General features: G+C 67.3%; 56 protein-coding genes and 1 riboswitch (2 of these 57 cut by a window edge). Of the genes, 34 read left to right on the top strand and 22 right to left on the bottom strand.

Annotated elements, in window-relative coordinates; genetic code table 11:
- The 3 genes from GV792_RS18550 to GV792_RS18540 all read left to right on the top strand — a co-directional run.
- Nucleotides 1-38 carry the final stretch of a helix-turn-helix domain-containing protein gene (locus tag GV792_RS18550; RefSeq protein ID WP_256668436.1) on the top strand. 817 nt of this gene lie to the left of the window's left edge, so the window shows 38 of its 855 coding nt (coding positions 818-855); its start codon lies off the left edge, out of view; the stop codon is at nt 36-38.
- Nucleotides 35-241: a DUF397 domain-containing protein gene (locus GV792_RS18545; protein ID WP_163825391.1), complete on the top strand. Its 207-nt coding sequence runs from the start codon at nt 35-37 to the stop codon at nt 239-241. The genes GV792_RS18550 and GV792_RS18545 overlap by 4 nt, the downstream gene beginning before the upstream one ends.
- Before the next feature lie 215 nt (nt 242-456).
- Nucleotides 457-2,022: an HNH endonuclease signature motif containing protein gene (locus GV792_RS18540; RefSeq protein ID WP_163825390.1), complete on the top strand. Its 1,566-nt coding sequence runs from the start codon at nt 457-459 to the stop codon at nt 2,020-2,022.
- Between the two features lie 90 nt (nt 2,023-2,112).
- Here the strand turns inward: GV792_RS18540 and GV792_RS18535 are convergent, their stop codons facing one another.
- A complete protein-coding gene (locus GV792_RS18535; protein ID WP_163825389.1) occupies nt 2,113-2,589 on the bottom strand; it encodes a winged helix-turn-helix transcriptional regulator in 477 nt (158 codons plus the stop codon).
- An 85-nt stretch (nt 2,590-2,674) separates the two neighbouring features.
- Here GV792_RS18535 and GV792_RS18530 point away from each other — a divergent pair, with 85 nt between their 5' ends.
- Entirely contained in the window at nt 2,675-3,910 is a 1,236-nt protein-coding gene (locus tag GV792_RS18530; protein ID WP_163825388.1) for an MFS transporter, read from the top strand.
- 260 nt (nt 3,911-4,170) lie between these two features.
- On the opposite strand, the gene GV792_RS18520 is transcribed toward GV792_RS18530, so the two are convergent.
- The 4 genes from GV792_RS18520 to GV792_RS18505 form a co-directional block, all read right to left on the bottom strand.
- On the bottom strand, nt 4,171-4,569 hold the full coding sequence (locus tag GV792_RS18520) for a PPOX class F420-dependent oxidoreductase (RefSeq protein ID WP_163825386.1): 399 nt from the start codon (nt 4,567-4,569) through the stop codon (nt 4,171-4,173).
- Between the two features lie 67 nt (nt 4,570-4,636).
- A complete protein-coding gene (locus GV792_RS18515) occupies nt 4,637-5,113 on the bottom strand; it encodes a DUF1772 domain-containing protein (RefSeq protein WP_163825385.1) in 477 nt (158 codons plus the stop codon).
- Between the two features lie 393 nt (nt 5,114-5,506).
- The gene (locus tag GV792_RS18510; protein WP_163825384.1) at nt 5,507-6,247 is read right to left on the bottom strand and encodes a MerR family transcriptional regulator; all 741 of its coding nucleotides are present in this window, start codon (nt 6,245-6,247) and stop codon (nt 5,507-5,509) included.
- A gap of 35 nt (nt 6,248-6,282) precedes the next feature.
- Nucleotides 6,283-7,197: an alpha/beta fold hydrolase gene (locus GV792_RS18505; RefSeq protein WP_163825383.1), complete on the bottom strand. Its 915-nt coding sequence runs from the start codon at nt 7,195-7,197 to the stop codon at nt 6,283-6,285.
- A gap of 155 nt (nt 7,198-7,352) precedes the next feature.
- Here GV792_RS18505 and GV792_RS18500 point away from each other — a divergent pair, with 155 nt between their 5' ends.
- Nucleotides 7,353-8,492 carry a DUF2235 domain-containing protein gene (locus GV792_RS18500; protein WP_163825382.1) on the top strand — a complete coding sequence of 380 codons (1,140 nt, stop codon included), beginning with the start codon at nt 7,353-7,355 and terminating at the stop codon, nt 8,490-8,492.
- A 23-nt stretch (nt 8,493-8,515) separates the two neighbouring features.
- Here the strand turns inward: GV792_RS18500 and GV792_RS18495 are convergent, their stop codons facing one another.
- Nucleotides 8,516-9,952 carry an MFS transporter gene (locus GV792_RS18495; RefSeq protein ID WP_218581205.1) on the bottom strand — a complete coding sequence of 479 codons (1,437 nt, stop codon included), beginning with the start codon at nt 9,950-9,952 and terminating at the stop codon, nt 8,516-8,518.
- An 83-nt stretch (nt 9,953-10,035) separates the two neighbouring features.
- Here GV792_RS18495 and GV792_RS18490 point away from each other — a divergent pair, with 83 nt between their 5' ends.
- Nucleotides 10,036-10,803 (top strand): AraC family transcriptional regulator, encoded by a 768-nt coding sequence (locus tag GV792_RS18490; protein WP_163825381.1) that lies wholly within the window; start codon nt 10,036-10,038, stop codon nt 10,801-10,803.
- 32 nt (nt 10,804-10,835) lie between these two features.
- Here the strand turns inward: GV792_RS18490 and treY are convergent, their stop codons facing one another.
- The 3 genes from treY to GV792_RS18475 form a co-directional block, all read right to left on the bottom strand.
- The gene (gene treY / locus GV792_RS18485; RefSeq protein WP_163825440.1) at nt 10,836-13,232 is read right to left on the bottom strand and encodes a malto-oligosyltrehalose synthase; all 2,397 of its coding nucleotides are present in this window, start codon (nt 13,230-13,232) and stop codon (nt 10,836-10,838) included.
- A 59-nt stretch (nt 13,233-13,291) separates the two neighbouring features.
- The gene (gene glgX, locus GV792_RS18480; RefSeq protein ID WP_163825380.1) at nt 13,292-15,412 is read right to left on the bottom strand and encodes a glycogen debranching protein GlgX; all 2,121 of its coding nucleotides are present in this window, start codon (nt 15,410-15,412) and stop codon (nt 13,292-13,294) included.
- Nucleotides 15,413-15,504: 92 nt separating this feature from the next.
- Nucleotides 15,505-16,047 (bottom strand): cupin domain-containing protein, encoded by a 543-nt coding sequence (locus GV792_RS18475; protein ID WP_163825439.1) that lies wholly within the window; start codon nt 16,045-16,047, stop codon nt 15,505-15,507.
- 35 nt (nt 16,048-16,082) lie between these two features.
- Here GV792_RS18475 and GV792_RS18470 point away from each other — a divergent pair, with 35 nt between their 5' ends.
- Nucleotides 16,083-16,541 (top strand): MarR family winged helix-turn-helix transcriptional regulator, encoded by a 459-nt coding sequence (locus GV792_RS18470; RefSeq protein ID WP_163825379.1) that lies wholly within the window; start codon nt 16,083-16,085, stop codon nt 16,539-16,541.
- Between the two features lie 60 nt (nt 16,542-16,601).
- The gene (locus tag GV792_RS18465) at nt 16,602-17,873 is read left to right on the top strand and encodes an adenosylmethionine--8-amino-7-oxononanoate transaminase (RefSeq protein ID WP_163825378.1); all 1,272 of its coding nucleotides are present in this window, start codon (nt 16,602-16,604) and stop codon (nt 17,871-17,873) included.
- Between the two features lie 16 nt (nt 17,874-17,889).
- Here GV792_RS18465 and GV792_RS18460 read toward each other — a convergent pair whose 3' ends face one another.
- Nucleotides 17,890-18,264 carry a cupin domain-containing protein gene (locus GV792_RS18460; RefSeq protein ID WP_163825377.1) on the bottom strand — a complete coding sequence of 125 codons (375 nt, stop codon included), beginning with the start codon at nt 18,262-18,264 and terminating at the stop codon, nt 17,890-17,892.
- Between the two features lie 60 nt (nt 18,265-18,324).
- On the opposite strand from GV792_RS18460, the gene GV792_RS18455 reads away from it, so the two are divergent.
- The 5 genes from GV792_RS18455 to GV792_RS30125 all read left to right on the top strand — a co-directional run bounded on the left by GV792_RS18455 (nt 18,325) and on the right by GV792_RS30125 (nt 23,835).
- The gene (locus GV792_RS18455) at nt 18,325-18,801 is read left to right on the top strand and encodes a MarR family winged helix-turn-helix transcriptional regulator (protein ID WP_163825376.1); all 477 of its coding nucleotides are present in this window, start codon (nt 18,325-18,327) and stop codon (nt 18,799-18,801) included.
- A 69-nt stretch (nt 18,802-18,870) separates the two neighbouring features.
- A complete protein-coding gene (locus tag GV792_RS18450; RefSeq protein WP_309138537.1) occupies nt 18,871-20,019 on the top strand; it encodes an 8-amino-7-oxononanoate synthase in 1,149 nt (382 codons plus the stop codon).
- Nucleotides 20,020-20,047: 28 nt separating this feature from the next.
- Nucleotides 20,048-20,728: a dethiobiotin synthase gene (bioD, locus tag GV792_RS18445; protein WP_163825374.1), complete on the top strand. Its 681-nt coding sequence runs from the start codon at nt 20,048-20,050 to the stop codon at nt 20,726-20,728.
- A gap of 260 nt (nt 20,729-20,988) precedes the next feature.
- Entirely contained in the window at nt 20,989-22,584 is a 1,596-nt protein-coding gene (locus GV792_RS18440) for a GMC oxidoreductase (RefSeq protein ID WP_163825373.1), read from the top strand.
- A 195-nt stretch (nt 22,585-22,779) separates the two neighbouring features.
- Nucleotides 22,780-23,835 (top strand): phage tail tip lysozyme, encoded by a 1,056-nt coding sequence (locus tag GV792_RS30125; RefSeq protein ID WP_163825372.1) that lies wholly within the window; start codon nt 22,780-22,782, stop codon nt 23,833-23,835.
- 79 nt (nt 23,836-23,914) lie between these two features.
- On the opposite strand, the gene GV792_RS18430 is transcribed toward GV792_RS30125, so the two are convergent.
- The 5 genes from GV792_RS18430 to GV792_RS18410 form a co-directional block, all read right to left on the bottom strand.
- Nucleotides 23,915-25,486 (bottom strand): DHA2 family efflux MFS transporter permease subunit, encoded by a 1,572-nt coding sequence (locus GV792_RS18430; RefSeq protein ID WP_163825371.1) that lies wholly within the window; start codon nt 25,484-25,486, stop codon nt 23,915-23,917.
- A complete protein-coding gene (locus GV792_RS18425; protein WP_163825370.1) occupies nt 25,483-25,965 on the bottom strand; it encodes a MarR family winged helix-turn-helix transcriptional regulator in 483 nt (160 codons plus the stop codon). The genes GV792_RS18430 and GV792_RS18425 overlap by 4 nt, the downstream gene beginning before the upstream one ends.
- 250 nt (nt 25,966-26,215) lie before the next feature.
- Nucleotides 26,216-27,241, bottom strand: coding sequence for an ABC transporter substrate-binding protein (locus tag GV792_RS18420; protein ID WP_256668259.1), 1,026 nt, complete (start codon nt 27,239-27,241; stop codon nt 26,216-26,218).
- Nucleotides 27,238-28,023, bottom strand: coding sequence for an ABC transporter ATP-binding protein (locus tag GV792_RS30455; RefSeq protein ID WP_309138536.1), 786 nt, complete (start codon nt 28,021-28,023; stop codon nt 27,238-27,240). The genes GV792_RS18420 and GV792_RS30455 overlap by 4 nt, the downstream gene beginning before the upstream one ends.
- Entirely contained in the window at nt 28,020-29,051 is a 1,032-nt protein-coding gene (locus tag GV792_RS18410; protein WP_163825369.1) for a FecCD family ABC transporter permease, read from the bottom strand. The genes GV792_RS30455 and GV792_RS18410 overlap by 4 nt, the downstream gene beginning before the upstream one ends.
- 51 nt (nt 29,052-29,102) lie before the next feature.
- Nucleotides 29,103-29,227: riboswitch (cobalamin riboswitch) on the bottom strand.
- Nucleotides 29,228-29,292: 65 nt separating this feature from the next.
- Between GV792_RS18410 and GV792_RS18405 the strand changes: the two genes are divergently transcribed.
- The 5 genes from GV792_RS18405 to GV792_RS18385 all read left to right on the top strand — a co-directional run bounded on the left by GV792_RS18405 (nt 29,293) and on the right by GV792_RS18385 (nt 34,551).
- A complete protein-coding gene (locus GV792_RS18405) occupies nt 29,293-30,447 on the top strand; it encodes an alpha/beta fold hydrolase (protein WP_163825368.1) in 1,155 nt (384 codons plus the stop codon).
- Between the two features lie 69 nt (nt 30,448-30,516).
- The gene (locus GV792_RS18400) at nt 30,517-31,608 is read left to right on the top strand and encodes an ABC transporter substrate-binding protein (RefSeq protein WP_163825367.1); all 1,092 of its coding nucleotides are present in this window, start codon (nt 30,517-30,519) and stop codon (nt 31,606-31,608) included.
- Nucleotides 31,608-32,471, top strand: coding sequence for an ABC transporter permease (locus tag GV792_RS18395; RefSeq protein WP_163825366.1), 864 nt, complete (start codon nt 31,608-31,610; stop codon nt 32,469-32,471). Before GV792_RS18400 ends, GV792_RS18395 begins: the two co-directional genes overlap by 1 nt.
- Nucleotides 32,447-33,193 (top strand): ABC transporter ATP-binding protein, encoded by a 747-nt coding sequence (locus GV792_RS18390; RefSeq protein ID WP_175583026.1) that lies wholly within the window; start codon nt 32,447-32,449, stop codon nt 33,191-33,193. Before GV792_RS18395 ends, GV792_RS18390 begins: the two co-directional genes overlap by 25 nt.
- Nucleotides 33,190-34,551 carry an LLM class flavin-dependent oxidoreductase gene (locus GV792_RS18385; RefSeq protein WP_163825365.1) on the top strand — a complete coding sequence of 454 codons (1,362 nt, stop codon included), beginning with the start codon at nt 33,190-33,192 and terminating at the stop codon, nt 34,549-34,551. Before GV792_RS18390 ends, GV792_RS18385 begins: the two co-directional genes overlap by 4 nt.
- A 9-nt stretch (nt 34,552-34,560) precedes the next feature.
- Here the strand turns inward: GV792_RS18385 and GV792_RS18380 are convergent, their stop codons facing one another.
- The gene (locus GV792_RS18380; protein WP_163825364.1) at nt 34,561-35,151 is read right to left on the bottom strand and encodes a TetR/AcrR family transcriptional regulator C-terminal domain-containing protein; all 591 of its coding nucleotides are present in this window, start codon (nt 35,149-35,151) and stop codon (nt 34,561-34,563) included.
- Nucleotides 35,152-35,281: 130 nt separating this feature from the next.
- On the opposite strand from GV792_RS18380, the gene bioB reads away from it, so the two are divergent.
- From bioB to GV792_RS18355, 5 genes are all read left to right on the top strand, one after another.
- Entirely contained in the window at nt 35,282-36,295 is a 1,014-nt protein-coding gene (gene bioB / locus GV792_RS18375; protein WP_163825363.1) for a biotin synthase BioB, read from the top strand.
- A gap of 16 nt (nt 36,296-36,311) precedes the next feature.
- Nucleotides 36,312-36,521: a biotin synthase auxiliary protein BsaP gene (gene bsaP / locus GV792_RS18370; RefSeq protein WP_163825435.1), complete on the top strand. Its 210-nt coding sequence runs from the start codon at nt 36,312-36,314 to the stop codon at nt 36,519-36,521.
- Between the two features lie 35 nt (nt 36,522-36,556).
- Complete coding sequence (locus GV792_RS18365) at nt 36,557-37,324, top strand: DUF2567 domain-containing protein (RefSeq protein WP_163825362.1); 768 nt, start codon at nt 36,557-36,559, stop codon at nt 37,322-37,324.
- A 119-nt stretch (nt 37,325-37,443) separates the two neighbouring features.
- Nucleotides 37,444-37,977, top strand: a complete 534-nt coding sequence (locus GV792_RS18360; protein WP_163825361.1) for a DUF1353 domain-containing protein — start codon at nt 37,444-37,446, stop codon at nt 37,975-37,977.
- Between the two features lie 219 nt (nt 37,978-38,196).
- Complete coding sequence (locus tag GV792_RS18355; protein WP_163825360.1) at nt 38,197-38,388, top strand: hypothetical protein; 192 nt, start codon at nt 38,197-38,199, stop codon at nt 38,386-38,388.
- A gap of 114 nt (nt 38,389-38,502) precedes the next feature.
- On the opposite strand, the gene GV792_RS18350 is transcribed toward GV792_RS18355, so the two are convergent.
- Nucleotides 38,503-38,838: a cupin domain-containing protein gene (locus tag GV792_RS18350; protein WP_163825359.1), complete on the bottom strand. Its 336-nt coding sequence runs from the start codon at nt 38,836-38,838 to the stop codon at nt 38,503-38,505.
- A 71-nt stretch (nt 38,839-38,909) separates the two neighbouring features.
- Here GV792_RS18350 and GV792_RS18345 point away from each other — a divergent pair, with 71 nt between their 5' ends.
- The gene (locus GV792_RS18345; RefSeq protein ID WP_163825358.1) at nt 38,910-39,845 is read left to right on the top strand and encodes a GlxA family transcriptional regulator; all 936 of its coding nucleotides are present in this window, start codon (nt 38,910-38,912) and stop codon (nt 39,843-39,845) included.
- A gap of 174 nt (nt 39,846-40,019) precedes the next feature.
- Here the strand turns inward: GV792_RS18345 and GV792_RS30235 are convergent, their stop codons facing one another.
- On the bottom strand, nt 40,020-41,060 hold the full coding sequence (locus tag GV792_RS30235; RefSeq protein ID WP_218581204.1) for a helix-turn-helix transcriptional regulator: 1,041 nt from the start codon (nt 41,058-41,060) through the stop codon (nt 40,020-40,022).
- Between the two features lie 123 nt (nt 41,061-41,183).
- Between GV792_RS30235 and GV792_RS18335 the strand changes: the two genes are divergently transcribed.
- Nucleotides 41,184-41,495 (top strand): hypothetical protein, encoded by a 312-nt coding sequence (locus GV792_RS18335; RefSeq protein WP_163825357.1) that lies wholly within the window; start codon nt 41,184-41,186, stop codon nt 41,493-41,495.
- A gap of 161 nt (nt 41,496-41,656) precedes the next feature.
- On the opposite strand, the gene GV792_RS18330 is transcribed toward GV792_RS18335, so the two are convergent.
- Nucleotides 41,657-42,415: an NUDIX hydrolase gene (locus tag GV792_RS18330; protein ID WP_163825356.1), complete on the bottom strand. Its 759-nt coding sequence runs from the start codon at nt 42,413-42,415 to the stop codon at nt 41,657-41,659.
- Between the two features lie 77 nt (nt 42,416-42,492).
- Between GV792_RS18330 and nadA the strand changes: the two genes are divergently transcribed.
- The 3 genes from nadA to nadC all read left to right on the top strand — a co-directional run bounded on the left by nadA (nt 42,493) and on the right by nadC (nt 46,426).
- Nucleotides 42,493-43,536, top strand: a complete 1,044-nt coding sequence (nadA, locus tag GV792_RS18325) for a quinolinate synthase NadA (RefSeq protein ID WP_163825355.1) — start codon at nt 42,493-42,495, stop codon at nt 43,534-43,536.
- Nucleotides 43,537-43,752: 216 nt separating this feature from the next.
- A complete protein-coding gene (locus GV792_RS18320; protein ID WP_163825354.1) occupies nt 43,753-45,471 on the top strand; it encodes an L-aspartate oxidase in 1,719 nt (572 codons plus the stop codon).
- Nucleotides 45,472-45,565: 94 nt separating this feature from the next.
- A complete protein-coding gene (gene nadC / locus GV792_RS18315; protein WP_163825353.1) occupies nt 45,566-46,426 on the top strand; it encodes a carboxylating nicotinate-nucleotide diphosphorylase in 861 nt (286 codons plus the stop codon).
- Nucleotides 46,427-46,569: 143 nt separating this feature from the next.
- Here nadC and GV792_RS18310 read toward each other — a convergent pair whose 3' ends face one another.
- Nucleotides 46,570-48,117, bottom strand: a complete 1,548-nt coding sequence (locus GV792_RS18310; protein ID WP_163825352.1) for a long-chain-fatty-acid--CoA ligase — start codon at nt 48,115-48,117, stop codon at nt 46,570-46,572.
- 186 nt (nt 48,118-48,303) lie between these two features.
- On the opposite strand from GV792_RS18310, the gene GV792_RS18305 reads away from it, so the two are divergent.
- The 3 genes from GV792_RS18305 (at nt 48,304) to GV792_RS18295 (ending at nt 51,639) form a co-directional block, all read left to right on the top strand.
- Nucleotides 48,304-49,488 carry a lipid-transfer protein gene (locus tag GV792_RS18305; protein WP_163825351.1) on the top strand — a complete coding sequence of 395 codons (1,185 nt, stop codon included), beginning with the start codon at nt 48,304-48,306 and terminating at the stop codon, nt 49,486-49,488.
- 55 nt (nt 49,489-49,543) lie between these two features.
- A complete protein-coding gene (locus tag GV792_RS18300; protein WP_175584524.1) occupies nt 49,544-50,374 on the top strand; it encodes an SDR family NAD(P)-dependent oxidoreductase in 831 nt (276 codons plus the stop codon).
- A gap of 68 nt (nt 50,375-50,442) precedes the next feature.
- A complete protein-coding gene (locus GV792_RS18295) occupies nt 50,443-51,639 on the top strand; it encodes a TetR/AcrR family transcriptional regulator (protein ID WP_163825350.1) in 1,197 nt (398 codons plus the stop codon).
- 4 nt (nt 51,640-51,643) lie between these two features.
- Here GV792_RS18295 and GV792_RS18290 read toward each other — a convergent pair whose 3' ends face one another.
- The gene (locus GV792_RS18290; protein ID WP_309138535.1) at nt 51,644-52,303 is read right to left on the bottom strand and encodes a GNAT family N-acetyltransferase; all 660 of its coding nucleotides are present in this window, start codon (nt 52,301-52,303) and stop codon (nt 51,644-51,646) included.
- A gap of 321 nt (nt 52,304-52,624) precedes the next feature.
- Between GV792_RS18290 and GV792_RS18285 the strand changes: the two genes are divergently transcribed.
- Together GV792_RS18285 and GV792_RS18280 are read left to right on the top strand one after the other, a co-directional pair.
- Nucleotides 52,625-53,467, top strand: coding sequence for a hypothetical protein (locus GV792_RS18285; RefSeq protein WP_163825349.1), 843 nt, complete (start codon nt 52,625-52,627; stop codon nt 53,465-53,467).
- Between the two features lie 2 nt (nt 53,468-53,469).
- Nucleotides 53,470-54,639: a S8 family peptidase gene (locus tag GV792_RS18280; protein WP_175584534.1), complete on the top strand. Its 1,170-nt coding sequence runs from the start codon at nt 53,470-53,472 to the stop codon at nt 54,637-54,639.
- A 51-nt stretch (nt 54,640-54,690) separates the two neighbouring features.
- On the opposite strand, the gene GV792_RS18275 is transcribed toward GV792_RS18280, so the two are convergent.
- Nucleotides 54,691-55,869 carry a winged helix DNA-binding domain-containing protein gene (locus GV792_RS18275; RefSeq protein ID WP_163825347.1) on the bottom strand — a complete coding sequence of 393 codons (1,179 nt, stop codon included), beginning with the start codon at nt 55,867-55,869 and terminating at the stop codon, nt 54,691-54,693.
- Nucleotides 55,870-55,957: 88 nt separating this feature from the next.
- Here GV792_RS18275 and GV792_RS30120 point away from each other — a divergent pair, with 88 nt between their 5' ends.
- On the top strand, nt 55,958-56,180 hold the 5' portion of the coding sequence (locus GV792_RS30120; protein WP_306044008.1) for a hypothetical protein. The gene runs 86 nt beyond the window's last position; 223 of the gene's 309 nt are visible here — the first part of the coding sequence; the start codon lies at nt 55,958-55,960; the stop codon falls past the right edge of the window.

Here is a 56,180-nt window from a genome sequence, read left to right as displayed (position 1 = left end):
ACCTGCTCCTGAATGTAGCGAAGGAGTTACAGCGATGAGTGTCGACCTAGCTGGAGCCCGGTGGTTCAAGAGCAGCAAGAGCTCGTCGACCAAAGAGTGCGTCGAGGTAGCCCACCTTGATACAGGCATCGTCGGTGTCCGTGACTCCAAGAACCCCACCGGCCCAGCCCTCGTTTTCGCTCCAGGCGAGTGGGATGCATTCCTCGCCGGTGCGCGAAGAGGCGAGTTCGATCGTCCGTGAGAAACCCGGCGCCCCATGCCCTGAGCGGCGGTGGGGCGCCGACCTCTCTCCAGCCGTCATCAATTCGCTTGCCGTCGACGTGAATTCGTTGGTCGATCGGTGATCGAGTAGGGCCTCTGGCCTCCGCTGTTTCGGTCGTGCGTCCAGTGTGAAGACGTGCAGTTCAGATGTGGATTTCGCTGTTTCTGGGGCGGCGGGTGCGATATTATTCGAACATGCATTCGAGTGGGGGGATCGAAGAAGGCGCGGCGGCCCGCCTGCACACGGCCGTCACCGACCTGCTCGATGAGCCGCTGACGCCGCTGTCGGATGCCGGTGTCATCACGATGATGCGGGAGGTGGAGCGGTGCTCGCGGATGCTGACCATGGTGCGCCACCGGCTGCTGGTGGAGGCTTCTGAGCGGTCGCTGCCTGCCCGGAACGGGTCGAAGTCGTTGAAACGCTTTGTGATGGAAACCCTGAACCTCGCCAGTGCGGACGCTGGTGCCCGCGTGCACCAGGCACACTCGGTGGCGACGTTTCATGACATGGGTGGCGATCCCGTCGAACCGTTGCTGCCGCACACCGCGAAAGCCTTGACCGCCGGTGAGATCTCCGGCGATCACGCCCGCGGTATCGCCACCGTAATGAATCGTGTCCCGCGCGGCGCCACACATGATGACCGGCAGGCCGCCGAGGAAATCTTGACCGATTTCGCCCGCACCGGGTCCCCGGACGATATCGGCAAGGTTGGCGACAAGATCCTGGCCTACCTCGACCCCGACGGCCGCCTCACCACCGATCATGATCGAGCCCGCATGCGCGGCATCATCATCGGCCGCCAACGCCCCGATGGGATGAGCCCGATCCGAGGCGAGATCGACCCCGTCCTACGCGCCCTGCTGGATCCATTGCTGGCCAAGTACGCCCGCCCCGGCATGTGCAACCCCGACGACCCCGAAAGCCCCACTCCCGCCCGGCGTTCATCCGAGACCGGTGAACACACCCCGGCCCGGCAACCCTCCGACACTGATGTGACACCCGAGCCGCCCGACGGCATCTGGACAGATCCCACCGCACTCGCCGAGGCAGCCGCACGGGACCACCGCACCAGCTCCCAGCGAAACCATGATGCGCTCAAAGCTATTCTCAATTCCGGCCTGATCGCCGAGCGGCTCGGCGCCCACCGCGGCCTGCCGGTCTACACGATCCTCACCATGAGCATCGACGACATCGAACGCAGCGCCGGGGTCGCGACGACCGCTACCGGCGGCACCGTCCCCCTTCAAGATGCACTCGCCCTGGCCCAACGATCCCAACCCTGGCTCGCCGTATTCGACCACGACGGTCTACCCCTGCACCTCGGCCGAACCAGACGGCTCGCCTCCTCGGCGCAGCGGATCGCGCTGATCGCTGCCCTGAAGGGCTGCTCACGCCCGGGTTGCGATGCCCCCGCGAGCATGTCCGCAGTCCATCATGTCCTCGGCTACCGCGACAACGGCCACACTGACATCACCAACCTCACCTTGGCCTGCGACGCCTGCCACGCACTCATCCACGACGGCCCCGGAGGCTGGAAAACCCGTACCGAAGGCCCGCGCTCACCTCATGCCGGGCGCACCGCCTGGATCGCCCCACCCCACATCGACCCCCACCGAACGCCGCGAGTCAACCACCGCCACCACGCCAACGAATTACTCGCCGAAACACTCTCACGTATCCACCTGCGAAACGAACGAGCCGGCGAACAACACCATGAACGACTGCGTCACTATGCGCAGCCAGGTTCCACCGCTGCCTGACGGTGCCGGCGAACCCCTGCGTCGTCCGAGCTCGTTCGGTCGGTGAATCCACCCGAGCGGCGGCGAGCGCCGGCATCTCTGCTCGGCTGATCATGCCTTCGATTCCGAAGCGCCACTTCCCGCCTTGCGCACGTGGGTGGTCGCTGCGGTGACGAGGTTGCCCCCGTGGTCTTCGGTGCGTAGCCGGGCGACGGGGCTATCGTCACTGCCGACGAGTGTCGAATGTGGTTCGTTATCGGTGAAGGCGTGACGTTCTCCCCATTGTCGCAACGCCACGACAACGGTGAACAGGTCCAACCCGGCGTCGGTGAGTTCATAGGTGTGCCGCTTGCCGCCGGGGGCGGTGGTCGTGGTGAAGATGCCGTGATCGACGAGCCTGCGCAGCCGGTCGGTGAGGATGTTGCGGGCTATCCCGAGTCGTTGCTGGAAGTCGGTGAATGACGCCGCGCCGTCCATGGCGTCGCGCACGATCAGCAGGCTCCACCGGTCACCCATGAGGTCGACGGCCCGCGCGACCGGGCAGGTCGGATCGGTCCACTCTCGGCCGGAACCCAGCGTCGTGGTCATGAGCCGCCTCCCAATCGGTTGCAATTTGAAACTATTATGCCTTACGCTCCGAACAGTTGCATTTTGCTACTAATTGGGAGGTTCGGTGGCGGTAGGAATCACGACGTCGCGGCGTTCGGTCTTGGCGCTGGTGTGTGCGGTGGCCGTGTCGACGATCTACGCGATCCAGCCGGTGCTGGAGGTGGTGGGCGCCGACTTGGGATTGGCGAGTGAGTCGGTCGGCGGGCTGGTCGCCGCCGGACAGATCGGCTACTTCGCCGGTTTGGTCTTGCTGGTTCCGCTCGGGGACGTGGTGAATCGTCGGCGGCTCATCGCGGTGTTGCTGGTGCTCACCGCGACGGGGGCTGCGGTAGCGGCCGCCGCCCCGAACGGTGCGGTCGCGGTGGCGGGGCTGGCGCTCGCGGGTCTGTTCGCGGTGGTGGTTCAGGTGACTGTCGCGTATGTCGCCGCCGTGTCCGCGCCGGGCGAGCGGGGTCGTAATATCGGGGCGGTCACCTCAGGTGTGGTGATCGGCATCCTCGGTGTCCGTGTCCTCGCGGGTGTTCTGGGCGACTCGGTCGGCTGGCGTGCGGTGTACGCGGTGCTCGCCGTGTTGTGCGTGGCGCTGGCCTTCGCTGTCTGCGTGACACTCGATCCGGACCGCGGAACTCCCGGCGCGCGATACGGGCAGGTGCTGGCATCGATGGGACGACTCGCGCGCACTGATCGCCTGTTCCTGAGCCGAGGACTGATCGCCTTCTTCCTTTTCGCGTCCTTCGGAACCCTCTGGAGCGGGCTCGCCCTCCCGCTCGGCGCCGAGCCTTGGAATCTCGGCACCACACAAATCGGCCTGCTCGGATTGGCGGGCCTGGCCGGAGCGCTCGGCGCCGCTCGCGCGGGGCGATGGGCCGACTCCGATCGCGCACAGGCGATCACCGGTTCCGCACTGGCGTTGCTCGCTGTCTCCTGGCTGCTCATCGCCCGGATCGAAACAACCCTGTGGCTGCTCATCATCGGCATCATCGTGCTCGACTTCGCAGTCCAGGCGGTACATGTCAGCAGCCAGCACCTGCTGACCGCAGCGCACCCACATCACGCCAGCAGCGTCATAGGCGCCTACATGGCCTTCTATTCTCTCGGCTCGGCCGTCGGCGCGCTTGCGGTCACCTGGGCATACGGAAACTGGGGATGGTCGGCGTCCTGCTGGATCGGCGCGGCCTTCGCACTCGCCGCACTGGTTCTGTGGGGACTGGCTCAGGCCACCGGCAACGCCCGGGGTGGTGCGGTGGGTACGCCCCGTCCTGAGCTGAGGTGTCGAGACATGGCGCCCTTGCAATGCTGACAGCGGCCAGTAGCAGGGCTGTCGTCCACCCGTTCCGCTTACCGAGCGCATGCGCCGCCCTGATTCACTGGTTCACGGAGGGCCATTCGACTACAAGTCTCCGCAACATATTTCGGACATTGCCCAGTGTCCGGAAGTCCGAGAGTGTCCCAGGGCCCTGCCCTCGTCTTCGCACCGCGCGCCTGGGACGCGTTTCTCGCGGGCGCGGGCTGGTGGATCACTCATCCCTGAGTGATCCACCAGCGCCCACCATGCCGGAACTACTCGGCGTCGCGACTGGTGAAGTCGAAGGATCCGCCGTCGATGCCCCAGGAGATGATCCGTTCGGGCCGGATGCGGATGATCGCCCGTTCCTGGGGTGGGAACAGAGGCTCCTCGTCGTCGAGCGCCTCGGCCGTGCCGCGGACCTCGATTCCGCGAATCACGTAGGGGTCAAGGGAAACCTGCTGGTCGATGACGAACGATACCCGGCTGCCCGCCTCGACGTTGCGGTACTTGCGGCTGGCGCGCATACGCATGCCCCCGATATCGATCGTGCCGTCGGCGTTCACCCGATAGCTGGTCGGGTTGTTCTGCACAATGCCGTCGGGCGACACGGTGGCCAGTCGGCCGATCCCGGCCTCCGCGAGGAACTGCTGTTCGGCGATGGTGAAGGTCATGGTGGTTACTCCTCGGTGAGATATCAGGTGTTCGGAACGGCGATCAGCCGGAATTTGTGGGGTGAGATCAGAACAGGATCAGCGCGGCGCACAGTCCGGCAATGGCTATGAACTGGAGGGTGACGCGGTACTTCAGGATGCTGTCCCACTTGTCCTGGAGCGCACGGGCATCCGCCGGAATGATGCCGCTCTGGGCGGCGGCCGTCTGCTTGGTATTGATCGGCTTGGCGATGCGGACGTAGAAGGCGAGCCAGGTGAGCAGTGCCGCCACTGTGATCCCCGCCGCGACGGCGGCACCGATCTGCCCGGCTACCAGCGCGATCAGCAGCGTGAGCACCGCGGTGACCACACCGCTCACGCCGAAGACCGGCATGCGCTTGTCGCCGTAGTAGTGACCCCATCCCGCGCTGATGGTCACGGTCGCATCATCGAGCTTGCGATATACGGACCGGGTGATCGCGGCCCCGCAGACATCGGTGCCGTAGACGACGGCATTGGCGAGAACGGCGACGACGGCAATGATCTGGCCGGTGACAACGAGCATTGTGGCTTCCCTTCCAAATTCTAGCAACGCTAGAAACTGGAGCAACGGTAACACTGGAACGCCAACGCTGTCTAGCGTTGCTAGATTCTCTGACCTGTGCCCAGGGCTACCGCGCGCCGAGATCGCCCGCGGAAAAGGTACGCATGGTCCGCATTTCGAGCGGCCTGTCGCGGTTGCCGCTGCGTGAAGGCTGAACCGGGCACTCGGGCGTCGAATATATGGATTAGCCGACCTGCCGGTTCGCGACGAACCACTTGCCTGAACGCTGTGCCGACATCCGCGCGCTGTCACCGTTTGCGACCGCTCGTTGCGTGTCATTCGTGACCGGCACCGACCGGCACGGCGAGAAGATGCAGCAGGCGACGGCGGTGTCGGCGATACCCGGAGTCTGCGTCAGCTCTCCTGCCCCGCGCCTCGGCGGCGTTCGGCACGGTGGGTGAGCGCATCGACAATGCGTTGCCATGCCGGTGATGGTTCCTCGGAGATCCGAGAGAAAACCAGCTTCACGTGCCCGGTCCGGCCGGTGTCCTTTTCGTGTCGGATCTTCCAGGCGTCCAGGTCGTCGATGAGCTGGTCCAGGCGTGGATCGTGTGGGTCCCAGTCGACCGATTGGTCGCAGGTGAGGTACAGGCGCGTTGTCTCGGGGTCGTCGAGGGCGGAGTTCTTGTCCTGGATGCGCTGGGGCATGGCGCGCGGTTCCACAGCCTGCATCAGGATCCAGGAGTCGCGTTCGAGTCGCACCCTGCGCTCGCTGACCCCGAGACCGCGCATCCGGTCCAGGATGGCGACCACCTCGACAGGAAGGACGAGACTTTCGCCGACGGCCAATGCGGCGATCCGGCGGCGGTTATCGGTGAGCTGGTCGATCTTGCGCTGCAACTCGGCGTCGATATCGGTGATGGCGGCAGCGAACTCGTTCGGCTGGGCGTGCAGCAGCGCGTCGATCCGCGCCAGCGGCACGCCGGCGTCGGCGAGGGTCCTGATCCGGATGAGATCCACCGCCGCTTGCGCGCTGTAGCGGCGGTAGCCGGAGGCGTCACGTTCGGGCTCGGGCAACAGGCCGACGTGGTGGTAGTGGCGAACGGCGCGCACTGTCACGCCCGCGGTCGCGGCGAGCTGGCCGATCGTGAGCACCGTCCTCCTCGGGTGTTCGTAGCGGGTGTTCGAGTCTAGGGACGAGCGACCTGGCCGACGACGTCGCGGATCGCCTGGACCACGGCATCGGGGCGATCGAAGCAGATCCGGTGGTGCAGGGTGTCGGCAAGGATGCGCTGCTCGCCTTGCGAGAAGGCACCCACCACGGCCGCGTCCATCCTCGTCCTGCCGTCATGTATCTGTTGCAGTGTGTGCTCCGGGATCAGCCCCTGCTGGGCGGGATCGACCCCCACCACGCTGAGAGCGATCACCGGGACGTCGGGAATGTCCGGCCCGGCCCGCAGCTCGGCAGCGAGGGCGGCCAGTCCGCGCCGCTCGGCAATACCGACGCGGGTCCATTCATCACTGACCTTGGCCTCGATCAGCGATTGGTGCATGTGCTCGGGGTAGTCCGCGCGCAGTTCCGCGTACATCGCCCGCAGCGCGGGACGCATCTGTTCGAGCTGTTCCAGGTCGGGTGCGGACTGCTCGGCGGCGGCCAGACTCGCCTCGGCGGGCATGTACTCGTCCCAGTCGCGGTGCAGAGCATCGATCCAGACCAGTCCGGCCACGTGCTGCGGGTACAGCTGCGCGAACCTGTGCGCGTACAACCCGCCGAGAGAGTGCGCCGCGAGAACATAGGGGCCGGCGATGTTCTGGGCGCGCAGCAGCTCGCGCAGCTCCGTGGCGACCGCGGTGGCGGTGCGCGGCAGTGGGAGGGGATCGCTGTACCCGGTGCCGCCGCGGTCGTACACCACGGCGGTTGTGAACTGCGAAACCTGCTGCTGGACACCGAAATAGTCCAGGCCGACCGCACTCGCTCCCGGCAGGAACACGACGGCCGGTGCGCCGGTGCCCGACCGATGTACGAAAATACGGCGGCCGTCGATGTCCTGGAACCCTCCGACCGGGGGAGTGAACCGAGCTGGGGAAGTGCTGTTGTTCGCCATGCGATAAGCCTGCAACCCTGACGCAGGGTCAAGGTCAACCCGGGTGGTCGGGCCGGCCCAGGTATTCGGGTGATTAACAGCCCAGGGGGCGGGAACGAATATTCGGGTAGTCGAGTACGCGGGACTCGAGGTGGCCGCGGCGGGAGGATCGGGTTATGAAACGACTTGTGGTGTGCTGTGACGGCACCTGGAAGGCCGAGTCGAGCACGACGGTATCCAACATCATCAAGATCGCGCAGACCATTCGGTTCGAGACACCGGATGCGGAGGGCAAGCCCGTCCATCAGTGGGTCACCTACGTCCCCGGGCCCGGTACGCAGGGCTTCTTCGCCGACCGGTTGATGGGCGGTGCGTTCGGGCTGGGTCTGGAGGCGAACCTATCGGCCGCGTACTGGCATCTGGCGTTGAACTGGGAGCCGGGCGACCAGATCTTCATCTTCGGTTTCAGCCGCGGCGCCTACACCGCCCGTAGCCTGGCCGGGTTGATCGGGCGGATCGGCATCATGACGCCGGAAGCGATGATCGACGGCAAGTATCCGCAGGCGCTCGCCATCCACAAGCAGCCGGTGCCGCCCGACGGTGTCATGCCGCCGCAGTGGGAGGACTTCCGCCGCGAGAACTGCCATCCGGACCCGGCGAAGATCGATTTCCTCGGCGTCTTCGACACCGTCGGCGCGCTGGGTGTGCCCGGATTGACCTCGCTGCGGCACAAGTTCCACGACGTCCGGCTGGGTACCAACGTGCACTGCGCCCGGCAGGCATTGGCCATCGACGAACGCCGCCGCAATTTCGAACCCTGCCTGTGGGAAGTCCCGGTGGAGCCGAACGTGAAGTACCGCAGAGGTTTCCAGCGAGTCAAGCAGGTGTGGTTCGAGGGTGTGCACAGCGATATCGGCGGCGGTTACGCCGAATGCGGGCTGTCGGACATCACGCTCCGCTGGATGGTGGCAGAAGCCGAATCGGTGGGGCTGGTCTTCGACCGCGACCGGTTGGAGAGCCTGTCCGAACGTTGCGTCGGCGCCGACCATATGCGCAGGCACGATTCGCTCGGCATCGGCTACCGCATCCTGAATCTGCTGCGCACGCTGCGCAATCCGCGCAGCCCGCGGTTCCACTTGGATTCCTGGCGCAAGCTAGGCATCGCCGACGATATCGGCATCCGCCTGGCCTCCTGCACCCAGGACGGCGACTACGGCCCGGTGAATATCCGTCGCTGGCGCGAGGACTTCGGCGGGATGTTCCCGGAGGATCTCATCGAGAAGACCGTCCCGGTGAGCGCCGAACTGGGGCGGTGATCGGGTGGGCCCGGCGCACCGGATCAGGCGGTGGCCCTGGCGCCGGGCCGGTCTCGCAGCAGTATTGCCGCGAGCACCGCTCCGACGGCGACGAGGGCACCGGCGACGGTGAGTGCGTAGGAGAACCCTTCCGTCGCGGCCTGTCGCTGGTCGAGTGAACCGTCCGAGGTGTCGCCGCGGTGCGCGGCGAGGGTCACCAGGACCGCGATCCCGACCGCTCCGCCGAGTTGCTGGACCGAGCCGAGCACGGCGGAGCCGAGTCCGGCATCCTCCTCGGTGGTGCCGCTGAGTGCGACGACCGTGAGCGCGGGCAGGGTCAGGCCGCACCCGAGCGCCGTGACGAGCAGCCCGGGCAGCACCCCGTAGACGTAGCTGTCGGACGAACCGACGCTGGACAGCAGCAACAGTCCCGCCGCGCTGATCAGCAGCGCCACAACCAGCGCTGGGCGAGTACCGAGCCGCTGCACCGCCCGCGAGGACAGCCACATCCCGGTCAGAATCGCCGCGCCGAAGGGGAGGTAGGCCAGGCCGGCGGTGAGCGGCTCATATCCGAGCACGGTCTGGATGTGCAGCATCAGCAGAAATGCCATGGCATAGAAGGCGGCGGAGAACAACAGGATCACGCCGTTGGCCACCGCGCGCGTCCGGACGGTCAGGAAGGACAGCGGCACCAGTGGCTCGTCGGTCCGTGTCTCGACGGCCGCGAATGCCACGGCCAGCACGGCGGCGAGCACCAGTGGGATCGTGGAAGCCGCATGACCCCAACCGGTTTCGGACGCCTGCAACAGGCCGTGTACAAGAAGCATCAGTGCGCCGGTGATCAATACGGCCCCGGGAACGTCGATCCGGCGGCGGGATTCGGCCCGGCTCTCCGCGACGAGACGGGGGACGAGCACGAGGGCCATGAGCGCTACCGGCAGATTGATCAGGAAAACCCAGCGCCAGGAGGTCAGCCCGGTCAGCACACCGGAGATCACCAAGCCGAGGGCGCCGCCGAGCGCCGCGACTCCGCCCCAGATCCCGATGGCCTTCGCGCGCTCCCCGGCTCCCGGGAACAGCAGCGTGAGCAGGGCGAGCGCGGCCGGGCTCGCCATCGCCGCACCGGCCCCCTGAATGAAGCGGCCCGCCACCAGCTGCCAGGGTTCCTGCGCGAACCCGCAGAGCGCACTCGCGGCTCCGAAGAGCGCGACACCGCAGAGGAATACGCGGCGGCGGCCGATCAGATCGGCGATTCGACCGGACAACAACAACAGTCCGCCGAAGGCGAGGAAGTAGGCATTGACCACCCAGGGCAGGCCGGCATGGCTGAATCCGAGCTCGTCGCGGATGGTCGGCAACGCCACACTGACCACATTGTCGTCAAGCACCAGCATGAACTGCACGAAGCACAGCACGATCAGCGCCATTCGGCGGCGCCCGCCCGGGGCCACGCCCTGGTCCGTAGTGGAAATCATTGTCATGAAACCACCGTGTCAGGAGCTCGCCGTGGCGGCGATACGCCACCAGGCCGTCTGATATCGCGTTGAGGACATACCCTGGGAGGGTGTCTGAACCCGTGATGGAAGCCGCGCCGACCGGCGTGGGGACGATCGTCGTCGGAAAGTTTCCGCTGCCCGCGGGACAGTGGATCCGGTCGCACTACCACCCACAGCACCAACTGGCCTGGACCCGCAGTGGGGTGCTCGGTGTCGCTGTCGACGACGCGTATTGGGTGCTGCCACCCACTCGCGCACTCTGGCTACCGGCGGGCGTCGTACATCGCACCGGCGCGACCCGCGATGCGGTACTGCACAGCCTCTACTTCGAACCGGACCGCTGCCACGTGGCATGGACCGAGCCCACAGCGGTGGCGGTCGACGGTCTGCTCGCACATCTGATCGTCCACCTGGCCAAGCGGGACCTGGCCGATGATATGCGCCTCCGTGCCGAGGCCGTGGTCCTCGACCTGCTGCGGCCACTGCCCGCGACCCCTATCGTCGTACCGCGGCCCGTGGACGAACGAGTGCGTGCGGTCGCCGACGAGCTACTGGCTGATCCAGCCGACTCGCGGTCCATGGAGTCGCATGCGCGGGCTGCGGGGGTGAGCAGGCGTACCCTGAGCCGGCTTTTCGTGCAGGACACCGGCATGAGTTTCGAACGGTGGCGCACTCACGTGCGGTTGCAGGCCGGGCTGGTGCTGCTCGCCGAGGGCCTGCCCGTGTCCAGGGCCGCCCACGCCGTCGGATACGGGACCAGCAGCGCCTTCCTCGCGGCATTCCGGCGAACAGTGGGTATCTCGCCGGGACGATATCTCGGGCGTAGCGGGACGTAGCGAGAACGCGAACGAACTTCCACCAGGCGCGCTCAGCGCACCAGCAGCGCCACCGGCAGCCGGGCGAACAGCTTCTCCAGCCGGGCCCGGCCCTGGAAGGTGTGGCCGGTGAGCCGGTCGGTCCAGGTGCCGGGCGGCAGATCCAGGACCGTGTCCGCCCATCCGGTCTCGGCCAGGGAAACGCTGTGCCGGGTCGTCGCCACGATGATCTCCGGCGCCTCACCGGTGCGCCCCCTGGCATAGGACACCAGCTTGCCCGCCTGCTCGCCGGTCGCGAACAATGGCAGATAGGTGCCGCCGACGAAGCAGTCGGGTCGTTCCCGGCGCAACCACAGCGCGTAGGCGACGATCCACATCTTCGCGGCGCCGGTGGTGTCCAAACCAGGTGTGCCGGTGAGCGATTGCAGCATGCCCACCCGGGTCGCGAAGTCCACCGGCCGCCGATTGTCCGGGTCGACCAGCGAGTCCTCCCACAGCTCGCAGCCCTGATAGATATCCGGGATGCCTGGCCCGCACAGCTGCAGCAGTTTCTGCGAGAGCGCGTCGGTCCACGCGTGTGGGGCAAGTTCGTGCACCAGGTCGCCGAGACCGGAGCCGACGGGGCCGTCGATCACCGCGTCCAGCCAGGTGTGCACCGCGGTCTCGAACTCGGGATCGGGTTCCTCCCATGAGGTGTGCTCGCCGGCTTCGCGTATCGCCTTCTCCGCGAACCGATGCAGTCGATCCCGCAGTCCCGGTACCGACGCGGCGGGACGTCCGTCGGCCGGCCACACCCCGAACATGTTCTGGAGCAGGAACAGCGTTGTCGCGCCGTCCGGGCCGGGCGTGATTTTCTGCCAGGTCGCCACCGACCGCGCCCACCGCGTCGACATCTGCGACAGCACTCCGATGCGGGCTCGCACGTCCTCACCGCGTTTGGTGTCGTGGGTGGACAGCGCGGTCAGGGTGGCAGGCCAGCGTTGTGCGCGTTCGCTATTGGCGAGATGGAACTCGTTGAGCGAATGCCCGAACCGGCCCGGGTTGCCGCCTACCTCCTGGAGCGACACCAGCCGTGCCGCCCGATAGAACATGGTGTCCTCGACGGCCTTGGCCGTGATCGCGCCACCTACCTGACTGAACCGCACCGCCGCCTCACCGCCGGCGGCCAACGCCGCCACCAGCACCGACAGCGGTGCGGTGAGTTCGCTGTTGCGCTTCTCCACGTCGGCGACGACAGCGCCGGCCATCCCGGCCAGCGGGGTGTAGTCCACCCGGTACACCGGCAGGAACGCCAGCACCTCGATGGTCGCGTTGGTCAGTGCCATATCGCTGATCCCGGAGGCGTCGAAACCGTTCACGCCCGCGTCGCGTTTGACCGCCGCCACGAGCCGCCGGATCTCGGGTGCCAGGATGCTCTCGGCGACAGCGCGTTTGATGCGGTGCTGCTTCTCGCCGATCCAGGCGCGGTCGCTGCCGTGTCCGGCGAAATGCTGGGACAGCTCGGTCAGCGTCTGCTCACCGTCCGGGTCGATCAGCACGCCGCCGATATCGGCGAGGGCGTCGTAGCCGGTGGTGCCGTCGATGGGCAGTGTCGCGTCCAGCGGTTCCCGATTGGCCAGGATCTTCTCCACCAGCAGCAGTCGGTGCGGTCCGATGAGGCTACGCAGCCGCGACAGGTAGGCCGCGGGATAGGACAGGCCGTCGGGGTGGTCGACCCGCACACCGTCGATCAGTTCGTGCTCACACCACGCCGCCAGCTCGCGGTGGGTGGCTTCGAAGACCTCCCGGTCCTCCTGCCGCAATGCCGCCAACCCGCTCACCGCGAAGAACCGGCGATAGCTGCACAGCCCGGATTTCCAGCTCACCAGCCGATAGTGCTGTTTGTCATGGATGCGCAGCGCATTGTCGCCGTCGGTGTCGGGGGCGATGGGGAAGCGCAGATCGTGCAGCGCGAGCATCGGTTCCGGACCGGACCTGTCGACGGTCAACGCCGCCGGATCGTTCTCGTTCTGCAGGACCGGCAGCGCCAGCCGCCCGCCCGCACCATTGGCCGGGCTCCAGTCGATATCGAAGTAATGCGCGAACTGTGAATCCGGGCCGTGCCGCAACACGTCCCACCACCAGGCGTTCTGCCGCGGATCGCCCACGCCCACATGGTTGGGGACCAGATCGATGATCAGCCCCATACCGCGGCTTCGCACCTCGTCCGCGAGGGCTTTGAGGCCGCCGGGACCGCCGAGCGCCGCCGACACCGTGGTCGGGTCGGTGACGTCGTAGCCGTGGGTCGACCCGTGCGCGGCGGTCATCACCGGCGACAGGTACAGGTGCGAGACACCCAGCTGTTGCAGGTATTCCGCGATGGCGGCGGCGTCGGTGAAGGTCAGTGCGTCGGGGCGCAGTTGCAGCCGGTAGGTGCTGCGCACCGGCGTCGACCGTGCCGGGCGGCGCATGGACTGCGGATCGGTGAGATGCGTGGCGGTCAGGTTCTTCTCGGTCATGTTCGTATCGGTCAGGCGGTGCGGCGGCGGAGGACGAGCAGACAACGGGCGGGGAGGGTGACGGTGCTCGCCGCGGCATAGCCGGCCTCGGCGCGTCCGTCAGGGGTCGAACAATCAAGGGCGACCGACCATTCGGCGCCGAAATCGGGGGCGGGCAGGGTGAAGTCGAGGGCGCTGTCGTGGGCGTTGAAGCACAGCAGGAACGAATCGTCGGTGATGCGTTCGCCGCGTGGGCCCGGTTCCGGAATGCCGTCACCATCGAGGAACACCGCCAGCGACCGGCCGAAACCATTGTCCCAGTCGGCGTCTGTCATCTCCGCACCCGTGGGCGTGAGCCAGGCGATATCGCGGGGATGGCCGGACTCACGGATGGGGCCACCGGCGAGGAAGCGGCGGCGACGGAACACCGGATGTGAGGTGCGCAGTGCGATCGCGGCCCGGGTGAAGTCGAGTAGGTCGGCATTCTTGTGTGCCAGCGACCAATCCATCCACGCCAGTTCCGAATCCTGGCAGTAGGCATTGTTGTTGCCGAGCTGGGTGCGGCCCATCTCGTCACCGTGGGCGAGCATCGGGGTGCCCTGGCTCAGGATCAGCGTGGCCAGCAGATTGCGTGACTGCCTGGCCCGCAACGCGAGGACCTCAGGATCGTCGGTGGGCCCCTCCACGCCGCAATTCCAGGACCGGTTGTGGTTCTCCCCGTCGCGGTTGCCCTCGCCGTTGGCCTCGTTGTGTTTGCCGTTGTAGGACACCAGATCGCGCAGGGTGAACCCGTCATGCGCGGTGATGAAGTTGATCGATGCGCTCGGCCTGCGACCGGTCGCCTCGTACAGGTCCGAGGAACCGGTGAACCGGGACGCGAACTCGCCGAGCGTCGCGTGCTCACCGCGCCAGTAATCGCGGACGGTATCGCGGTATTTGCCGTTCCATTCGGTCCACAGGCTCGGGAAGTTGCCGACCTGATAGCCGCCCTCACCCACATCCCAGGGTTCGGCGATGAGCTTGACCTGGCTGACCACCGGATCCTGCTGCACCAGATCGAAGAACGTCGAGAGCCGATCCACATCGTGCAGTTCGCGGGCCAGCGTTGCGGCCAGATCGAAGCGGAACCCGTCGACGTGCATCTCCAGCACCCAGTAGCGCAGCGAATCCATGATCAACTGCAAAGTGTGTGGATGGCGCACATTGAGGCTGTTCCCGGTGCCGGTGTAGTCCATATAATGCGCGGGTTCGTCGTCCATCAGCCGGTAATAGGCGGCATTGTCGATGCCACGGAAACCGATGGTCGGCCCGAAATGGTTCCCCTCCGCGGTGTGGTTGTACACCACATCCAGGATCACTTCGATGCCCTCGGCGTGCAATGCCCGCACCATTGCCTTGAATTCGGTGACCGCCGCGCCGGCCCGGCCGCCCGCCGCGTACTCGTGATGCGGTGCCAGATACCCGAAGCTGTTGTAACCCCAGTAGTTACGCAAGCCCTGGTCGAGCAGGATGCGGTCGTGCAGGAACTGGTGTACCGGCATCAGTTCGATCGCGGTGACCCCGAGCCCGCGCAGATGCTCGATGATCGCCGGATGTGCCAGGCCCGCGTAGGTCCCGCGCAGCTCCTCTGGCACATCCGGGTGGGTGATGGACATGCCCTTGACGTGGGCCTCGTAGATCACCGTTTCGTGGTAGGGCCGTTTCGGCGGGCGGTCGGCACCCCAGTCGAAGAACGGGTTGATCACCACGCCGGTCATGGTGTGGCCGAGCGAATCCTGGCCGGGGGTGTACAGCGACGGATGGTCGGAGAACACGCCGTCGAACGCCTTGCCGTATGGATCGAGCAGCAACTTGCTCGGATCGCAGCGCAGCCCTCGCTCCGGATCGTAGGGTCCGTGCACCCGGAACCCGTACCGCTGCCCTGGCCCGACGCCCGGCAGGTACGCGTGCCAGACATGCCCGTCGACCTCGTCCAACCCGATCCGGGTCTCGCCGCCCTGCTTGTCGACCAGGCATAACTGCACCGCGTCGGCGACCTCGGTGAACAGCGAGAAGTTCGTTCCCGCCCCGTCATAGGTGGCGCCCAACGGATAGGCGCTCCCCGGCCAGACACCGAGCGGTGCCGGGGCGGATGCGGAGGCGGGCGAAACCATGGCAACGACACTAACGGGCGTTACTGTGCGGCCGCTGTGGCCCTGCGCGTTGGGTGGGTGGGCGGTATCAGGTAGTGGGTCTTCTGTGCCGATCAGGCGTCGTCGGTGAGTGGCAGCCAGCGGCGGTGGTAGCCGGTGGCGCGGGCGAGACGCGCCAAGCCGCCCAGGAGGACTCGCTGTACGGGCACCGGGATCTTCGCGAGGTAGCCGTCCTGCAGGTCCCACAGCAAGGCGAGGGCGATCGGGTTGCGCGGGAGGCCAGCGGCGGTGGTCTTGCCCGCGTTGTCGAGAGTGGACCAGAACTGGAACATCTGCCAGTGCCGCAGGGGTGGGCGGATCTCGTGGTCGATGACGGTATCGGGCAGCTCGCTCCAGAATTCGTGCACCGTGCGCGGGGGAGCGGTGACGGTGTCGCCGGGGTCGGCGATGACCTCGGTGCCATCGATGCGGAAGCGAATCCGTCCGGCGCGGATGGTCCAGTGTTCGGCGAGTTCGGGATGCCAGTGCGGACCGGCCTGGCGTTTCGGGGCCGGCAGCAGATGTTGCAGGCGCAGGTAGGGGCCGTTGTCGTCGACGCCTTCGTCGATCAATGTGACGCGGTGGCCGTTGCGAAAGGTGAGGGCTTGTTCGGGCATCCTCAAGATATAAAGGTAACCTTTCTATCGTGTCAATGGCTGAGGCTTCTGTGTTGAAACTGCTCACGCTGGCGACCAGGGCCGTCGAACGGGAGTTGAACCGCGAACTGCGCGCGGTCCTCGGTGGCGACCTGCGTCCGGCGCACTATGCGGTGTTCCGCTACCTGGACCCGGCGGGTTCGCGGGTGACCGCGCTTGCTGATGCGGCAGGGATGACCCAGCAGTCCATGGGGGAACTCGTCACCCACTTGGAACGTCAGGGGCTCGTCGAGCGGCGCGTCGACCCCGCCGACCGTCGGGCGAGGCTTGTGGTTCTCACCGAATCGGGGCGCACGGCGCTCGGGCTGGCCGCCGATCGCATCGGGCGTATCGAGGGGGATCTTCGCCGGCGGCTCGGGGCCGGTGAGTTCGATGCCATGTGTGCCGGGTTGGCCGCGGTGTGCGACTCGTACGCCGACCGCTCTGGAGGGACACCAGGTCCGATGCTAACTTGAACGGTGTTCAAGCTCGCTCCGGTTCGGAGTGGGACGTCCGCTGTGTGAAGGACTGCCGCTGTGGTGCTGACGCCCGACGAGATCACCGCCATCGACGCCGAACATGTGTGGCACCCGTACGGCGGGTTCCCGGCGACAACCGAGCCGCTGGTGGTGGCGTCGGCGTCGGGGACCAGGCTGACGCTGGCCGATGGGCGTGAGCTGGTCGACGGGATGAGCTCCTGGTGGGCGGCGGTGCACGGGTACCGGCATCCAGTGCTGGACTCGGCGCTGCTGGTGCAGTCGCAGCGGATGAGTCACGTCATGTTCGGCGGGCTCACCCATGAACCGGCGGCCCGGCTGGCCGAGCTGCTGGTTCAGCTCACCCCACCCGGCTTGGACAAGGTTTTCCTCTGTGATTCGGGCTCGGTGTCGGTCGAGGTCGCGGTCAAGATGTGCCTGCAATATCAGCGCGCGCTGGGGCGGCCCGGCAAACGGCGGTTGCTCACCTGGCGCGGCGGCTACCACGGCGACACCTTCACTCCCATGAGCGTGTGCGACCCCGAGGGTGGCATGCATGCGCTGTGGACCGACATCCTGGCCGAGCAGGTCTTCGTCCCCGCCCCGCCGCGCGCCTTCGACCCCGGCTATATCGCGGAACTCGAGGGCGCGATGATCGAGCACGCCGACGAGCTCGCCGCCGTCATCGTTGAACCGGTTGTGCAGGGCGCGGGCGGTATGCGCTGGCACGATCCGCGCTACCTCACCGAGCTGCGCCGGTTGTGCGACGCCAACGGCGTGCTGCTCATCTTCGATGAGATCGCCACCGGATTCGGCCGCACCGGAACGCTGTTCGCCGCCGAGCAGGCCGGCATCGCCCCTGACGTGATGTGTGTCGGCAAGGCCCTCACCGGCGGCTACCTGACCCTCGCCGCCGCCCTGTGTACCGAGCGGATCGCCGAAACCCTCAGCGCCGCGCACGGCGGCCTCATGCACGGTCCCACCTTCATGGGTAATCCCTTGGCCTGCGCGATCGCGGTGGCCTCCACCGAGCTGCTGTTGTCCCGAGACTGGCAGGGCGAGGTGAAACGCATCGAAGCGGAACTGGAATCCGGTCTTGCCGCCGCCCGTGAGCTGCCCGGCGTCGCTGAGGTGCGGGTGCTCGGCGCGATCGGCGTCATCGAACTCGATCACCCGATCGATATGCGTGCCGCCACCGATGCCGCGGTTGCCGCGGGCGCCTGGCTGCGCCCCTTCCGCAACCTCATCTACTGCATGCCACCGTTCATCAGCACCACTACCGACGTCGCCACAATCACCGCGGCAATGGTGGCCGCCGCGTGCGTCGGATAGCGTTCGTGCGGGCGCCTCAGGCGATCCACGGCGGCACGATCGTGCCCGTGCCGTCAGGGGTGCCTGCTCGGGCGTCCGGCCGTGCGGCGACCACGGCGGTGTAACCCTCTGCGCCGCCGGAGATCTGGCGCAGCGCATCGGGCGGCAGGACAATCGTGTCGCCCGCGTCGACGACGAGATCAGTGCCGTTCAGGGTTATTTCGGCGCGGCCGGTGAGGACGGTCCAGATCTGCTCGGCATCGATGAAATGCGGCGGCCCGGATATACCCGGTGCGACCTCCACTCGCCACAGCGACAACGATGAGCCGCCCTGGGTGGGGGAGGCGAGGGTGGTCATCACGCCCGCCGGAGTTTCGGTGCGGCGGGTTTCGGAGTGTCGGATGACGGTCATGGCGGCACGCCCTTAAGATAGACAATAATGTTGTCCATATAGTCAACGAGGTTGTCCAATATGTCAAGGGATGCCGGTGGCTTCGAGCTACCACTGCGGATGCTGGGCGCATTCCGTGCGGCCATCGACGAGGTGCATGCCGATCTCGCCGAGCGCGGACACCCCGACCTGCGGCCGATGCACGGTTTCCTGTTCCAGGCGATCGTGCGTACCGGGCCGCAGGGGTGCACCGCGGCCGACCTCGGACGTGCGCTCGGCATCTCCAAGCAGGCCGCGGGTAAGCACATCGAGAATCTCGAACGCCGCGGGTACTTACGTCGCGGCCATGATCCGGCAGACGCGCGGCGCAAGGTTTACACGCTCACCGATCGCGGCATCGACTTCCTGGACAAATCCGCCGAGACCTTCGACCGCATCCACGCGCGCTGGACGGACGCTCTGGGAGCCGAGCGGATGACCGCGCTCGAAGCCGACCTTCGGGCTCTCGCACCGGGTGATCTCTTCCGCACCGATATGCCCAGCTGGTTCGGCGGCTGAAGGGCGGGCCATGCGCCGTCAGCGGCCCCCGGCATGCTCCTGAACGCCGTTCAAGTATGGTGTTCAGCTGTGAGTACCGATCCATTGAGCTGGCTGGACGCGCGTGCTGCCGAGCGAGTGGGGGCGGGGCTGCGGCGGGAGTTGCGGGCGCGGGAACAGCAATCGTCATCCATCGATCTGGCCTCGAACGACTATCTGGGCCTGGTCCGGCATCCCGAGGTGATCGAGGGTGCGGTCGAGGCGGTGCGCCGGTGGGGCGCCGGATCGACCGGGTCACGGCTGGTCACCGGAACCACCACCGAGCACGAATCGCTCGAGGCCGAGCTGGCGGAGTTCGTGGGTGCGGAGGCCGGGCTGGTATTCGCGTCCGGGTACGCGGCCAATCTCGGTGTGGTGACAGCATTGGCCGGACGGGGCTCGTTGATCGTTTCCGATGCGGGCAGTCATGCCTCGCTGGTGGATGCCTGCCGATTGTCGCGGGCGCGGGTGGAGATCGCACCGCACTGTGACGCGGCGGCAGTGGATCGGTTGCTGGCGAGCCGCACGGAGGAACGTGCGCTGGTGCTCACCGATTCGGTATTCAGCGCCGACGGTGATCTGGCGCCGCTGGCCGAACTGCATCGGGTCACCCGCGCGAACGGCGCCGTGCTGGTTGTCGACGAGGCGCACGGCCTCGGCGTGCGCGGCAGGGGCGGACGTGGACTGGTGCAGGAGGCGGGACTGGCCGGTGAACCGGATCTGGTGATCACCGCGACGCTGTCGAAAGCCCTTGCCGCCCAGGGCGGTGCGGTACTGGCCAGCGGCCGGGTACGTGCCCATCTGATCGACGCTGCCCGCACGTTCATCTTCGATACCGGACTCGCGCCCGCGGCTGTCGGCGCGGCACGCGCGGCGCTGCGGATTCTGCGCGGCGATCCGGGTATCGCACAGCGGGTACTCGACCGCGCCGCCGATATCGCCCGTATCGCCGAGGTGCCGCAACCGGATTCGGCCGTGGTGTCGGTGGTGCTGGGGGAGGCGCAGGTCGCATTCGATGCCGCGCAGGAATGCCGGGCGCGCGGGCTGGACGTGGGGTGCTTCCGTCCGCCGTCGGTACCGGAAGGTACCTCTCGGCTGCGGCTCACCGCTCGTGCGAATCTGACTCCCGCCGACATCGATGTCATCGCCACGGTTCTCGGCGAGGTCCTGTCCACCGCACGTCAGGTAGTGCCTGCGTGAGGTGCATCGCACGTCAGGGGAGCGCTCGATGACGTTGTTGTTCGTCACCGGAACGTCGACCGATGTCGGCAAGACCATCGTTACCGCCGCATTGGCCGCCGCCGCCATGGCTGCCGGGCGCTCGGTAGCGGTATGCAAACCGGCCCAGACCGGTGCCGCCCCGGACGAACCCGGCGATCTCGCGACCATCGCGCGACTCTCCGGTGTCACCCGAACCGCCGAACTGGCCCGCTATCCCGAACCGCTGGCCCCCGATACGGCAGCCCGCCGTTGCGGCGCACCGTTGCTCACCATCGACGAAACCCTCTCGGCCATCACCGAACTCACCGCCGACCTCGTTCTCGTCGAGGGTGCGGGCGGACTGTTGGTCCGCATCGGCGAATTCACTCTGCTCGATCTGGCGGCGAAACTCGCCGCGCCGGTCGTGGTCGTCACGGCTCCCGGCCTCGGCACCCTCAATCACACCGAGCTCACCACCCGTACCCTCGCCGCGGCCGGTGTGGACTGTGCGGGTCTGGTGATCGGCTCCTGGCCCGAAACTCCCGACCTGGCCATGGAAACCAACCGCGGCGATCTGCCTCGGGTGACCGGTGTCGAGCTGGTCGGCACGATCCCGGCCGGTGTGGGTACACAATCGCCGAACGAATTCCGGGCCGACGCGGCGGGCTGGTTCGACGCACCCTGGGTCGAGCGCTTCTTGCTCGCCTGACCGGAGGATCTGCCGCGCGGGGAAGCCGCGCACCTGCGCGATCTGCCGCTCGACGTGGATATGCGGATCGTCGTCCATCGCCTCCGCGCCTCCATCCGAGCGTGCCCGAATGCGAGGCTATCTGCCCGGCAGGCGGGCGTCGGATCGAAGTTGCCGGTTTTCGCCCGGCGCGAGCAGGGGTCCAGTAACTTCGTTACTCGGTAACTGGGTTACCGGCGCTGACGTGTGGCGCCCGAGTTGTCTCGTCGTAAGGATCTTTCATGTCAGTGATCTCCCGCCGCTCGCTGCTGACCGGGGCGGTCGCCGCGGGCGCCGTGCTCGCCGGTACCCGGGCATTCGATCCGAAACCCAGAATCGCCGCCAGGGTCAACAGCGTTGCGCTCACCCGGGAGGAGCATCGGGTGGTCGTGATCGGGTCGGGGTTCGGTGGTGGCGTGGCGGCACTGCGACTGGCCGAGGCCGGCGTGCCGGTAGTGCTGTTGGAACGCGGGATGCGCTGGCCGACGGGGCCCGACGCGGAAACCTTCCCGCGGGCATCGGCGCCGGACAAGCGCATCCTGTGGCACCGATCCAGTCCGAACCTGTTCGGGCGGCCCTTGGCTTTCGAGCCCTACGCCGGTCTGGTCGAGGCGGTGCCGGGGGAGAACATGACCGCCCTGTGTGCGGCGGGGCTCGGCGGCGGTTCGCTGATCTACCAAGGGATGTCGTTGCAGCCGGACGAAGCGGTGTTCACTACGCATTTCCCGACGGAACTCGACTGGGCGACGATGGACCGCGTGCACTACCCCCGGGTTGCGCGGATGCTCGGTCTCGCGGTCGCACCCGACGAGCTGATCGCAGGCCCGAATTACGCTGCGGCGCGCGTTTTCGCCGACCATGTGCGACGCGCCGGACTGCCACTGTCGAAGATCCCGATGCCGATCGACTGGGACTTCGCCCTCGCGGAGCTGCGTGGGGAGATGAAGCCGTCGTACACCAACGGCGACAGCGCGATGGGCGTCAACAACGGCGGCAAACACTCCGTCGACGTCACCTACATCGCGGCCGCGGAGGCGACCGGACGGGTCCAGGTGCGCACCCTGCACGAGGTCACCGATATCGAGCGCGGCCCCGACGGACGCTGGATCGTCCACGTCGACCGCATCGACACCGCGGGCGTCGTCCAGGAGAACAAGGTCATCACCACCGGCACCCTCATGCTGGCCGCTGGCAGCCTCAATACCACCAAACTGCTGGTGCGAGCGGGCGCCAGAGGCTTGATTCCCGACCTGCCCGACGCGCTCGGACAGAACTGGGGCACCAACGCCGACCGGATCTACGTGTGGACCAACCCCGCAGCGGATTTCGGTCCCGCGCAGGGCGGCCCGGTCGTCTACGGCAGCTTGAACTGGTCGGACCCGCGGCACGCCTGCACTCTCATCCAGGCATCGATTCCGCCGCTGCCGATCGACCCGAAGTCCACGATGATGGTCGGCTACGGCGTCAGCGACGGCCGCGGCGCGTTCACCTACGATTCGGCGGCCGAACAGGCGGTGCTGCACTGGCCGACCGGCGGCGACTGCGTCATCCAGGACAACCACATCGGACCGCTCGCGCATCGCATCGCCGGTCCCGGCACCGCCCTGCTCGACACCAACGCCGCCTTCCCGTCCACCTGGCATCCGCTGGGCGGCGCGAGCATGGGCACCGTCTGCGATTTGGAGGGCCGGGTGCTCGGCCAGCGCGGACTCTACGTGCTCGACGGTGCGCTGATGCCGGGCAATACCGCCGCCTGCAATCCGTCGATGACGATCGCGGCGGTGGCGGAACGCGCACTCGATCATCTCGTCGCCAAGGATGTCGGCACCGTGATCTGATCGGCGATCGGTGGCTTGTCCGCGGCACGTCGACCTCGGTGCTCGCGGCCGATCGGAGTTCTTCCCATGTATGGGAGCATCGGCGACGGCGGAGGTATGCGTCTTCTGCTATCTATGCAGATGCTCGACCGGCACGGCGGGACAGAGTCGCCGCCGTGCGGTGTGTGTGGGAGGTGGATGGTGGCCCCGGATCCAGTGAGCTTTCGGCGTTTTTCCGACGCACCCATCCTGAACCCGTATATCGCTCGCACCGAAGCGACGCTGGAGGCGTTGAAAAAGGGGCTCGGTGACAAGACCGCGACCCGGATCACGGCCAAGTACTTGGATGGACTCGGTGATGCGAAGATGCCGGGCGACGGCGAGCTGAAGAAGAAGTACAACCTTCGCGCCGGCGACGTCAAGGACTATAAGGACCAATGGAACTCGCTCGACGATCAGATCGCCGAGATGGCTGCCGCGTCTGCTGATGTGGCCAATGAGGTGACTGCCCAAGTCGATGCTCTCGAGAAGGCCGTCGACGAAATTCTGGCCGACGTTGTCGACGACCCACCGCACCGTCCGACTTTGGCTGAGCAGCTCGGCGCTACAGAGGCGATGGGCAAGGTCATCAGCAAAGCGGTCGACGCTGTGTGGGATGCCTTCAATGAGCTGGACCGGCAGGCGTGGAATTCGCCTCCAGGAGGAGGGAATGCGCAGAACGGCGGTGCTCCGGCGAGCGGTGGGGCGCCATCGTGGACCCCGAACTTCGGCAGCAATCTGCCCGCCGATATCTACGAGGGCGGTAGCCCGGCGACGAACGCGACCGCAGCACCGCTGGACGGTGGTGAGCGGGCTACGGCGGAAAACATCTACAAGCGACTCCTCGAGCACGGACTCACCCCTGCGCAAGCGGCGGGAGTCCTCGGCAATATGCAGGTCGAAGCGCCCGGATTGAATACCGGGGCCTACAACCCGAAAGAAGGTGCGTATGGGTTGTGCCAATGGCTCGGTGGACGGCGTCAGAATCTCGAAGCCTTCGCCGCGGCGCAGGGCAAGCCGGTCGGTGATTGGAAGACTCAGGTCGACTTCATGATGCATGAGCTGCGCGGCGAGGAATCCGCTGCATATCGCAGGTTGCAGGCCACAGATACGCCGGGCGCTGCGGCGGCGGTATTCGATGAGTACTACGAACGAAGCGACCGCTCACTGCGAGGACAACGGATCGCCAACGCGGACAATATCGCGGCCAGCATGGGCAACGTCTCCGTGTAGACATTCCCGGTCGATGAACGCGATGATCCCCGCGTGAACGATTCACGCGGGGATCATCGACATTCGCCGACTGCTCGACTCAGTGCATCATGACCGGAGCCTTGGGCTGTTCACCCTCGGCGGGCGCCGCTTCCTTCTTGCGGGGCAGGAAGAACGACGCGATCAGCGTGACCACGCACAGGAATGCCGCGACCAGGTAGCTGGTGGAGAACGCCGACGCCATATCGTCGAGAACCATCGACTCGAATTTCGCGCCCAGCGACTGGATGTACTCCAGGATCGACGGATCCGGTGGAGTGCCGGTGCGTTCGGCTTCACCGACGGCTTGCGCCGCCGACACCGGTTCCGACGCCTTGAACTGGTTGGTCAGCACCACCGAGATGATGGCGACACCGACCGAACTCGCGATCTGCTGCGCGATGTTGAGCAGCGTCGAACCACGGGCCACCTCATGCTCGGCGAGGGTCCGCAGCGCGGCCGTCATCAGCGGCATCATGGTGCCACCCATACCGAGACCGAGGACGAACAGTAGACCCATCAGCACCGGGTAGGAGGTGTGCGCATCGGTCTGCGACAGCCCGAACATCGCGGCGGTGATCGCCGCCAAGCCGATCGGGGCGATCCGGCCGACCGGCAGCTTGTCGGCCAGCGCACCCGCCAGCGGCATGGTCAGCATGGTGCCGAGACCCTGCGGTACGACCAGCAGACCCGCCATCAGCGCGCTCTCACCGCGCACCTGCTGGAAGTAGGTGGGCACCAGCAGCAAACCACCGAAGAAGGAGGCCGCGAACAGGAACATGGTGATCGTCGAGATCGACAGGTTGAAGTTCTTGAACAGCCGCAGGTCCAGCAGCGGATGCTCGGGCTTGAACGAGTAGAACACGAACGCGATCACCAGCAGTCCGCCGATGAGCATCGTCGCCCACACCTTCGGCGCGGTGACCGTGCCTTCCTCCGGAATCGTGGAAACTCCGAACAGGAACAGTGCCAGACCGGGCGAGAGCATCAGCATGCCGATGAAGTCGAAGCTCTCGCTCGGCTGCGGATCGTCCTTGGGTAGCACAACGTAGGCATAGACCAGCGAGATGGCGCCGATGGGCAGGTTGATCAGGAAGATCCAGTGCCAGGTGGCGTTGTCGAGCAGCCAGCCGCCGAGAATCGGGCCGAGGATCGGGCCGAGCAGCATCGGGACACCGAGGATGGCCATGAGGCGGCCGATCCGCTCGGGTCCGGCGGCCTTGGTCATGATCGTCATGCCAAGCGGCATCAGCATGCCGCCGCCGAGGCCCTGGATCACGCGGAACGCGATCAGCGCCTCGATGCTCCAGGCCAGCGCGCACAGCACCGAACCGGCGGTGAACAGCACCAGCGCGGCGAGGTAGAGGCGTTTGGTGCCGAATCGGTCTGCGGCCCAGCCGGTCAGCGGGATCACTGTCGCCAGGGCGAGGGTATAGGCGGTGACCGTCCAGGCCACCGTGGAGTAGTTGGCGACGTCGAACTCGGTCTGGAACGTCGGCAGCGCGACGTTGACCACGGTGATGTCGAGAATCGACATGATGGCGCCGAGGACGACGACACCGGCGACCTTGAGGACGGCGCCGTCTATCTTGTCGGGTACCGCTGCGGCGGTACTGCCGGCGGACTTGCTCACGAGGGGTCTCCCGTCGATACGGCTGGGGTTGGTACCGAGGCGAGTGCCCCGGAGTCGAGCACGCCGATGATGGCGGCGTGCAGATCGTCACGAACGTCGTCCGGAAGGCGTTCGACCAGTTGGTCGAGTGCTTCGCGATGGCACATCATCTGATCGTGGATGACCTCGCGACCGTGCTCGCTGAGGCCGACCAGTTTGACCCGGCGGTCCTCTGGGCTTTCGTCCCTGGTCACCAACCCGAGACGAACGAGCCGATCCACATTGCGCCCCGCCGCTGTCACCGATAACGAGAGTCGTTCGGCGATGGCGTGGATGGGCAGTTGCTGACGATCGTCGTGGCCGAGGACGAACAAGGTACGCGCCTGGGAGAGCGACAGATCCAATTCGACCAGTTTGTCGGCACTGTCGGATCGGCTCGCGCTGAACAGGCCCGTCAGGAAACGCTCGAGCGCGTCCCCGAATCCCAATTCACTCGCCACCGCGCGATCATATTGGCAATGCGATAGTCGCGTACAAGCGAATATCGCGCGTTTGTGTCCAACGTCACGACCGCTGAGGGGGACGGCATGATGACGGCCGTGCGAGGTGTGCCTCACTCGGTCGACGGTAGACCCGGGGTCCGACAAAATGCGTGTGAGATTTCCCGAAACGCCGCCCTACCTGCGCGAATGTGATGAGCCTCACGCGCATGGGCGGATCCGGCCGCGCGGCCGGCAGGGCATAGCCGGCTCAGCGAATCGCGTCGTCCGAGCGGGGCTCGATGGTCGACGGTGGCACCAGGCCCCACTGCTCGAGCTGCTTGCGGATCTGTTCGGCCGCATCGATATTGAGCGGGCCGCTCGTCCACATGGCGTAGGGCAGATTGAGGAAACGCCCCTCGGTGACGGCCCGCAGTTGGTTGATGCCGGGTTTGGCGCGCAGCATCTCGACCTTCTGTGCGTAGCTCTGCATCGGGTAGTCGACGAACATGATCGCGTCCGGGTCGGCACCTGCAAGCCGCTCCCAGGAGACCGCGGTCCAGGTGTCGGGGACGTCGGAGAGCACGTTGCGTCCGCCTGCCGCGTCCAGGATCGCCTGCGGCGCACCGAAACTGCCGCTGGAGAAGATGGTGTCGCTGCCGCTGTCGAACAGGAAGATCTGCGGGGTCCGCTCGGGTCTCGGCGCGGCCTCGAGGGCGGCGAGCCTGCGATCGAGATCGTCGACGAGTTCGGTGGCGCGGTCGGCGCGGCCGGTGATGGCGCCGAGGTTGGTGAGGTCCTCGCGCAGCGCAGCCCACGGTTCGACCACGCCCCGGGGGCGTTGCCCGGACTGCTGCCTGCAACTTTCGGTGAGGATGTAGGAGGCGATGCCTGCGGCGCGCAACGACTCGGGGGTGAGGTTCTTGGATTCGTCGTAGCCGTAGTTCCAGCCGGCTACGACGATGTCCGGCCCCTGGGCGAGGACGGTTTCGCGCGAAGGGGATTCGTCGGCGACCGAGTTCAGCGCGTCCACCGCGGGACCGTAGTGCTTGCGGAGAACGTCGATGTCCTGTTGCAGGCTCGAAACCGCAGCGATCTGGTCCTGCGCGTCAAGCGCCAGCGCCATCGAGATCATATTGCTGTCGTTGACGAACATACGCTCGGCGGGAGCGGGGAAGCGCGACTCCACACCGCAGTTGCGCACGGTGAGATCACCGGTCGCGGCGTTCGGGCTGCCGCAGGCGGCGAGCGTCACGGCCAGCGCGGCCGCGGACAGCATTCGGATCGGGTGTGTCATGACGCCGCCTCTCGCGGGGTGATCAACAGGTGGTTCTCGCCGGTCTCGGGGTGCGGCACACGGGTGGCCCTGACTCCGAACACGGTGTCGACGGTGTCGGCGCGCAGGGCGATTTCGGGTGGTTCGAGCGGATGGGCACGTCCGTCGTGCACGATGAGCACCCGGTCGCAGTAGCGGTCGGCCAGCGCCAGATCGTGCAGCGCGGCGATCACGGTGCGATCCAGGCGCCGGGCATGGGCGAGCAGCTCGAGCCGATGGGTGATATCGAGATGGTTGGTCGGTTCGTCCAGTAGCAGCACCGGCGTGTCCTGGACGAGTGCGCGCGCCAGCAGCACCCGCTGCCGTTCTCCGCCGGAGAGACGGTGGACCGGGCGGTCGCCGAAGCCCGCGAGATCGACCGCGGCCAGGGCATCGTCGACGATCGCGCGTTCACGCGCCGAACCCGCACCCCACGGCGGCAGATACGGCGTCAGGCCGAGTGAGACCACCTCGCAGGCCAGTAGATCGTCGGGCGGGCGTTCGTCCTGTGACACCAGGGCCACCGTCCGCGCTCGTCGCCGCGGCGAGAGAGCATGCAGGTCCTCGGTGCCGACCAGGACACGCCCATGCTGCGGCTTCGTCAGACCCGCGAGCGTGCGCAGCAGCGTCGTCTTGCCTGCGCCATTCGGCCCGACGATGCCGATCATCTCGCCGGCCCGTACCTCGAAGCCGACGCCGGTCAGCACCTGACGCCGACCGGCCGCGCAGGCCAGATCATGGGCAGTGACGATCGCGCCGGTCACGACGCGCCGAACCTGTAGTATCGCCGCCCCATCAAGATCAGGAAGGCGGGGGCTCCGATCAGTCCGGTCAAGACACCTACCGGAATTTCTGTGGGGCGAACCAGGACTCGCGTCGCGGCGTCGGCGATCACCAGGAACAACGCGCCCAGCAGCGCGCATGTGGGCAGCAACGCGCGGTGTCGTGGCCCGACGACGAGGCGGGCGGCATGCGGCACAACGAGTCCGACGAAGCCGATACCGCCCGATACCGCGACGAGCACCCCAACCAGCACGGCCAGCAGCACGAACAGCGCGATCCGCAGCTCACGCACCGGAACGCCGACCGATGCGGCGGTATCGGCGCCCATGTGCAGCGCATCGAGCCAGCCCGCGGCCGCGACCAGTGCCAGCGCGGCGGCGGCCACCACCACAAGTGGCACCGCGATCTTGGTCCAGTCCGCACCCGCCAGGCTGCCGAGCAGCCAGAACAGTACCGACTGTGCCGCTGCCGGATCGGTACTACGGAAGATCAGGTAGCTGGTCATCGCCGAGAAGGCCGAGGCGAGCACCGTGCCGGTCAGCACGAGCCGCAGCGGCGTCAGCCCACCTTGGCTCACCGCGATGGCGAACACCAACGCCGCCGCCGCGAACGCACCTGCCAGGGCACCACCGGACAAAGCCCAGATTCCGGCGCCCGCGAACACCCCGGAGGTGATCACCGTGGCCGCCCCGACACCCGCACCGGAGGACACGCCGAGTAGAAACGGATCGGCCAGCGGATTGCGCACCAGCGTTTGCATCGCGGCCCCCGCCAAGGCCAGACCGGCACCGACGATCGCCGCGAGCACCGTGCGCGGCACTCGCAGCTGCCACACGATGGTGTCCATCCCCGGGTCCGGTGGAATCCGCCCGGTCAGCCGGTGCTCCAGGACCTCCAGCACACCGGACACCGGCAGCGATTCGGCCCCGAACCCGGTGGCCAGGACCATCACCACCATCAAGGCGGCCAGCAGCACCGGGACCACGACCGTGACATGGACACGGCTCATCGCGCGCGCACCATCGATGAACAGTGCTCCACAGGCAAGTCGCGGCCTCTCCAGAGTTCGTCCGGTGGGGGAGGTCTGACTCGCGCCCTCAGGGCGCTCACAGTGGCGCGACCGTCCCGGATTTGCACCGGATTCCCGCACCCACCGAGGGTGAGGCCGAACTCTACCGATCGGTCGGGTTCTGCTCGGCGCCGGGTCGCGGTCATGGCAGCGCCACGCGCGGCGTGCCTACAGTGACATTATGTCGCCGTCCGACGATCGGCACCCGTCCACTGTCACCGACTGGGACGACGCGCGACGGCGGGCCCGACTGGCCGAAACCCGGTTCGGGCACACCTGGACGACGTTGCGCCGCACCCGGTTGGCGTTGTCGCGGGTCGCGGTGGTGGTGCTGATCGTGGTGATCGGTTTCGTCCAGTACTTGGTGCACGATGTCGCGCCGGAGCGGGAACGGCTTGCCGGCACCGAACCGGCGTTGCTCCCGATCTCGGCGCCCGCCGATCCCGGTGATTGGGACACCGCGGTCGTCGATATGGTCGGCCTCGGCGGGCTCAATGCCTCCGACACCGCCGAAGCTCTGCCCTCGTTGAGCATGATGGGGGTGGTGTGGGCGATCCGCTATGACAATCGCGGTATCGACACCAAGGTCATTGCCGATCTGATCATCCGGGCCGCGATCATGTCCGGGATCCGCAATATCGTGCTGACCGGGCACAGCATGGGTGGCGTCATCGCACTCGAGGTAGGCCAGCACATCCACACCGACAGCGAGTTGCGCCTGGTCGCGGTAATGCTGGATTGCACACCGCTGGATCTGAACGCCGTCCGTCCCGATAAGCGCGGCCGCGGACAGGACATGGTGCGCTGGATGGGTTGGCTGCCCGGCGCCAGGGAGAGCAGGACCCTGCGGCTGGTCGTCGAAACCTATGCCCGCCGTGAGCGGGTCATCGATCGCGAGGGTGTGCCCGGTATCCACGTCGGCGACCTGCGTGCGGTGGTGGGGGAGGTGCTGCGCGACAAGATCTTCTCCAGCGACGTTGCCAGCAACGGCCTGATCGAATCGCAGTTCCTGGCCATCGTCGCCGGCGGTTCGATCGACAATCTGCGGGCCCTGTCCGAACCCGCCGACGGAAAACCGCGCCCGGCGATCGTGTTCATCCGCCCGCACAATCCCTCCCGCGACGGGGTGGTCGACGTCGAACGTACCCACCAGGTGCTCGTCGACGAGGTCGGCGGCGTCGACGGCGCGCTGTTGGTGGTGCTGCCGCACGGCACCGGGCACGCCAACCCGCGGCAACGTCCCGTCGAGTACAACTCCGTCATCGCCCAGCAGGTGGCGCCGTTCGTGCAGCGGTTCGAACAGCAGATCGGTGCACGCGTCGACGCCGGTCGCTGAGTGGCAGAGTTCGGATCACGCTGTCGTTAACGGTGTTCGGGCCGCCGCCCGGATTGTTGAATTCCCCGCATGGCTCGACCTCGTATCCTCCGCACCGGCCCACGCGGCCGGACCGCCGCCGCCCTGCTCGCCGCACTGTCGTTCGCGACGTTCGCGCTGACCGGATGCGCCTCCGACGATATCGAGGCGGGGTCGGTCGTCGACGGGCCGCTGCCCACCGAGGTGCCGCCGGGCACCAAGCTGGTGATCGCTGACCAATCCGAACTGCTGCGCCACCAGCTGTTGCTATCGGGTGAGCTGGACAAGCTGCCGTTCGAGGTCGAATTCGCCAACTTCGTCGGTGGCCCGGCCATCCTGGAGTCCTTCCGCGCGGGTGCCGCCGATGTGGCGTGGGTCGGTGATGTTCCGCCCATCCACGCGCTCGCCGCCGAGCAGGACGTGCCGATCATCGCGGCGTCGCAGATCGACCCCGCGTCATTGAAATTCGCGGTGGCGCCTGGCGTTTCGGTGAACGGCATCGCCGATATCAAGGGTAAGAAGATCGCCTACGCCGAGGGCACCTCGCAGCAGGCCGCGGTGCTGCGGCTGCTCGACAGGGCAGGTCTGGCGACCTCCGATGTGGAGTTGGTACGGATCCAGCTGGCCGAATTCCTCGACGCGGTGCGCACCGGTCAGGTCGATATCGCGCCGCTCGGTGAACCGAATGTCACCCGCTTCCTGCGCACCTCCGGCACCTCGTTGATCCCCGACGCCGACACCGCGGGCACCTATCCGGGGCTCACCTACCTGTATGCCCGCCGCGAGGTGGTGCGCGATCCGGCTAAGGCCGCCGCCACCCGGGCGTTGGTCGCCGCGTACGTGCGGTCCTGGCAGTGGGTGAACGATCACCGGGCCGAGTGGGCCCAGAAGTACTACGTCGACAACCAGAAGATCGGCATCGACGATGCGAGCCACATCGTGGCATCGCGCGGCACCATCACCTTCCCGCATCTGGACCAGCGGCTGATCGATCGCCAGCAGGCCACCATCGACGCCATCGACGCCGCGGGTGAGTTGCCACGAAAGATCCAGGCCGCAGACGGTTTCGACCTGCGCTTCGACGCCGTCATCACCGAAACCGTCGGCCAGGTCGGCGCGAGCTTCGAACCGGGGAGCAACTGATGGCCGTTCACACTGCCGACGCGGGCGTTCTCGGACGTATCTCCCGCACCACCTCGGCTCCCGCACTCGCCACACGTCAGCGGACCCGTCGCAGGCTCGGGCCAGGGCGGGCGATCCCGTTCGGTGCGGCCCTTGGTCCGGCGCTGCTGGTCGGCGCGTGGGTCATCGGCTCCGCGTCCGGCGCACTCGACCCGGAAACCCTGCCCGCACCGTGGACGGTCGCGCAGACCGCACGCGACCTCATCGCCGACGGCCGCCTGCAAGCCAACCTGCTCACCTCATTGCGGCGGGCCGGGTTCAGCTTGGCGCTCGGTGTCCTCATCGGGGTGGTGCTCGCACTGATCGCTGGACTGAGCAGGCTCGGTGAGGCGCTGGTGGACGGGCCGATCCAGATCAAACGCTCGATCCCGACACTCGCGCTGATCCCGCTGTTCATCGTGTGGTTCGGTATCGGTGAGCAGATGAAGCTCATCGTCATCACCACCAGTGTGCTGATCCCCATCTACATCAACACCCATGCGCAACTACGCAGTGTCGATGCGCGCTACGTCGAACTCGCCGAAACGGTGGGCCTGTCCCGGACGGCGTTCATCCGCAGGATCGCACTGCCCGGTTCGCTGCCCGGGTTCTTCACCGGGCTGCGGCTCGCGGTGACCATCTCCTGGCTCGCGCTGGTCGTGGTCGAACAGGTCAATGCCACCAGCGGCATCGGCTACCTCATGACCCAGGCCCGCACGTACGGACAGATCGATGTCATCGTGGTCGGCCTGGTCATCTACGGCCTGCTCGGGCTGCTCGGCGATCTCGCCGTACGCACAGTGGAAAGGAAGACACTGTCATGGCGCCAGACACTGGGCGACTGAACGTCGTGCGGGCCCGGAACCTCACCCGCGGGTTCGGTGACCGGGTGGTACTCGACGGCATCGACCTCGAGATCGCGCGCGGTGAGTTCGTCGCCCTGCTCGGGCGCAGCGGTTCCGGGAAGAGCACCCTGTTGCGGGCGCTGGCCGAACTCGACGACGAGGTCCCCGGCTCCGGTGAGTTGTCGGTGCCCGCGGAAAAGGCTGTGGTGTTCCAGGATTCGCGGTTGCTGCCGTGGACCCGCGTGCTCGACAACGTCACCCTCGGGCTGACCGGTTCCGGCGCTGCCGACCGTGGGCGCGCCGCGCTCGCCGAAGTGGGTCTGGCCGGGCGGGAGAAGGCGTGGCCGCGTGAACTGTCCGGCGGTGAGCAGCAGCGGGTCGCGCTGGCGCGTTCACTGGTGCGTGAACCCGCGCTGTTGCTGGCCGACGAACCGTTCGGCGCCCTGGACGCACTGACCCGGATTCGGATGCACACACTGCTGCGGGACCTGTGCGCCGAACACACACCGGCCGTGCTGCTGGTCACCCACGACGTGGACGAGGCGGTGTCATTGGCCGACCGCGTCCTCGTCCTAGAGGACGGCCGAATCGCACTTGACCGGCAGATCGAACTGGAACATCCACGCCGGCACAGCGATCCGGCATTCGATCGGTACAGAGGGGAGCTGCTCAGCGGGCTCGGAGTCGAGCCGCGGGCAGCGCAGGTGAAGCAGGCGTCATGACCGAACCACGACAGTTGAGTCTCAATGCGTTCATCTACCCCGCCGGGCACCACGAGGCGGCGTGGCGGCACCCCGACAGCGGCGCGGACCGCATCTACGACGTGTCCTACTACCAGCAGATCGGTCGCACCGCCGAGGCCGCGACCTTCGACGCGGTGTTCTTCGCCGACGGGCCCGCGCTGCGCGCCAATGTCGAATACAACGCCGCACCGGGGCTCGAACCGATCACCCTGCTGACCGCGATCGCCTCGGCGACAACCCATCTCGGCCTGATCGCGACGGCATCGACCACCTATTACGAGCCATACAACCTGGCGCGGCTGTTCTCCTCGCTCGATCACCTCTCCGGCGGCCGGGCGGGCTGGAACATCGTCACCACCGGAACCGCGGAAGCCGCGGCCAATTTCGGTCTCGACCAGCATCCTGATCATCACCAGCGCTATGCCCGAGCGCGGGAATTCGTCGACGCCGTGGTCGCGCTGTGGGACAGCTGGGAGGACGAGGCGATCGTGTTCGACCGCGCGGCCGGACGCTACGCCGACCCGGACAAGATCCACCGGATCGACTTCGAGGGCGAACACCTGCGCGTACGTGGCCCGTTCAGCTCCGCGCGCACCCCTCAGGGTTATCCGGTTCTGGTGCAGGCCGGTGCCTCCAATGACGGCCGGGCATTCGCAGGCCGCTACGCCGAAGCCATCTTCACCGCACACCAGCGTCTGGAAGACGGGCAGCGGTTCTACCGCGACATCAAGGAGCGGGCACGCGGCTTCGGCCGCAATCCCGATCATGTCAAGATCTTGCCGGGAATCAGCCCGTTCATCGCCGACACCGAAGCCGCGGCACTGCGGCTGGAACGCGAATTCAACGAGCTGACCGTGCCGGAATACGGTCTGGCGCAACTGGAAAGCATCGCGGGCAAAAGCCTGCGGCATCTGAGACTCGACGAGCCGGTGCCGTACGAATTGTTCTCCGACGCTGGCGATGTCACCGACAACGCGCAGAGCCGTGTACAAGTGGTGGCTGGCATCGTCGAGCGCGAGCGCCCCACCGTGCGTGGACTGCTGCACCGCCTGGCCGGTGCCCGCGGGCACCGCGTGTTCGCCGGAACACCGGAACAGGTCGCCGACACCATCGAGGAATGGTTCCGCAACGGCGCCGCCGACGGGTTCAACGTCATGCCGCCGTACTACCCGGGTGGGCTCGAGGTGTTCACCGAGACGGTGGTGCCGATTCTGCGTGAACGCGGGCTGTTCCGTAGTGAGTACACCGGGACCACGTTGCGTGATCACTTCGGGCTGCCACGTCCGGAGAGTCAGTTCGCGCGCCCGGCCAGCCATCGCATCCGAGTCCTCGACTGACCCGGGTCCTCAACGGACGCGCGTGCCGAGCAGCTGCCGGATGCCTCCGACGAACAATTGCAGCCCGAAATCGAAACGCGCTGTGGGGTCGGGGGACTCGTTGTCTTCGAGCGGAGAATCCGGCTCCGGGAGGGCGCCTGCGGAGTCCATCTGCATGCGCGACTGCTCGTCGACGGTGTGTCCGAGGACGTAATAGAGCAGCGTGAAGGCGGCGAGCTCGGCCTCGGCGCGGGGCATTCCCGCGCGGATGGCAGCTCCGGCGAAACGCTCCCGGCCCTTGCTGGTGGTGAGGCGGGAGGCGTAGGTGGCCGAGACGAGTTCGGCGCCGTCGCGGTAGGCGAGCAGGCAGTTGCGCAGCCGGTGGGCGAGCTCGGTGAGCTGGCCGGGCCAGTCGGTGGCGGTGAGCGGATCCTCCATCGGGGCGAGGATGCGGTCGGCCACCGCGCCCAGCAGCGCCTGCTTGTTCGGGAAGTGCCAGTACAGGGCGCCGGGCTGCACGCGCAACGATCCGGCCAACCGCCGCATGGTCAGATCGGCGAGACCGTATTGGTCGAGGATGGCGATGGCGCCGTCGACCACATCGGACCGGTGCAGTTGCACGCGTGAACCCTCCCGTCGTGTTGTGACTCACTCTCGAGCTAGCCTATCCTGAACACCGTTCAAGTTGCATGGCCACCTCGATCGGCCACAACCGAAGGCCGCACCCGGCCGGACGAAAGGGATTCGTGCAGTGACCCAGGCACCCGTCAAGACCGACATTCTGGCCATCGCCCGCGAGCAGGTGCTCGAACGCGGCGTCGGCCTCACCCAGGACCAGACCCTCGAGGTGCTGCGGCTCGGCGACGACCGGCTGGAGGAACTGCTGGCGCTGGCCCATGACGTCCGGATGAAGTGGTGCGGGCCCGAGGTCGAGGTCGAGGGCATCATCAGCCTCAAGACCGGTGGCTGCCCCGAGGACTGCCACTTCTGCTCCCAGTCCGGCCTGTTCCAGTCGCCGGTGCGTGCCGCATGGCTCGATATCCCGAGCCTGGTCGAGGCCGCCAAGCAGACCGCCAAGACGGGCGCCACCGAATTCTGCATCGTCGCCGCCGTGCGCGGCCCGGACGAGCGGTTGATGGCGCAGGTCGCCGCCGGTGTCGAGGCCATCCGCAACGAGGTCGACATCCAGGTCGCCTGCTCGCTTGGCATGCTCACCCAGGAGCAGGTCGACCAGCTCGCCGCCATGGGCGTGCACCGCTACAACCACAACTTGGAGACCTCGCGCTCGCACTTCCCGAATGTCGTCACCACCCACACCTGGGAGGAGCGCTGGGACACCCTGCGCATGGTGCGCGAAGCCGGTATGGAGGTCTGCTGCGGCGGCATCCTCGGCATGGGGGAGAGCCTCGAACAGCGTGCCGAGTTCGCCGCCAACCTGGCCGAACTCGAACCCGACGAGGTCCCGCTCAACTTCCTCAACCCGCGTCCGGGCACCCCGTTCGGTGATCTCGAAGTCCTTCCGGCTGCCGACGCGCTGCGTGCGGTGGCGGCGTTCCGGCTCGCGCTGCCGCGCACCATCCTGCGTTTCGCGGGCGGCCGCGAGATCACCCTCGGCGATCTCGGTGCCAAGCAGGGCATCCTCGGCGGTATCAATGCCGTCATCGTCGGTAACTACCTGACCACCCTCGGCCGTCCCGCGGAGAGCGACCTCGACCTGCTCGGCGAGCTGAAGATGCCGATCAAGGCGCTCAACGACACCATCTGACGCGGTGACGACGAACATGGACGAGCGCTACAACCCGTTCACCGGCACACGGATCGTGCCCGGTCTCGACGATCCGATGCCGCAGGCGGCCGCGCTCGGGCTGGAACCGCCGCGGTTCTGCGAACACTGCGGCCGCCGGATGATCGTGCAGGTCAACCCCGACGGCTGGTGGGCCAAATGCTCCCGGCACGGAGTCACCGATTCGACCAGTCTGGAACGCCGCTGAGGCAGTGCAGGCAGCTGTCGGTCATAATCCAGCACATGGGCGGAGTGAATACGCGGGCGCACCCGGCGACAACGGACCCGGGTGCCGCGGTGCGCCGTGAGGTGGGCGCGGCGGGCGTGATCGCGGCCGCGGTGATCGTGGCCAACCTCGTCGGTGCCGTGGTGTGGGGTCTGCTCGCGCCCACCGAACATCTGCTGGTCGTGCAGCCCGGGCGCGGTGCCGCGCTCACCGGAGAGAGCGCGCACCAGTTCGACGCCGTGGCGATCTTCGTCTGCGCGGGCGCGGTGATCGGCTTGCTCTCGGCCGTCGGTGCGTGGCGGTGGCGGCGCATGCGCGGGCCCATCCCGTATGCGGGTCTGCTGTTCGGTTCGATCGCAGGCGGCTGGATCATGGCGTGGCTGGGTGAGTACATCGCCGAATGGAACAACCCGCGCCCGGCCGACCCGCCGGTGGGCCAGATCGTCGCACTGCCGCCGGAGGTCGGTACCTGGCTCGCGCTGGTGCCGCAACCGTTGATCGCTTCGCTGGTGGTCTTGTTCCTCGCCGCGTTGAGCACGTCGGAGGACCTGGGGACCGGATATGCGGGGCCTTTCGGTGCCTCGCGGCCGGTCGAGGAATACGTCTACGACCCGGCGATGGTGTACGACCCGTACGGGCGAGTATCGGCGGGACCGGGCGTGTACGGTGCGGCGCCGCAAGGGAGTGTGCCGCAGCAGGGGATCGTGCCGCCGCAAGGGAATACGCCGCCGCGAGCGAATGCGCCGCAGCCGGGTGCGCTGCCGGAACGTGATTCGACGAACTGACCCGCATCTTCCGGATCACACGGGCTGGTAGTGGCCCAACTGTTGCCTCGCGTTCGGTCGAGTAGATACCCACCAACCCTAGAATCAGTTCATACGCTGGACTTTCAGGGGAGTGAGCTATGCCGTTCGCGGATGGTGCGATCCTCGTCGAGGAGCTCGACGAGAAGTTCTGGCGGGTGGCGCAACCGCTGGAATACCGCGGTGCCACTGAACGATTCGTGGTGCCGGAAGGCTTTCGCACCGATTTCGCATCGGTGCCGCGACCGGTGGTGTGGCTGATCCCGCGCTACGGCGCCTATACCAAAGCCGCGATCCTGCACGATTATCTGCTCAGTTCCGGCGCGGTGAGTGTGGCCGACGCCGACGGCATCTTCCGGCGGACCCTGCGGGAACTCGGCGTATCGGTGCCGCGTCGCTGGATGATGTGGGCGGCTGTCCGTTTCGCCAACCGTCTGCGTGGGGCGACAGCGAGCGATATCGCGCTGTTCCTCGTCGTGGCCGTGCTGTCGATCCTGTTCCTCGCTGTACCGGTCCTCGTCGTGACCGTGTATCTGATCCTGTTCTGGTTCATCGAACTCATCGCCTGGGCGATCTTTCGTATGACCCGCCGTCGCCCCGAACCCGCGCCTGCCCCGGATATGAAGTCGGCCTGACAGGTACTGGCCGAACCGCCGGCGGTAGCGACGACGGTGCGTCCGGCATCTGCCGATCGCCACGCGATGGCCACGCCCGTGGTCGCCTGCCCGGCACCGTCTGATCCGCGTGACGCGAGTGGGAAAATCTGTGGCTCACCGGGCCCATCTCGACCTACGGTTGCACGGCATTCATCGGAGCGCGACAGCGTTCCCTGATCACCGAGAGGAGGTGACGATATGCGAAGCGGAACGCATCTGGCGGCAGATGATCCGGCAGCGTACGGCGAGGCGCAGGTACCCGCCGAACGCCCCGACCTCACCGCCTGGCGCAAACGCCACGCGCTGCGCAGTTCCAATGCCGCCCAGCCCCTTCCGAACAAGCGCCGCTACCGACGCGAACGCAGGCATGCGACAGCGGACTACCGCTGATACCCCGGCGCAGCGGGGGCCGCAATGTGCAGATCAGCCGGCGCTGCCCGCCGTGTCGATCCAGCGACGATCGGGCGGAGGCGTAGCGCGCCGGCGATCCCTGTCGGGTGCCATCTACCCCTCCGGATAGAACACGAACAGCGTGCAGCCGGTCGTGGTGGCGGGCACATGCCAGGAACCGGCCGGCGCGTGCAGGAATGTCCCGGCCGGGTAGTCACGTGCGCCGTCGTTGAACGTGCCGGTGACCACATACACTTCCTCCGGTCCCGGCTCGTGGACGTCGCGCTGCGGCCACGATGTGCCCGGGTCCATTTCCAGCACATTGGCGTGCGCGCCTGTCGGTCCGGTCCAGAGCGGACGCACGCGGATTCCGGGAAACAGTTCGCGGACAGGCGATTCCGCTACGGATACGGACGTATAGCCCTCTTGGGCGAGGATCTCGGAGTACATACCTGCCACGGTGCCGGCGCCAGCACGGTGGCGACAGTGGCAACAAAGACACTATGAGGTATTTTCTTGCCATGCATCGCGTGGTTGCTCTGGTGCGGCCGGTGCAGTCGACATTCGAGCTCGGCTGCGCCGCGGAAGTGTTCGGCACCCCGCGCGCTGCGGTACCGCAGCATTACGAGTTCGAGGTGTGCACCGAAACGCCAGGACCGGTGCCTACGTCAGCCGGCTACTCGATGACGGTCACGCGGGGTCTTTCTGCGCTCGCGTCGGCGGATACCGTGATCATCCCGGGCTGGGCGCCGGTGGAGGCGCCGTTGTCCGATGGTGTGCGTCGTGCGCTGCTGCGGGCGCACGCGCGGGGTGCGCGACTGGTCACCATTTGCTCGGGGGTGTTCGCGCTGGCCCGGACGGGTCTGCTGGACGGTCGCTCGGCCACCACCCACTGGGCGCGCGCCGACCAGCTCCAGTCGGAGTTCCCGGACGTGCGCGTGGAGCCGGACGTGCTCTACGTCGACCACGACGACGTCGCCACGAGTGCCGGGGCGGGCGCCGGAATCGATCTGTGCCTGCACCTGGTGCGGCGCGACCACGGCGCCGCGCATGCGGCCCTCCTCGCGCGGCACATGGTGATGCCACCACACCGCGACGGCGGCCAGGCACAGTACGCGCCACCCGCGCCACCCGGGGAGGCCCTGAACGGGCTACTCGATTGGGCCGGCGAGCGCCTGGCGACACCACTGTCCGTCGGCGACCTGGCCGCCCACCTCAACATCTCGCCGCGCACTCTGGCTCGACGGTTCGAGGATCAGCTCGGCGCCAGCCCGGGCGCGTGGCTGCTGTCGCGTCGAGTGGCCGAGGCGCGGACTCTGCTGGAAGAGACAGATCTGCCGGTGGAGGCGATCGCGGTCCGAGTCGGCCTCAGCTCGGCAGTCAACCTGCGTCGCCGGTTCCGTGCTCAGGTGGGAACGACGCCCGGTGCCTACCGGCGGGCCTTCCGGGTTTCGTGAACTGCGTGAAGCCGGGGCCCTGCCTGCCGCACAGGCTTTCCGGCGTTCATCTGCCGCCCGCGCCGATCTCAGGTCGAGCTGTAAGGAGCGGGCGAAGGTGCCGAGCCGGATCCTGTCACCGCGAACGCAGCAGCGGCGTCAGTTCGCCCGGCACCGGCCGCGCCCGCGCACCGCTCAGCCCTGTGCGCGCGCGAGGAGCTCGCGGCGGCTATGGGTGCCGGTCTTGGCGAAGATCGACTTGAGATGGTCTTGGACGGTGTGCTCGGACAGGTGCAGTGCCGACGCTGCTTCGCGCGTGGCGATGCCGGTGGAAAGTATTGTGATCAGCTCGCTTTCGCGTGCGCTCAGCGTCGAGGCCCGGCAGAATATGTCGAGGCGTTCGGCCGGTGTCGCGCGTTCGATCGTCACTGCGATGTCGGCGTCGGGTGGGGCGCCGATTCGATCCGCGCGCAATGTCACCCACTCGCGGCCGGTCAGGTGCACGCGCGTTCTGGCGGGGTGGTCGTCCACGCCGAGCTCCTGCGCAAGCAGCTGAGCGGCCACGTTGTAGGCCGATGCGGGGACCGGTGAACGTGCGGGCGGGGGTGGCAGTAATACACTGAGATAGTCGTGGGTTTGCGGGGTTTGCGCGCGCATGCGGAGATCAGGGCCCAGGAGTAGCACCAGCGGATTGCGTTCGGTGGATGCGGCGTGTTCCTCGGCGAAGGTGGCGGCCTGGGTGCGACGCAGCGCGGCGGTCACCGGTGCGACGATCTCAGCGAGCAGGTCCGCCTCTGCGAGCGTGAACGGCGTGGCGGGCGCACACCGCCACAGGTCGAGAAATCCCCAGCAGCCATAGCGATCTCGGAACACTACCGAGGCGATATCGGTGACGTCGTGCGCCGCGAGCGCTTCGCGCCACATCGGGCTCTGCTCGAGATGTCCCGCGGTAGCGATACTCAACAGCCCCACATCGTCGAGTCCGGTCCACCGATTCACCGCCGTCGCGTACTTCAGCCGGATCAATCGCGGCAGCTCGTCGATCGCGGGGACCTCGGCGAGCGGATCGCATCCGACGCAGGTCACCGGATCGGTGAGGACGAAAGCGAAGTAGTCGAAATCCAGCGTTCGGGCCAGCCGATCCAGCACCGCCCGTCGCAGTGTCCGCGACTCACCGCCCGCCGCGCACAGGCGGGCGATATCGGCGCGTATACGCCGCGTGGCCGAGGTGTCCACCCTGCGAAGCGTACTAGCCGAATTCCCCGGATTTCTGGGATACCGCGCACGCCGGCGTCCGCAGAGTATGGGGTGACCAGCAGGTTCGTCAGCGACCCGCGATTACCTACCGGAGGTAGCGCCATGATCACCCTGGCAATCGAGCACGACATCACCGACTACGCGGTCTGGAAACAGGCCTTCGACCGTTTCGCCTCCGCCCGCCACTCCGCGGGAGTCCGCGCGCACCGCATCCGCCGCCCGATCGGCGTCGCCGATCACGTCCACGTCGAACTCGATTTCGACACCGCCGAGCAGGCGCAGGGGTTCCTGGACTTCCTCACCACGGCGATCTGGTCCACCCCGGCGAATGCCCCGGCCTTGCGTGGTGCGCCGCAGACCAGGCTCCTGGACGTCATGGAGCAGTCGGCAGTCACCGACGCCGCGCTCGCCTAGTCCCAACCCTCGCCCGGCCAGTGGGGCGCCCGGCGTGCGGGCGCACTTCTCGGCGGCCGACAGTGCGAAACGCGTACTCGCCCCAAGCTGTGGGTCCCGGCCTCTCCATGGGGTGTGCGCGCGTTTGCCACAGCAGTGGCGATGGCCCGACGTCGGCAGGCTCAGGTTGGTGGGCGGAGGGCGGCGAACTCGTCGGTGACGCGGAGTTCGTTGTCCGTGAAGCGGTACACCGCGGCGGGGCGACCGCCCGCCCGGCCGGGGGCGGCGGTGTCGCCGGTGGGGGTGATCACCTTGCGGCGACTGAGAACTCGCTGCAAATTGGTGGTGTCGACGTCGTAACCAAGTGCCACGCAATAGATTTCGCGCAGCGTCGACATGGTGAAGGTAGCGGGGGCAAGGGCGAAGGCGATATTGGTGTAGGAGAGTTTGGCGGCCAAGCGGGTTCGGGCGTGGTCGACCACGACGCCGTGGTCGAACGACATGTTCGGCAGTGCGGTCACCGGGTGCCATGCGGTGTCCGAGGGCAGCTGCGGGTCGGCCGTCAGGGGGACAAGGCCCAGGTAGGCCGAGGCGATGCGGCGCGGCGCCGGCACGCGATCAGGTGCGCTGAATACCGACAGCTGCTCGAGGTGGGTCAGCTCCTGGACGTCGACCTTCTCGGCCAGCTGCCTGCGTGCGGAGATATCGAGGTCCTCGTCGTCGCGCAAGCGCCCGCCGGGTAGCGACCAGGTGCCCGCTTGTGGGTCGAGCGCCCGCTGCCACAGCAACACAGCCAATTCGGTCCGTTGACCAGGAGGGCAGCGCCGATTCAGCTCGCCGGCGCCCTCGTCACCGCTGTGACCTGCGGCGATGGTGGCAGGGAAGCGGCGAACCTGGAACACCGCGGTGAGTGATTCGTGGATGGTGTTACTATGGGGCACGTTTTCGATCATAAGTCGAAAACCTGGTTTGGTGCGAATCGGCGATAGGGCCGGGTCGCACGAAGGAAGGAGCCATCATGACGATGATGGGAACTGATCTCGCCCCCGCACTGCTGGAGCGGGTCACCGACACCCCGTTGGGGTTCGCCGGGGTCGAGGCGACACCGGAGTGGGCGAGCGAGGTCAAACGCCTGGCCAGGATGCGCAACGCGACGATCCTCGCGCACAACTACCAGCTGCCCGAGATCCAGGACGTGGCCGACCACGTCGGTGACTCGCTGGCGCTGTCCCGGATCGCGGCCGAGGCGCCCGAGGACACCATCGTCTTCTGCGGTGTGCACTTCATGGCCGAGACCGCCAAGATCCTCAGCCCGGACAAGACCGTCCTCATCCCGGATCAGCGTGCCGGCTGCTCGCTCGCCGATTCCATCACCGCCGACGAATTGCGCGAGTGGAAGGCCGAGCACCCGGACGCCGTCGTGGTGTCGTACGTGAACACCACCGCGGCGGTGAAGGCCCTCACCGACATCTGCTGCACCTCCTCCAACGCCGTCGACGTGGTCGCCTCGATCGACCCCGACCGTGAGGTGCTGTTCCTGCCGGACCAGTTCCTCGGCGCGCACGTCAAGCGCGTCACCGGTCGCGAGAATATGCACATCTGGGCGGGTGAATGCCATGTGCACGCGGGCATCAACGGTGACGAACTGCAGGAGCAGGCGCGCACCCACCCCGACGCCGAGTTGTTCGTGCACCCCGAATGCGGCTGCGCCACCTCCGCGCTGTACCTGGCGGGCGAAGGCTCGTTCCCGGCCGACCGGGTGCACATCCTGTCCACCGGCGGCATGATCGACGCGGCCAAGGCCGCCAAGTCGAGCCAGGTTCTGGTGGCCACCGAGGTCGGCATGCTGCACCAGCTGCGTAAAGCCGCGCCCGGCATCGACTTCCAAGCCGTCAACGACCGCGCTGCCTGCAAGTACATGAAGATGATCACCCCGGCCGCCCTGCTGCGCAGCCTCGCCGAGAACAGCGACGAAGTCCACGTCGACCCGGAAACTGCCGCCCTGGCCCGCAATTCGGTCCAGCGCATGATCGAGATCGGCAACCCCGGCGGCGGGGAGTGAACCGTCCCCGGCCTGGCACCGGGCTGCCCGGTCATCTCCGGCGATCAGCGAATACGTGATGGTCGGCGTCACGATGGCCTCGGCAGTCGATCATCTGGGCCGTGCGGCGACCGTCCCCGCAGGCTCGGCATCGCGTCAGGGTACCGACTTCGACGACCGCGCGTGCGGCTTCGGCCGTGGCCTGGTGGGCACCAACCGCGGAAGCGGGGAGAAAGCATGAACGCGATGGGTTTCGACTGGACCGAGGACGCCGATTTCGTCGTCATCGGTGGTGGGGTCGCAGGGTTGACCGCCGCCCGGACCGCATCGCAGCGTGGTCTGCGGGTGCTGGTCCTCAGCAAGGGTGGGCCGACCGATACGTCGACGCAGTACGCACAGGGCGGCATCGCGGTGGTTGCGACGCATGGCGATTCGGTCGAATCGCATGTGCGTGACACGGTCGAGGCCGGGGGCGGGCTCTGCGATGTCGCGGCAGTCGAATCGATCGTCGCGGGCGGGCGGGACGCGGTGGCCGCGCTGACGGATCTGGGCGCTGTGTTCGATCTCGGCCGCGACGGCCAGATCTCCCGGACCCGCGAGGGCGGGCACAGCACCCGGCGGATCATCCACGCCGGTGGGGATGCCACCGGTGCGGAGGTGCAGCGGGCGTTGAACGCGGCCGGGCTGCCGGTGCTGTTCCGCACCGCCGCTCTGCGCGTGGTCACCGGGAAACGTGGGGTTCGCGGAGTGATCGCGGTGTCCGAGCGGGGGATCGGCGCGGTGCACGCCCCTGCGGTCTTGCTGGCCACCGGCGGGCTCGGGCAGTTGTACGCACTGAGCACCAACCCACCCGGCGCCACCGCCGACGGCATCGCGCTCGCGCTGTGGGCCGGTGCCGAGGTGGCCGATCTGGAGTTCGTGCAGTTCCATCCCACGGTCCTGCACACACCGGGCGGGCTGGGACGTCGTCCGCTGATCAGCGAAGCGGTCCGTGGTGAGGGCGCGGTGCTGGTGGATTCGCGCGGCGAGTCGGTGACCGCCGGTGTGCATCCGCGCGGTGACCTCGCGCCACGCGATGTGGTCTCGCGCGCCATTGCCGACCGCATGCGTCTGCTCGGCGAGGACCACGTCTACCTGGATGCCCGCGCCGTCGACGAGTTCACCAGGCGCTTCCCGACAATTACCGCCTCTTGCCTCGCCGTCGGCATCGACCCACGCACCGACCTCATTCCGGTTGCTCCCGCCGCCCACTATCAGTGCGGCGGTGTCGTGACCGACACCTGCGGCCGCACGTCGGTGCCGGGCCTCTACGCTGCGGGCGAGGTAGCGCGTACCGGCCTGCACGGTGCCAATCGCCTCGCTTCCAACAGCCTGCTCGAGGGTTTGGTCGTGGGTGAACGCGCGGGCGCGGCGGCGGTAGTCCGTCTCGGCGAACCGACCGACTTCGCGCCGGAGGGACAGCTTGCCCGCCCGGCGGCGCCGCGAGAGCTCGTGCAGCAGCTGATGACACATCACGCCGCGGTTGTCCGCGAAGCCGCCGGTCTGACCGCCGCCAACGATGCGCTCGCGAAGGCGGAGGCAGCTGGACAGGACGCCGAGCCGGCGGTAGCTGGTGCGCTGCGACAGGTTGGGAATTTGCCTGCGCATGGTGGTGGACGCGACATACCTGACACGATCGCGGCGGAAGGTGCGCAGGGGCCTCTCACCGAAATCCGGGAGGGCAGCCCGACCGAACGGCTGGCCGAGCGCATCGCCGCATTCGAAGACGCGGCCCTCACCGTGACCGCCCGCGCGCTGCTGCTCGCGGCAACGGCGCGCGAGGAGAGCCGCGGCTGCCACACCCGCTCGGATCACCCCGCGCCGGTGGACGCCGCCCGCCACAGCCTCGCAATACGCCTGGCCCCCGACGGCACCCCGCACCTCACGCCGTTGACGGTGCCCGTCCCGACCGGATGACCCGCCGAATGGCACCTGGCTGCGACAAAACGCGAGAAGACCTCTCGACCAGGTGCGACTCGCCGACCGAAGACATGAGAGTAGGGAGTTTGTGATGGGTGTGGATGCGGGGCTGGCGCGTGAGGAAGTGCTCGCGCTGATTCGGACCGCCTTGGATGAGGACCTGCGGTACGGCCCGGACGTGACCACGATGGCGACCGTGCCCGAGGACGCGGTGGTGAAGGCGTCAGTGGTGTCGCGACAGCACGGGACGGTGGTCGGGATCGACGTCGGGCTGCTGGTGCTGGACGAGGTCATCGGTGCGGGCAATTACGAGGTCTCCGAGCGGATCGCCGACGGAACGCGCGTCACGCCGGGGCAGTCGGTGCTGAGCGTGGTCGCACCCACGCGGGGGCTGCTCACCGCCGAACGCACCATGCTGAACCTGCTGTGCCACCTGTCCGGTATCGCCACCGCGACCGCCGCGTGGGTTGATGCGGTGGCGGGCACCGAATGCCGCATCCGTGACAGCCGCAAGACCTTGCCCGGCTTGCGTGGTCTCCAGAAGTACGCGGTCCGTGTCGGCGGCGGCGTCAACCACCGGATGGGTCTGGGCGACGCCGCCCTGATCAAGGACAACCACGTGGTCGCCGCCGGTTCGGTGGTCGAGGCGCTGCGCGCGGTCCGCGCACTCGCCCCGGATATCGAGTGCGAAGTGGAGGTCGACAGCCTCGACCAGCTCGACGCAGTCCTGGCCGAAGACGTCGAACTTGTCCTGCTGGACAACTTCCCGCTCTGGCAGACCCAGGCCGCGGTTCAGCGCCGCAACACGACATCGCCGGGGACGAAACTGGAATCGTCCGGCGGGCTCACCCTCGATGTCGCCGCCGACTACGCCCGGACAGGTGTCGACTATCTGGCCGTCGGCGCCCTCACCCATTCGGTCGCAGTGCTCGACCTCGGCCTGGATATGTAGGACGGTGTGGGCACCGCGCAACACGGCGCCCCGGCCGGTAGCCCCGGCTCAGGCCGGCCCGCGTCGTCGCCGATGCTGATGGGGCCAAGGGGACTCGAACACCGTACGCTCACCGGCGGCGTTCGGGCCGACTATGCCGCCCGTCAGTGGACGGCGGGTGCCGTTTCGTCCCAGAACTCCTTACGCAGTTCACGTTTGAGGATCTTGCCTGCCCCGGACATCGGCAGGGCGTCGGCGAAGGTCACGCTGCGCGGGATCTTGTAGTTGGCGATCAGCGCTTTGCAATGTTCCTGCACGTCCTGCGCGGTGAGCTCGGCACCCGGCTGTGCCACGATGACCGCGTGCACGCGCTCGCCCCACTGCTCGTCGGGTATCCCGATCACCGCGCAGGAGGCAACGGAAGGGTGTGCGGCCACTGCGTTTTCGACTTCAACGGAGTACACGTTCTCGCCGCCGGTGATGATCATGTCCTTGATCCGGTCGACGATGAACACATAGCCCTGCTCATCCATCCGGCCGCCGTCGCCGGTGTGCATCCATCCGTCGCGGATCGCATCGGCTGTCGCCTCTGGCTTGTTCCAGTAGCCGAGCATGACGTTGTCACCGCGCGCGACGACCTCGCCGACCTCGCCCCGTGGCACTTCGGCGCCGGTCTCGTCGACGACGCGGACCTCCACGTGCGGGGCCGCCCGGCCTGCCGATCGGCGAAGTTCCGGGCGCAGATGGTCGGCGGGGGAGAGCAGCGTCGCGATCGGCGACAGCTCGGTCATGCCGTAGGCCTGGGTGAAACCCGCATCCGGGAAGGTCGTCATGGCCCGTTCCAGTACGGCTTCCGAGATCGGTGAGGCGCCGTAGACCAGATGCCGCACACTGGTGAGGTCGTGGTCGGCCGCCGCGGGATCGTCGACCAGCATCTGGATCATGGTCGGCACCAGCAGCGCATCGGTGATCCGCTCCCTGGCGATGACGTCGAGCACCCCGGCCGGGGTGAAGCTCGGCACGAACACGTGGGTCGCGCCCGCCAGATTGCCGACCGTCCACAGCGCGAAGTCGGCGAGGTGGAACATCGGCGCCGCGTGCAGCAGGCGTCCACCGTGTGACAGCACGTCACCGGTGGACAGCGAGCCAAGGGCAGAGGTGACCAGGTTGTTGTGGCTGAGCATGACGCCCTTGGGGTGTCCGGTGGTGCCGCCGGTGTAGAAGATGCCGAGCAGGGTGTCGCCGCCGGTGCGGGTGTCGGGGATGGGTTCGTGGTCGGCGATCAGTTCTTCGTAGGCGATCGTGCCGGACGGTGCGTCGCCGTCGCCGATGAATATCACGGTGCGCAGCTGATCGAACGCCGCGCGGATCGGTGCGATCATCGGCGCGAAGGCGTCATCGACCAGCAGTACCGTGGTCTCCGAATCCTGTAGGGAATACACGATTTCAGTGACGCTCCAGCGGATGTTGACCGGGTTCGCGACCGCCCCCATCCACGGCACCGCCAAGTAGTACTCGTGGTAGCGATCGCTGTTCAACGCCAGGATTCCCACGCGTTCGCCCTGCTCGATGCCGAGTCCGCGCAGGGCGCCGGCCAATCGCGCCACCCGATCCGCCGATTCGGCGACGGTGCGCACCCGGTCGCCGCAGATCGTGGCGATGCCGTCGGGCCGCTGCTGTAGCGCGCGATGCAGGGATTGCGTGAGGTACATCGTGTCCTCCAGGAAGTGAATGAGCAGTCTGCGACCTAGGTCACACCCGGGAGTGTAAGTGAACAATAGGTAGGTGTAAATGGCCTCCTCTGGCCCATTTCGTGGTGCTCTATTGGTATTGACAATGGAGAGAGCAGTGGTGCAAACATGTAAGTGAACCACCGATAGTTGATCGGAGATGATGACATGGGAGTGAAGACTCTCGTCGCCGGTGTCGGGATGATTCCGTTCACCACACCGCGCACGTGCGAGACCTACGACGTGATGGGCGAACGGGCGGTGCGCGCGGCACTCGCCGACGCAGGCGTCGACTACACCACCATCCAGCAGGCCTATGCGGGCTACGTGTACGGGGATTCGACCTCCGGCCAGGCCGCCCTGTACCGGGTCGGTGTCACCGGTATCCCGGTGGTCAACGTCAACAACAACTGTTCGACCGGCTCGTCGGCGCTGTTTCTGGCCCGGCAGGCGATCGAGCACGGCGTCGCGGACGTGGTGCTCGCCGTCGGCTTCGAGCAGATGCAGCGCGGCGCGCTGACCATGTCCTACACCGACCGGCCGAGCCCGTTCGACACCTTCGGCATCGTCGTGGACGGGTTGCAGGGTGCCAGCGAGGCGCCCTTCGCGGCCCAGTACTTCGGCGGCGCAGGCCGTGAGTACGCGGAGAAGTACGGCATGGATCCGGCGGTATTCGCCCAGATCGCGGTGAAGGCGCGTCGGCATGCGGCGAACAATCCGTACGCGGTGTTCCGTGATCCGGTGACCGTCGAGGAAGTGCTGGCCGCACCGCAGATCTACGGTCCGCTCACCCGTTTGCAATGCTGCCCGCCGACCTGCGGAGCGGCTGCCGCCGTACTGGTGAGTGAAGACTACGCGCGTCAGCACGGCCTACGCGGCGATGTGGCGATCGCGGCGCAGGCCATGACCACCGATGGCGCCGCGACCTTCGACAGCGGTTCGATGATGAATATCGTTGGCGCCGATATGGCCCGCTCCGCCGCACAACAGGTGTACGAGCGCGCGGGAATCGGACCGGAGGATATCCGGGTTGTCGAATTGCACGACTGCTTCACCACCAACGAGCTGCTCACCTACGAGGCGCTCGGGCTCACCCCGGAGGGGACGGCCGAGAAGTTCATCGCCGACGGCGACAACACCTACGGGGGCCGGGTCGTCACCAATCCGTCGGGCGGGTTGCTGTCGAAGGGGCATCCGCTGGGCGCGACCGGACTTGCGCAGTGTGCCGAACTGGTGTGGCAGCTGCGGGGGCAGGCCGAGCAGCGTCAAGTCGACGGCGTGCAGGTCGCCTTGCAGCACAACATCGGGCTCGGTGGCGCCGCCGTCGTCACCCTCTACCAGAAGGTGGGCTGACACATGCCACTCGATCCTGCCGTCATCGCCGTCTGACACCACAAGGACATTCATTATGGGAAATCTGGACAACAAGGTCGCCATCGTCTCCGGGGCCGGGCGGGGCATCGGCCGTGAAATCGCGCTGAAATTCGCGGCGCAGGGCGCGAAGGTGGTCGTCAACGACCTCGACGCCGAACCGGCGAAGGAGACCGTCGCCGCCATCGAGGTGGCTGGCGGCCAGGCGGTGGCCGTACCCGGCAGTGTCACCGACGAGGACTTCGCCGAACGGTTCGTGTCCGCCGCTGTCGACACCTATGGCGGCCTCGACATCATCGTCAACAATGCCGGCTACACCTGGGATTCGGTGATCCAGAAGACGACCGACGATCAGTGGGATGCAATCCTCGACGTGCACCTGAAGGCGCCGTTCCGGATACTGCGCGCCGCTCAGCCGGTCATCGCCGGGCTGGTGAAGCAGGCAAAGGAGGCGGGGGAGCCGGTGCCGTGCCGCAAGGTTGTCAACATCTCCTCGATGGCGGGCACCGGCGGCAATGCGGGACAGGCGAACTACTCGGCCGCGAAAGCCGGTGTGCTCGGCCTGACCAGGACGCTGTCCAAGGAATGGGGCCGCTACAACGTCACCGTCAACGCGGTCGCGTTCGGTCTCATCCGGACTCGCCTGACCGAGGCGCCTGCCGATGGCAGCAGCACCATCGACGTCCAGGGCAAGGAGCTGAAGGTCGGCGTGAATCCGGATCTGCTCGCCGCCATGGAACGCTCGATTCCCTTGGGCCGCGCCGGGACCCCCGCGGAGGCCGCCGGTGCGGTGTACCTGCTGTGCACCCCGGAATCGGATTATGTCAGCGGCCAGACCCTCATCTGCGGCGGCGGTTTCAACTTCTGACACAGTGCTGAACGAGCTGGCCACACGCTCGCTATACCCTTTCCCGGACCATGCGTGAGGAGGAGATCGTGACCGCGAGCCGAGCCGAGCCGGTAGCGCCGAACCGCCCGGCTCGTGGTACCCGCCCGGCCAATCGGCGGGCGTTGATCATCGCGGCGGCAGCCGATCTGTATTTCCGCAACGGCTATTCCGGCGTGTCGATGAAGGATGTCGCCGATGCCGTCGCGATCGGCCCATCGGCGCTGTATCGCCACTTCGGCGGGAAGCATGATCTGCTGCACGCCGTGGTCGCCGACACATTGACCACGGTCGTCGCCACCCTCGATGGGCTCATCGCCGACCCGGCCGCTGATCCGGCCGCGACCCTGGCCGAAACCATGCTCGCCCATCGTGGCGTCGGGGTGCTCTGGCATGCGGAGGCAAGGCATCTGAGTGCCGACGTCCGCACCGAGTTGCGGCACCAGTTGCGGGGTATCGGCGCGCGGCTGGCGGAGATCCTGCGCCGCGGCAGGCCCGAGCTCGGTCCTGCCGAGGCCGATTTCCTGTCGTGGTGCGTGCTCGGGGTCACCACCAGCGCCTCGTATTACCATCTCGAGCTGCCTGCCGATCGGTTTGCCGCCCTGATCGCCGGTATCAGCCGAGCCGCGGCAGGTGTGCCCGTCGCACCGCTGCCGCCGCCGCGCCCTGCCATGGCACCCGAGCCACAGTGGTCACCGAACCGGCGCGAGGCGATTCTGCGCACGGCGACAACGCTGTTCGCGCGCGACGGATTCGCCGGTGTCGGCAACGACGATCTCGGCGCCGCGGTCGGTATCGCGGGACCCAGTATCTACAACCATTTCGACAGCAAAGCCGATATCCTCGCCACCGCGATGCGCCGCGGTAACGAACTGCTGCGCGCCGATATGGTCCGCCAGCTCGGACGGGCAGATAGCACCACCGACGCCGTGCACCGACTCATCGTCAGCTACTGCGAGTTCGTCCTCGAGTACAACGATCTGATGCGCCTGCTGACCTCGGAAGCCGACCGGCTGCCCGACGGTGAACGCGAGCGTATGCGCCTGGTGCAACGCGAATACATCGCGGAGTGGGCGCAGCTACTACGCCAGATTCATCCGCAGTGGGATGCCGAGGAGACCCGCATCCGCATCCAAGCCGCGTTCACCGTGGTCAACGATGTTGCGGCGACCCCACATCTGCGGGCCATCGACACCATTGGCGAGCCGACCGCTGCGGTCTGCCGGACGATCCTCGACGTCGGCTGAGCGTTCAGAACTCCCGGACCATCGTCCGCTGACGCACCTTCCGGCCCTGATATCGCACGCCAGGAACCAGCGGTTCGGGCCCGTGCGCGCGGAATCCCATGCGCTCGAAGAACTTCACCGCTCGACCGTTCTCGACCAGGGTTTGCAGGTGGCAGCCCGGTGAATCGACCGAACGCAGACGCGCGAACCACAGCTCCATCATCGCGTCGGCGGCACCGGTGCCGCGTCCTTCTGGCGCGATATTGATATGCAGGTGAGCGGGCCAGTGGGGGTCGGTGAAGTCTTCCGAGGAGGGGGTGCGCCGGATCTTCGCGGTCATCGTGTCGACGGCGGCGCGGGCGAAGAACAGTGCGGAGCGGGACAGGAAGATCGAGCGGTAGCGGCGAAACGCCTGCTCCATCCGCTCGCTCTCGGGTGGGAACGATGAGGTATTCACGCACCCGGCGAGATACCCGATCAGCTGCCCGTCGGCTTCTGCCACGAACAACGAATCGGGTTCGAGGTCCATGTACGGATCGAGGTACACCGCCGCCTCGGAGTCGAGGTGTCCCCACAGACTTTCGGTGGGCGAACCGGCGCCTGCGCGGCCGAACAGTTCTCGTAGCGCCGAGCGGTCGGATTCCTGAAACGGGCGAGCGTCCATGGCCTCGATCGTAGTGATCACCGGGCGAACAGTGGGCAATAGCCTGCGCGGATGGGCGGTTCGATGCGCTGCGGATCCGGGGATGGGTATTGCCATGGCTGGCAGGTTGTGGGTTTGACACTCGAAATAGCTCCGTGTTTGCGTACCTCGCACGGTGTCGCTCGCACGGGCGGCCCCAGGGGGCGGATCGAGAGCCTGTCTCCGTGTGTACTTTGCCGCCTACGCGGGCGAGGTCGGGGAGCTACCGCTCCGCCGGAAGCCGATCCGCTCGGGAGAAGGAAAGAGATGTCTTACCCGCCGCCTGGTCCAGGCAGCGCACCGCCGTATGTCCAACAACCGCCGATGTCGGCGCCCCGGCCGCCAGGTGGGCCCGGCCTGCCGCCTCCGCACCAAGCGCCGTGGCCGCCGCAACCTCCGTACCAGCAGACGCCGCCTCCGGGCGGCGGCGCCGGGCGCAAGGTACTCGGTGGAATACTCGGATTCGTCGGCGTCCTGGCTCTTGTGGGTGGCGGCGTACTCGCCGAGAACGCCTACAGCAACCATCAGCAGCTGCTTCCCAACGCCGCCTACGGCGAGAACCTATGGCGGGATGAACCGGTGGACAAGGTGTTCCCCGAGACACTCGGCGGCCGGACCGGCTACGGGGGCGGGCTCTACGACCCAGAACAGGCGATCTGGAACCGGGTGGGGATCTCGGCCGACACCGAATGCGATAAGGGCCTGACGCGGCACACGCTGGAGGCAGCGCAGACCAACGGATGCAAGGCGGTACTGCGAGCCACCTACGTGGACACGACCGCCAACATGGTCGCGACGGTCGCGCTGATCGTGCTGCCGATGGGACCGGAGGAGAGCGGCCCGAAGAACAAGGTCGCCGACGTCTACCTGGACAACCGGCTCATCGAGGGCGCTGTCGCCCCGTACGCGGTCCCCGACACGCTGGCCGCCGGGTGGAAGGACCGCAACGGCTCCTACCTGCATGCGATGTACGGCAATGAGTTTCCGTACGCCATCGGAGCCAGCATCGGCTCTGTGGACGGCTACGTGGCGGGTGAACTGCCCGAAGAGTGGGGCGAGCTCGGCGGCCAGGACACCGACCGCGATGCGTGGCACGCCAATGCCCAAGACTTGGTCGACCTGTTCTCCGGGCATCTGGTCGAGCTGAAGAACGGAGATCTGCGGTGACGATGCGATCCCTCCGTGGCGGCGTCCACGCTGTCGCGGCCGGCCTGTTGTGCATAGCCGTCGCCTTCGGTGCGGCGCCGACCGCATCCGCCGAGGACGCACCTGTCAGCTGGGAGTTCGATGCCCTCGGCCTGTCGGCCGCGCATGCGAGCACTCAGGGCGAGGGCGTGACCGTGGCCGTCCTGGACTCCGGCATCAACGCCGACCATCCAGCCCTCGCAGGACGCGTGGACATGGTCGGACCGGATTTCTACAACTCCGACGGCCTTCAGGCGGGCGACGCCGAGTACGGCATCCATGGCACCGCGATGGTCTCCGATGTTCTCAAGGTCGCCCCGAAGGCTCGAATCATCGCCGCACGGGTGACCAACGACCAACAGGAGGAGGACGGCAAGCTGGAACGCACCACGGACGGTGTGACACCGGTGGCCCATGGGATCGACTGGGCTGTCGAGAATGGTGCCGACGTGATTTCGATGTCTCTCGGCGGCGGCCTGTTCGCCGAGTTCGACGGCACCGAGGTCGCGGCCGCCGCCCGCGCCGTGCACAAGGGCGTCACGCTGCTCGCGGCCGCCGGAAACAGCGGCGGCAGCGATGAAGTCAACGAGGGCAACTTCCCAGCTGGCTACGCGAATGTCATCTCCGTAGCCGCGACCCAGCCCGGCGGCGGGCGCGCCGAATTCAGCACCGTGCGAACGCACAACACCATCGCGTCCCCCGGAGTCGGCATCGTCAGCGCCGACAAGGACGGCGGCTACAGCCCGGTCGACGGCACCTCTCCGGCCACGGCGCTGGCCTCGGGTGTGACCGCACTGATGCTCGCGGTGAATCCCGACCTGACTCCGGCGCAAACCCGCGCGATCCTGATGAGTACGGCCGATCACCCGGCGGGCGGGCACGATGCCCTCGTCGGGGCCGGGCAGATCAACGCGGCTGAAGCGGTCCGCGCGGCCGGCGCTCCACCGGAGATCGACACTTCGGCAAAGGCATACACCGGCGATCTCGAGAATTTCGGTGAGCCGACGGGCACTCCAAGGGGGGTTCAGGCCCCGATGGAGACCAGCATGTTCACTGCCGGGATCGGTGCTGTCGGTGTCGGGCTGCTGCTGGTCATGGTCGGTGCGCTGTTGATCATCCGCAAGCCGAAAGCATCTCGTAACCACGGCAGGTGAGCGCTGCGCAGGCACCGAAACGGCGGCCGTCGGCCACGTGCGCAACCGGACCTAGGCAGTGAGTTCGCGTTCGAGCGGGGTGCGGAAGCGGGGGATCGGGCGGACCTCGCCGTACCAGGCGCCGATGCGCTCGGCTTCGGCGTCGATCATGGTGACGGCGTCCGACCCGACGTCCTCCAGCAGTCGCAGCGCGATCTCACCGTCCTTGCGCTGCGCCCAGCCGCCGACGATGCGGCCGTTCCACCAGATGGTCGGCCCGATATTGCCGTTGCGGTCGAACAGTGCGCTCGCGTGGTCGCCGAGGTACCAGGCGCGCGACTGCCAGCCCATCGGCGTTGGGTCGAGGGCGGGGAGCAGCGCCGCCCACGGTTCGGGCTCCTCGACCGGGTCGAGGTCGTCGGTCAGCACGACGCCGGTGCCGTCATCGAGCTCGACCTCGGTGACGTCGAGGCGGGCCAATGTCTTGCGCACCTCGCCCAATGTCCATCCGGTCCACCATTTGATGTCGCTGACCGGTGCGGGCCCGAATGCGCGCAGCCACTGCCGGACCAGTTCGTCGCGCGCCGCGTCGGCCGGAATCGACACCACACCGTCGGGTAACCACGATTCGGTCGGCGCCCACGAGTATTGGCTGCTCGACCAGCTGCCGTTGGGGCGCCCGCGCACGATCCGCCCCTCCGCGCCGAGCGTCACCAGGACCCAGGTGGTGATGTTGGTGGGGCGCGCATAGGCCTTGTCCGGAGTGGGATTCACCTGCGTGCGCAGCAGTGGCACGTCTTTACTCAGCTGTGCGCCGGTCGCGGCGCCACGTGCGAGCAGCGCCCGGTGCGTCTCGTCCTCCACCGCAGCCAACCAGGACGGCACGTCACCGTCGCCGATTCCGGCCTGCTCCAGGTACTTTCCGTAGGTGCGCCGCTGCTTGTCGGCCAGCGCGTCCGCGCAGGAGGCCTGCAGCACGGGAACCAGCTCGACCGGCGCGACGAACATCGTGCGCCGCATCGCCAGCATCCGCAGCAGTGAACGGTCCTCGTACAGCGCCTGCTCGATATCGCCTGGTGCGATCCCGTCGCCACGTGCGGCGACCGATAGAAACACCGTCGCCGGATCGGTCGCGTGCAGGACCACCAGCGATCGGGCGATATCGGCGACATTCCCGGTCCGCGCCTGCCACACCAGTCGATGCCTGACCCCGAGCCGTGCCCGTCGTTGTGCGGTGTCGATCGAACGCATATGCGAATAATAGCCGGAGTCGGCGCCGACACGGGGTCATCGGCAACCATGGCATCCGATGCGCCGGAGGCCCTGGCAGGATCGGGCCATGTCCGATTGTCTGAGCGCGGAGGACCTGGCCCGACGCACCTCGTCCGCTGTCGACGCCGCGGTCGCGGTTGCGCGAGACCTGGGGCTCACCGTCACCGATCCGCGGGTGCTGCACGACCTGTTCTCCGTGGTGGTGCATCTGGCGCCCGCACCGGTCGTGGCGCGGATTCCGACTGTTCTGCCCGGCAATGGCGGACTCGAGGGGCTGGCGCGCCGTCAGC

The sequence above is a fragment of the Nocardia cyriacigeorgica genome (genome assembly GCF_010868145.1).
Lineage (GTDB): Bacteria > Actinomycetota > Actinomycetes > Mycobacteriales > Mycobacteriaceae > Nocardia > Nocardia cyriacigeorgica_D.
This window is presented reverse-complemented; position numbering and strand designations above follow the sequence as displayed.

Bases quoted from the DNA above. Each gene is read 5' to 3' on its own strand.
- GV792_RS18545 (WP_163825391.1), top strand. From the start codon at position 35: ATGAGTGTCGACCTAGCTGGAGCCCGGTGGTTCAAGAGCAGCAAGAGC.
- GV792_RS18540 (WP_163825390.1), top strand. From the start codon at position 457: ATGCATTCGAGTGGGGGGATCGAAGAAGGCGCGGCGGCCCGCCTGCAC.
- GV792_RS18535 (WP_163825389.1), bottom strand. From the start codon at position 2,589: ATGACCACGACGCTGGGTTCCGGCCGAGAGTGGACCGATCCGACCTGC.
- GV792_RS18520 (WP_163825386.1), bottom strand. From the start codon at position 4,569: ATGACCTTCACCATCGCCGAACAGCAGTTCCTCGCGGAGGCCGGGATC.
- GV792_RS18515 (WP_163825385.1), bottom strand. From the start codon at position 5,113: ATGCTCGTTGTCACCGGCCAGATCATTGCCGTCGTCGCCGTTCTCGCC.
- GV792_RS18505 (WP_163825383.1), bottom strand. From the start codon at position 7,197: ATGGCGAACAACAGCACTTCCCCAGCTCGGTTCACTCCCCCGGTCGGA.
- GV792_RS18500 (WP_163825382.1), top strand. From the start codon at position 7,353: ATGAAACGACTTGTGGTGTGCTGTGACGGCACCTGGAAGGCCGAGTCG.
- GV792_RS18495 (WP_218581205.1), bottom strand. From the start codon at position 9,952: ATGACAATGATTTCCACTACGGACCAGGGCGTGGCCCCGGGCGGGCGC.
- treY (WP_163825440.1), bottom strand. From the start codon at position 13,232: ATGCGCCGCCCGGCACGGTCGACGCCGGTGCGCAGCACCTACCGGCTG.
- glgX (WP_163825380.1), bottom strand. From the start codon at position 15,412: ATGGTTTCGCCCGCCTCCGCATCCGCCCCGGCACCGCTCGGTGTCTGG.
- GV792_RS18475 (WP_163825439.1), bottom strand. From the start codon at position 16,047: ATGCCCGAACAAGCCCTCACCTTTCGCAACGGCCACCGCGTCACATTG.
- GV792_RS18470 (WP_163825379.1), top strand. From the start codon at position 16,083: ATGGCTGAGGCTTCTGTGTTGAAACTGCTCACGCTGGCGACCAGGGCC.
- GV792_RS18460 (WP_163825377.1), bottom strand. From the start codon at position 18,264: ATGACCGTCATCCGACACTCCGAAACCCGCCGCACCGAAACTCCGGCG.
- GV792_RS18455 (WP_163825376.1), top strand. From the start codon at position 18,325: ATGTCAAGGGATGCCGGTGGCTTCGAGCTACCACTGCGGATGCTGGGC.
- bioD (WP_163825374.1), top strand. From the start codon at position 20,048: ATGACGTTGTTGTTCGTCACCGGAACGTCGACCGATGTCGGCAAGACC.
- GV792_RS18440 (WP_163825373.1), top strand. From the start codon at position 20,989: ATGTCAGTGATCTCCCGCCGCTCGCTGCTGACCGGGGCGGTCGCCGCG.
- GV792_RS18420 (WP_256668259.1), bottom strand. From the start codon at position 27,241: ATGACACACCCGATCCGAATGCTGTCCGCGGCCGCGCTGGCCGTGACG.
- GV792_RS18410 (WP_163825369.1), bottom strand. From the start codon at position 29,051: ATGAGCCGTGTCCATGTCACGGTCGTGGTCCCGGTGCTGCTGGCCGCC.
- GV792_RS18405 (WP_163825368.1), top strand. From the start codon at position 29,293: ATGTCGCCGTCCGACGATCGGCACCCGTCCACTGTCACCGACTGGGAC.
- GV792_RS18400 (WP_163825367.1), top strand. From the start codon at position 30,517: ATGGCTCGACCTCGTATCCTCCGCACCGGCCCACGCGGCCGGACCGCC.
- GV792_RS18395 (WP_163825366.1), top strand. From the start codon at position 31,608: ATGGCCGTTCACACTGCCGACGCGGGCGTTCTCGGACGTATCTCCCGC.
- GV792_RS18390 (WP_175583026.1), top strand. From the start codon at position 32,447: ATGGCGCCAGACACTGGGCGACTGAACGTCGTGCGGGCCCGGAACCTC.
- GV792_RS18385 (WP_163825365.1), top strand. From the start codon at position 33,190: ATGACCGAACCACGACAGTTGAGTCTCAATGCGTTCATCTACCCCGCC.
- bsaP (WP_163825435.1), top strand. From the start codon at position 36,312: ATGGACGAGCGCTACAACCCGTTCACCGGCACACGGATCGTGCCCGGT.
- GV792_RS18365 (WP_163825362.1), top strand. From the start codon at position 36,557: ATGGGCGGAGTGAATACGCGGGCGCACCCGGCGACAACGGACCCGGGT.
- GV792_RS18360 (WP_163825361.1), top strand. From the start codon at position 37,444: ATGCCGTTCGCGGATGGTGCGATCCTCGTCGAGGAGCTCGACGAGAAG.
- GV792_RS18355 (WP_163825360.1), top strand. From the start codon at position 38,197: ATGCGAAGCGGAACGCATCTGGCGGCAGATGATCCGGCAGCGTACGGC.
- GV792_RS18350 (WP_163825359.1), bottom strand. From the start codon at position 38,838: ATGTACTCCGAGATCCTCGCCCAAGAGGGCTATACGTCCGTATCCGTA.
- GV792_RS18345 (WP_163825358.1), top strand. From the start codon at position 38,910: ATGCATCGCGTGGTTGCTCTGGTGCGGCCGGTGCAGTCGACATTCGAG.
- GV792_RS18335 (WP_163825357.1), top strand. From the start codon at position 41,184: ATGATCACCCTGGCAATCGAGCACGACATCACCGACTACGCGGTCTGG.
- nadA (WP_163825355.1), top strand. From the start codon at position 42,493: ATGACGATGATGGGAACTGATCTCGCCCCCGCACTGCTGGAGCGGGTC.
- GV792_RS18320 (WP_163825354.1), top strand. From the start codon at position 43,753: ATGAACGCGATGGGTTTCGACTGGACCGAGGACGCCGATTTCGTCGTC.
- nadC (WP_163825353.1), top strand. From the start codon at position 45,566: ATGGGTGTGGATGCGGGGCTGGCGCGTGAGGAAGTGCTCGCGCTGATT.
- GV792_RS18310 (WP_163825352.1), bottom strand. From the start codon at position 48,117: ATGTACCTCACGCAATCCCTGCATCGCGCGCTACAGCAGCGGCCCGAC.
- GV792_RS18305 (WP_163825351.1), top strand. From the start codon at position 48,304: ATGGGAGTGAAGACTCTCGTCGCCGGTGTCGGGATGATTCCGTTCACC.
- GV792_RS18300 (WP_175584524.1), top strand. From the start codon at position 49,544: ATGGGAAATCTGGACAACAAGGTCGCCATCGTCTCCGGGGCCGGGCGG.
- GV792_RS18285 (WP_163825349.1), top strand. From the start codon at position 52,625: ATGTCGGCGCCCCGGCCGCCAGGTGGGCCCGGCCTGCCGCCTCCGCAC.
- GV792_RS18280 (WP_175584534.1), top strand. From the start codon at position 53,470: ATGCGATCCCTCCGTGGCGGCGTCCACGCTGTCGCGGCCGGCCTGTTG.
- GV792_RS18275 (WP_163825347.1), bottom strand. From the start codon at position 55,869: ATGCGTTCGATCGACACCGCACAACGACGGGCACGGCTCGGGGTCAGG.